41 protein-coding genes (1 of these 41 running past the window's edge) are annotated in these 57671 nt (G+C 32.0%); 35 read left to right on the top strand and 6 right to left on the bottom strand.

Annotation, left to right across the window (positions count from 1 at the left end; genetic code table 11):
- The 11 genes from KPL50_RS07865 to KPL50_RS07815 all read left to right on the top strand — a co-directional run.
- Positions 1 to 574, top strand: partial view of an HlyD family efflux transporter periplasmic adaptor subunit gene (locus tag KPL50_RS07865; protein ID WP_216297913.1) — the final stretch only. 1136 nt of this gene lie to the left of the window's left edge; only the last 574 of its 1710 coding nucleotides appear in the window; its start codon lies off the left edge, out of view; its stop codon occupies positions 572 to 574.
- Positions 574 to 1254, top strand: a complete 681-nt coding sequence (locus tag KPL50_RS07860; protein WP_216297912.1) for an ABC transporter ATP-binding protein — start codon at positions 574 to 576, stop codon at positions 1252 to 1254. Before KPL50_RS07865 ends, KPL50_RS07860 begins: the two co-directional genes overlap by 1 nt.
- Positions 1251 to 2429: an ABC transporter permease gene (locus tag KPL50_RS07855; protein ID WP_216297911.1), complete on the top strand. Its 1179-nt coding sequence runs from the start codon at positions 1251 to 1253 to the stop codon at positions 2427 to 2429. The genes KPL50_RS07860 and KPL50_RS07855 overlap by 4 nt, the downstream gene beginning before the upstream one ends.
- A 71-nt stretch (positions 2430 to 2500) precedes the next feature.
- Entirely contained in the window at positions 2501 to 3979 is a 1479-nt protein-coding gene (locus KPL50_RS07850) for an S-layer homology domain-containing protein (RefSeq protein WP_216297910.1), read from the top strand.
- A 154-nt stretch (positions 3980 to 4133) separates the two neighbouring features.
- On the top strand, positions 4134 to 4697 hold the full coding sequence (locus KPL50_RS07845) for a transposase (RefSeq protein WP_216297909.1): 564 nt from the start codon (positions 4134 to 4136) through the stop codon (positions 4695 to 4697).
- Positions 4698 to 5245: 548 nt separating this feature from the next.
- Positions 5246 to 6571, top strand: a complete 1326-nt coding sequence (locus tag KPL50_RS27705) for an HlyD family efflux transporter periplasmic adaptor subunit (protein WP_216297908.1) — start codon at positions 5246 to 5248, stop codon at positions 6569 to 6571.
- A 20-nt stretch (positions 6572 to 6591) separates the two neighbouring features.
- A complete protein-coding gene (locus KPL50_RS07835) occupies positions 6592 to 7275 on the top strand; it encodes an ABC transporter ATP-binding protein (RefSeq protein WP_216297907.1) in 684 nt (227 codons plus the stop codon).
- Positions 7276 to 7305: 30 nt separating this feature from the next.
- The gene (locus KPL50_RS07830; RefSeq protein WP_216297906.1) at positions 7306 to 9804 is read left to right on the top strand and encodes an ABC transporter permease; all 2499 of its coding nucleotides are present in this window, start codon (positions 7306 to 7308) and stop codon (positions 9802 to 9804) included.
- Between the two features lie 197 nt (positions 9805 to 10001).
- Entirely contained in the window at positions 10002 to 11846 is a 1845-nt protein-coding gene (locus KPL50_RS07825) for a transglutaminase family protein (RefSeq protein ID WP_216297905.1), read from the top strand.
- Positions 11847 to 12150: 304 nt separating this feature from the next.
- Entirely contained in the window at positions 12151 to 14061 is a 1911-nt protein-coding gene (locus KPL50_RS07820; protein ID WP_216297904.1) for a transglutaminase domain-containing protein, read from the top strand.
- Positions 14062 to 14300: 239 nt separating this feature from the next.
- Positions 14301 to 15131: an SLAP domain-containing protein gene (locus tag KPL50_RS07815; protein WP_216297903.1), complete on the top strand. Its 831-nt coding sequence runs from the start codon at positions 14301 to 14303 to the stop codon at positions 15129 to 15131.
- Positions 15132 to 15358: 227 nt separating this feature from the next.
- Here KPL50_RS07815 and KPL50_RS07810 read toward each other — a convergent pair whose 3' ends face one another.
- The gene (locus KPL50_RS07810; protein ID WP_216297902.1) at positions 15359 to 17578 is read right to left on the bottom strand and encodes a cell wall-binding repeat-containing protein; all 2220 of its coding nucleotides are present in this window, start codon (positions 17576 to 17578) and stop codon (positions 15359 to 15361) included.
- A 300-nt stretch (positions 17579 to 17878) separates the two neighbouring features.
- Between KPL50_RS07810 and KPL50_RS07805 the strand changes: the two genes are divergently transcribed.
- From KPL50_RS07805 to KPL50_RS26930, 8 genes are all read left to right on the top strand, one after another.
- Positions 17879 to 20593: a UPF0182 family protein gene (locus tag KPL50_RS07805; protein ID WP_216298023.1), complete on the top strand. Its 2715-nt coding sequence runs from the start codon at positions 17879 to 17881 to the stop codon at positions 20591 to 20593.
- 332 nt (positions 20594 to 20925) lie between these two features.
- Positions 20926 to 22749 (top strand): cell wall-binding repeat-containing protein, encoded by a 1824-nt coding sequence (locus KPL50_RS07800; RefSeq protein WP_216297901.1) that lies wholly within the window; start codon positions 20926 to 20928, stop codon positions 22747 to 22749.
- Positions 22750 to 23070: 321 nt separating this feature from the next.
- On the top strand, positions 23071 to 29277 hold the full coding sequence (locus tag KPL50_RS07795) for a cell wall-binding repeat-containing protein (RefSeq protein ID WP_216297900.1): 6207 nt from the start codon (positions 23071 to 23073) through the stop codon (positions 29275 to 29277).
- A 451-nt stretch (positions 29278 to 29728) separates the two neighbouring features.
- Positions 29729 to 30307 carry a hypothetical protein gene (locus KPL50_RS26945; protein WP_253200513.1) on the top strand — a complete coding sequence of 193 codons (579 nt, stop codon included), beginning with the start codon at positions 29729 to 29731 and terminating at the stop codon, positions 30305 to 30307.
- Between the two features lie 194 nt (positions 30308 to 30501).
- Positions 30502 to 31173 (top strand): hypothetical protein, encoded by a 672-nt coding sequence (locus KPL50_RS26940; RefSeq protein ID WP_253200512.1) that lies wholly within the window; start codon positions 30502 to 30504, stop codon positions 31171 to 31173.
- Positions 31174 to 31380: 207 nt separating this feature from the next.
- The gene (locus tag KPL50_RS26935) at positions 31381 to 31572 is read left to right on the top strand and encodes an MCP four helix bundle domain-containing protein (RefSeq protein ID WP_253200511.1); all 192 of its coding nucleotides are present in this window, start codon (positions 31381 to 31383) and stop codon (positions 31570 to 31572) included.
- On the top strand, positions 31569 to 32510 hold the full coding sequence (locus KPL50_RS07785; RefSeq protein WP_253200510.1) for a methyl-accepting chemotaxis protein: 942 nt from the start codon (positions 31569 to 31571) through the stop codon (positions 32508 to 32510). Before KPL50_RS26935 ends, KPL50_RS07785 begins: the two co-directional genes overlap by 4 nt.
- Positions 32462 to 32695, top strand: a complete 234-nt coding sequence (locus KPL50_RS26930; RefSeq protein ID WP_253200509.1) for a hypothetical protein — start codon at positions 32462 to 32464, stop codon at positions 32693 to 32695. Before KPL50_RS07785 ends, KPL50_RS26930 begins: the two co-directional genes overlap by 49 nt.
- 55 nt (positions 32696 to 32750) lie before the next feature.
- Here KPL50_RS26930 and KPL50_RS07780 read toward each other — a convergent pair whose 3' ends face one another.
- A complete protein-coding gene (locus KPL50_RS07780) occupies positions 32751 to 33692 on the bottom strand; it encodes a magnesium transporter CorA family protein (protein ID WP_216297899.1) in 942 nt (313 codons plus the stop codon).
- Positions 33693 to 33915: 223 nt separating this feature from the next.
- Between KPL50_RS07780 and KPL50_RS07775 the strand changes: the two genes are divergently transcribed.
- From KPL50_RS07775 to KPL50_RS07750, 6 genes are all read left to right on the top strand, one after another.
- A complete protein-coding gene (locus tag KPL50_RS07775; protein WP_216297898.1) occupies positions 33916 to 34464 on the top strand; it encodes a manganese efflux pump in 549 nt (182 codons plus the stop codon).
- A 17-nt stretch (positions 34465 to 34481) separates the two neighbouring features.
- Positions 34482 to 35942: an aminoacyl-histidine dipeptidase gene (locus tag KPL50_RS07770; RefSeq protein ID WP_216297897.1), complete on the top strand. Its 1461-nt coding sequence runs from the start codon at positions 34482 to 34484 to the stop codon at positions 35940 to 35942.
- Positions 35943 to 36232: 290 nt separating this feature from the next.
- Positions 36233 to 36649 carry a Fur family transcriptional regulator gene (locus KPL50_RS07765; protein ID WP_216297896.1) on the top strand — a complete coding sequence of 139 codons (417 nt, stop codon included), beginning with the start codon at positions 36233 to 36235 and terminating at the stop codon, positions 36647 to 36649.
- Positions 36650 to 36664: 15 nt separating this feature from the next.
- Entirely contained in the window at positions 36665 to 37063 is a 399-nt protein-coding gene (locus tag KPL50_RS07760; protein WP_216297895.1) for a DUF6762 family protein, read from the top strand.
- Positions 37064 to 37077: 14 nt separating this feature from the next.
- On the top strand, positions 37078 to 38136 hold the full coding sequence (locus tag KPL50_RS07755; RefSeq protein ID WP_216297894.1) for an HD-GYP domain-containing protein: 1059 nt from the start codon (positions 37078 to 37080) through the stop codon (positions 38134 to 38136).
- A gap of 181 nt (positions 38137 to 38317) precedes the next feature.
- On the top strand, positions 38318 to 39319 hold the full coding sequence (locus KPL50_RS07750; protein ID WP_216297893.1) for a rhomboid family intramembrane serine protease: 1002 nt from the start codon (positions 38318 to 38320) through the stop codon (positions 39317 to 39319).
- A gap of 75 nt (positions 39320 to 39394) precedes the next feature.
- Here the strand turns inward: KPL50_RS07750 and KPL50_RS07745 are convergent, their stop codons facing one another.
- Positions 39395 to 41155, bottom strand: coding sequence for an ATP-dependent metallopeptidase FtsH/Yme1/Tma family protein (locus tag KPL50_RS07745; protein ID WP_216297892.1), 1761 nt, complete (start codon positions 41153 to 41155; stop codon positions 39395 to 39397).
- A gap of 281 nt (positions 41156 to 41436) precedes the next feature.
- Between KPL50_RS07745 and KPL50_RS07740 the strand changes: the two genes are divergently transcribed.
- The 4 genes from KPL50_RS07740 to KPL50_RS07725 all read left to right on the top strand — a co-directional run bounded on the left by KPL50_RS07740 (position 41437) and on the right by KPL50_RS07725 (position 45433).
- Positions 41437 to 42357: a viroplasmin family protein gene (locus tag KPL50_RS07740; protein WP_216297891.1), complete on the top strand. Its 921-nt coding sequence runs from the start codon at positions 41437 to 41439 to the stop codon at positions 42355 to 42357.
- A gap of 60 nt (positions 42358 to 42417) precedes the next feature.
- Positions 42418 to 42594 (top strand): YtxH domain-containing protein, encoded by a 177-nt coding sequence (locus tag KPL50_RS07735; RefSeq protein ID WP_216297890.1) that lies wholly within the window; start codon positions 42418 to 42420, stop codon positions 42592 to 42594.
- Positions 42595 to 42789: 195 nt separating this feature from the next.
- Entirely contained in the window at positions 42790 to 44088 is a 1299-nt protein-coding gene (locus KPL50_RS07730) for a helix-turn-helix transcriptional regulator (protein WP_216297889.1), read from the top strand.
- 67 nt (positions 44089 to 44155) lie between these two features.
- Entirely contained in the window at positions 44156 to 45433 is a 1278-nt protein-coding gene (locus KPL50_RS07725) for a helix-turn-helix domain-containing protein (RefSeq protein ID WP_216297888.1), read from the top strand.
- Positions 45434 to 45531: 98 nt separating this feature from the next.
- Here the strand turns inward: KPL50_RS07725 and KPL50_RS07720 are convergent, their stop codons facing one another.
- The 3 genes from KPL50_RS07720 to KPL50_RS07710 form a co-directional block, all read right to left on the bottom strand.
- Positions 45532 to 46260: a type 1 glutamine amidotransferase gene (locus tag KPL50_RS07720; RefSeq protein WP_216297887.1), complete on the bottom strand. Its 729-nt coding sequence runs from the start codon at positions 46258 to 46260 to the stop codon at positions 45532 to 45534.
- A gap of 49 nt (positions 46261 to 46309) precedes the next feature.
- Entirely contained in the window at positions 46310 to 47668 is a 1359-nt protein-coding gene (locus KPL50_RS07715) for a Mur ligase family protein (protein WP_216297886.1), read from the bottom strand.
- A gap of 65 nt (positions 47669 to 47733) precedes the next feature.
- Positions 47734 to 48957, bottom strand: coding sequence for a CapA family protein (locus tag KPL50_RS07710; RefSeq protein ID WP_216297885.1), 1224 nt, complete (start codon positions 48955 to 48957; stop codon positions 47734 to 47736).
- A gap of 247 nt (positions 48958 to 49204) precedes the next feature.
- On the opposite strand from KPL50_RS07710, the gene KPL50_RS07705 reads away from it, so the two are divergent.
- The 6 genes from KPL50_RS07705 to KPL50_RS07680 all read left to right on the top strand — a co-directional run bounded on the left by KPL50_RS07705 (position 49205) and on the right by KPL50_RS07680 (position 57426).
- Complete coding sequence (locus KPL50_RS07705; RefSeq protein ID WP_216297884.1) at positions 49205 to 50908, top strand: hypothetical protein; 1704 nt, start codon at positions 49205 to 49207, stop codon at positions 50906 to 50908.
- 483 nt (positions 50909 to 51391) lie between these two features.
- Positions 51392 to 52969, top strand: a complete 1578-nt coding sequence (gene pckA, locus KPL50_RS07700) for a phosphoenolpyruvate carboxykinase (ATP) (RefSeq protein ID WP_216297883.1) — start codon at positions 51392 to 51394, stop codon at positions 52967 to 52969.
- A 159-nt stretch (positions 52970 to 53128) separates the two neighbouring features.
- Complete coding sequence (locus tag KPL50_RS07695; protein WP_216297882.1) at positions 53129 to 54241, top strand: hypothetical protein; 1113 nt, start codon at positions 53129 to 53131, stop codon at positions 54239 to 54241.
- Between the two features lie 101 nt (positions 54242 to 54342).
- Positions 54343 to 55170, top strand: coding sequence for an undecaprenyl-diphosphate phosphatase (locus KPL50_RS07690; RefSeq protein WP_216297881.1), 828 nt, complete (start codon positions 54343 to 54345; stop codon positions 55168 to 55170).
- Between the two features lie 279 nt (positions 55171 to 55449).
- Positions 55450 to 56547, top strand: coding sequence for a 6-phosphofructokinase (locus tag KPL50_RS07685; protein WP_216297880.1), 1098 nt, complete (start codon positions 55450 to 55452; stop codon positions 56545 to 56547).
- 96 nt (positions 56548 to 56643) lie between these two features.
- Positions 56644 to 57426: a serine hydrolase gene (locus tag KPL50_RS07680; RefSeq protein WP_216297879.1), complete on the top strand. Its 783-nt coding sequence runs from the start codon at positions 56644 to 56646 to the stop codon at positions 57424 to 57426.
- The last annotated feature ends 245 nt before the right edge of the window (positions 57427 to 57671 follow it).

Below are 57671 nucleotides of genomic sequence, written 5' to 3'. Positions count from 1 at the left end.
AGCGCAAATGCAGTTTGATATACCTGTGGATGAACTAGATATAGCTAAACTTAAGGTTGGACAGAAGACAAATATTACTGTAGACGCATTACCAGCTACTTTAAAAACACCGGTTACTGGAGAGGTAGCAAAAATTGCAGTAACTGGTGTGGCAGAAAAGGGAGTAACCACTTTTATAGTAACTGTTAAAATTAATGATAACTTAGATAAGCTTAAGGGCGGAATGAATGCAAATGGTGAAATAGAAGTATCAAATAAAACAAATATTTTGACTTTACCTATAGAAGCAATAACTACAACTAATGAAAAAAGCTATGTATACATTAAAGGAGCTGGATCTGGGTCTAAATCAGGTGCAATACCATCAGTTGGAGTAAAAGGTGGACAAACTGCTACTAATAATATGCAAAGTTATTATGATGGCTGCGTACAAATAGAAGTACAAGTTGGATTATATAATGAAACCGATATTGAAATTACTAGTGGTTTAAAAGAAGGAGATGTGATTGTTTTACCAGAGATGCAGCCTGGAGCTCCTGGTATGGGCGGCGGACAATCTGGAGGTGGAATTTAATGATTCAAATATCTGATATGTGCAAGATTTACACAATGGGAGAAAATAAAGTAACCGCATTAAATAGAATAAATCTGCATATAAGATTACAGGAGTTTGTTGCCATTGTTGGGCCTTCGGGCTCAGGTAAATCCACTCTTATGAATATGCTTGGATGCTTAGATGTGCCAACCTCAGGTAGTTACAAATTAGACGGGGAAGAAGTGAGTAAGTTAAAGGGTGATAAGCTAGCTGAGATAAGAAATTTTAAAATCGGATTTATATTTCAAAAATTTAATTTACTTCAAAAACTTTCGGCCCTTGAAAATGTCGAGCTTCCACTTATTTACCAAGGGGTACGCAATAGGGAAGCTAAAAAAAGAGCAATGGAAGCACTAGCCACGGTTAGCCTTAAAGAAAGAATGCACCATAGACCTAGTGAACTTTCAGGAGGTCAGCAGCAAAGAGTAGCTATTGCTAGAGCTTTGGTTACAAGACCACCAGTATTACTTGCTGATGAGCCAACTGGAGCACTTGACAGCAAAACTGGAATAGAAGTAATGAATATACTGAAAGAACTTAATTCTAATGGAAATACAATAATTCTAATAACTCATGATAATGATCTTGCATTAAAGGCAAAACGTATTATAAGAATTTCAGATGGAGAAATCACGCAGGACAATGAGGTGATACGATGAAATTTATTCAAGCTTATAGAATGGCTATAAAGAGTATAGTCTCAAATAAGGTAAGAACCTTTCTTACTATGCTAGGAGTTATTATTGGTGTATCGTCAGTAATTATTGCTGTTGGCATTGGACAAGGAGGCGCTGCTAAGATGAAAGAGCAAATTGGTGCAATCGCTAAAAATTCGCTAACGATATACATACAGGGAAGAGGCAGTAATAGAAATGTTTCTTATGAAGATCTAACTAAGTTTCAACGTGAAAATAGCACTATAATTTCTAAGATTACTCCTGAGCTTACAAGTGTTGCTAAAGTGAAAGTAGGAAACTTGAGCCGCGATACTACAGTTTTAGGTACAAGTCCTGAGTATAAAGATATTAACAGTATTACAGTACAAGAGGGTAGATTTTTGAATCAATTGGATATAAATTATAATCAAAAAATAGCAGTTATAGGAACTGCTGTTGCTAATGAAATCTTTAAAGGACAAAGCGCAATAGGTAAGACTATGAAAATTACCGGACAGCAGTTTAAGGTTGTTGGTGTGCTTACAGAAAAGGATAAGGGTGCGGATAAATCTAAAGATGATAGGGTTATTATACCTATAGGAGTTGCATTAAAACTTAATAAAGTAGCAATAATTGAAACTTTTACTGCTGAGGCAACAAGTTCTGAGGCTGTAGACAAATCCTTTAAACTGTTAACTACATTTTTGACTAGCATTTATAAGAACAAAGATGCATTTTATATTCTAAATATGGGAGAACAAATGGCTGAATTTAATAAAGTCATGGCGCTTATTACCGCAGTGCTTGCGGGTACAGCAGGTATATCCCTGGTAGTAGGTGGTGTAGGGATAATGAACATAATGCTAGTTTCAGTAACAGAAAGAACAAGAGAAATAGGGATTAGAAAGGCAATTGGAGCAAAAAAAGGGAATATACTTACACAATTTTTAATTGAAGCATTAGTGGTTACTGGTCTGGGGGGACTTATTGGAGTGGCTATTGGTGTAGGCACCATACATTTTGTTATAGGTGGCCTTGGATTCGTGCCGGAAGTATATTCAATCCCTTGGATTTCATCTTCATTTGGTATTTCACTTTTAATTGGAGTAGTTTTTGGAATGTATCCAGCCAACAAAGCAGCAAATTTAAATCCAATAGATGCTTTAGCATATGAATAATTCTATGGGGTCAGACCCCTGGGAAAGTATGGAAAAAGATTAAATATTCTAATAAAAAGGATGGCGTAAAAATGAAATTTAAAAAAGCAGGTCTAAGTTTAATGTTAGCAATTGTATTGCTATTTTCTACTGTAAGTTCATCTATAGTTTTTGCAAGTGCAAGACCTATAAGTTACTCAGGTTCAATTGAAAAAATGCAACAATTGAAGGTTATAGATAAGCCTACTAATGGTGAGAACGGAATTGTAACTAGAGGCCAATTAGTAAAAGCCATAGCCATAGCAGACGGATTATCTTCCACCTCTTCAAACTTAAATGGTACAACAATTTTCCCTGATATAACTGCTAATAGTGATCTTAGTGGATATGTTAATGGGGTGGTGGGCGTAGGTTTAATGTTTGGAACACCAGACGGCTACTTTCATCCTGAACAGTACGTCACAATGGCAGAGATAGATACCGTTATGGTGAGGCTCCTTGGATATACAGATACAGATGCAGAACTCACAAAATTGACATGGCCCAATAATTATATTCAACAGGCTTATAAATTAGGATTAACTACTGATATAGCTGCGAAAAAAAATGATAAGTTAACCTATAAAGTAGCAGCAGTTTTGTTTGATAGGCTTTTTAGTACCTTGATTAAGGGCTCTCAAACTGCGTATTTTTCTGATAAATATTTCAGTGATGAATATTTAAATACTGAAATTACAGGTTCATTAAAAGAAGTTACAGTGGTTGGGAACTCAAAAACTTCGGACGATCTTTTAGATAATCAAGTTTATCTTGCAGGTCAAGGGCTCACAAGTTTAACAAAATATACAGTGAATAGTAATGCTGGGGACATTGAACTTGGAGTAAAATATAAACTTTATATTGATGGAACCACTATTACTAAAGTAAGTGTAAAGGAAAATTCTACAGAGAAGTATGCTGTAACAAGTGTAACAGCTCCAGTAATAGCTTACACAGATGACAATAATTTGGCTAAAACTATGACGCTACCAAAAGCTTCACTATATTATTATCATGGAGTATATGTTGATTATGAAGTTGCAGCCAAAGCCGTGAGAGCTTATTCTTCAATTATACTAACAAAGAAGAGCGATAATTCAGGCTATGACTATGCAGTTATTGTAGATGCTAATTTTGGTGTACCGCAAGTCTATAAAGCTGATAATGCTAAACTTCTAGATCAGCTTAAAAATACAAAGTATTCTTACATTTATAGAGGTGTGAATATACAGGAAGCTAATTTAAATATTTATGATGTAGTTTATTTTGTATCAGATATATGGAATAAGAACACCTTTATTTATGTAAATGATAAGGTTGTTATTGGAACCATCACAAAATTCACACCAGATATGCTTAATCCAACAGGATTAATAATTAATGATACAAACTATACATTTAGTAAACATTTCAATAAAGCTAGACTTAATAATTATGGTGGCGATATTGGAAGCTTTTTAACTAATGTTAATGTTAATGATTTTAAAACTTTACTTTTGGGGATTGATGGTAAGATAGTGGATATCTACTAGGGGTCAGACCCCTGGGCAAATATGTAAATATAGAATCAAGAGAATCGTCGGTGACGGTTCTCTTTTTATTTTAGTTTAAAATAAAAATAAACAGTTAATAATTATAAATGGTAAGATAAAAGGTCGATTAATTAGTGAATAAAAGGAGATACATATGCCTAGGAAAAAACATAACTGGTACATTGGCGCTATATTACATGTCACAGCAAGAGGAAATCGTAGAAGTAATATTTTTAAGGATGAAACAGATTATAAATTATATTTAAATTACATAAAAGAGGCTATGGAATATTATAAAAATAAACATTACATAATTGCTTATGTTTTAATGACAAATCATATACATCTTGTAGTTGAAACAACCGATTGTGATATATCTGATTTTATAAAAAGGGTACATAGCAGATATGCAGGAAATTTTAATAAGAAGTATAATTACATAGGACATTTATTCCAAGGTAGATATAAGTCAGAGTTAATTGAAGATGATTGTTATATGTTAGAAGTTAGTAGATATGTGCATCTCAATCCAGTAAGGGCCAAAATGGTTAAAAAACCTGAAGATTACCGCTGGAGTAGCTATACTACGTACACAGGAGAAAAAGATGAAAAGCTAATAACATCAAAAAGAGTACTTTCATATTTCAAAAAAGGAGAAGAAAAAGAATTATATAAAGAGTTTGTGGAAAGTGCTATAAGGGGTCAGACCCTTGGGTAAATTTAGGTTGTGAAAAAAAGATTAAACTGAAGTAGAAAAGAAGAGAGATTACTCGAAAGGGTAATCTTTTTTTGTTTATATTGACAAAGATAAAGAAATATCCACTCGAATGTAATATAGCGCTGAAATTGGGCAGTCAGAACATGACCGGCAGGTCACAACAAAAGGGCCGGCAAAAAACGAAACTATAAGAAATTAAGACAGGCATATAATAATACCAAATGAACAATCATATCTGAAAGACCAGCAGCGGTAGCTGCACAGAATAAGATAGGGCACTGGGATATGGACACAGTAGGAAAGCAAGGTACAACGATTCTGTTCTGCAGATAAAAAAATCTCACAACTAATGTATTGACATCTAAAGGAAATTATATTAAAGTTTAACTGGATTACCAATTAATTATATGTTAAATTTAACCTTTATGGGTTATAAAATACATAAGAGAAATATTTTGTTTGTAATTTTAAGGGGAATGAAACCATCGCTCTAGGATTGAGATATAATGATTTACAAATTCACTAAATATATTTAAGGGGGAAAAACTGTGAAACTAAGTGGTTTAAAAATTAATAGAAAAATAGTCATTGGTAGTATTGTTGTAATTTTAATAGTTAGTTTAGGTGGAATAAAAGTTATCCATGATAGGAAAATTAAAGCAGCAAGTAAAAAGGGCGCAATAACACAAAAAGCTGTACCTAGTGAAGTAGTTACTGGCTCAGGAACTATAAAATCGTCTAACAAATTTGAGGTAACTCCAGCAGTAAACGGTAAAGTTAAAAAGGTTTATTTTAAAGAAGGAGATAAAGTAAAAACAAAGGATTTAATGTTTGAAATCGATAGTGCAGGAGCGCAGGCAAATGTAAATAAACTTGTGAATGCTGTAGAACAAGCTAAATTAGAGCAAAATAATAATTTAGTTCAAATAGGGAAATTAACACTAAAAGCTCCAATTAGTGGGCAGATATCAAATATACTTGTAAAAAAAGGAGATATAATTTTAAAGGGCACTCCTGTAGTCACTATAGCTGACAGAGCTAAATTAAAATTAACGGTGCCTTTTAATAGTGAGCAAACTAAAAATATTACAATTGGACTCAAAGCAACGGTGTATTTAAACGCTACAAGCCAGGCTGTAACAGGAATAGTATCATATATAAACCCTAACTCACATTCTACAGACCAGAGTGGTAAATTATTTAATGTAGAAATTTTAATAGACAACCCTGGAGCAATAAAAGATGGACAGAAAGCTACTGCAGAGATTAATGGAGCTAGTGGACCTATCTCAAGTCCAGAAAATGGGTTGTTATCCTATGCTAGCAGTCAGGTTTTACAATGTGATTCTGATGGTAAAGTTAGTAGTATAGATTTGAAGGAAGATCAATTTATAAATGCGGGCACTATACTTATGACTCTTAGAAATGAAGCTATTGTAGCTGTAAGGGATGCATCAGAATTAAAAATAAAGGATCTTCAAGTACAGCTTGATTATGCAAAAAAACAACTTGAAGACTATAAAATATATTCACTTATGGATGGAACAATAACAAAACAGGATATAAAGGTTGGAGAAACACCCAAAAGCGGAGAGCCGATTTCTTACTTATCTGACTTAGCGCATATGGAACTTGTGGTATCTATAGATGATATTGATATTACAAAAATTAAATTAGGACAAAAGGCAAGTGTTGTGATTGATGCACTTCCTATAACATCCACTAAGCCTTTAGAACTTGTGGTTACTAAGATTTCAGTTGAAGGAACTACGGTAAATGGTACAACTACTTATCCTGTAACTTTTGCAATTGATAATGTAGCGCAGGTGAAAAGTGGGATGAATGCAAATATAGAGATAAAAATCAATAAATAATAAAGGGGGCTTATGAAATAATGGGCGTGGTTATTGAAGCTACAGGATTGTGTAAGAGCTTTAATTTAGGGGATATAGAAGTAGAAGTACTTAATAATATAGATTTAAATATACATAAAGGTGATTTTGTTTCCATTATGGGACCTTCTGGCTCAGGTAAGAGTACACTATTATATCTCCTTGGTGGCCTTGATAAACCTAGTTCCGGGAGTATAAAAATAAATGGAAGGGAACTATCAACTATGAAAGATAAAGAACAGAGTATAATGCGAAGAAGAGACGTGGGCTTTGTATTTCAGTTTTACAATCTCATTCCTAATCTAAATGTAGAAGAAAATATTATGCTACCAATATTATTGGATGGAAAAAGAATGAAGGACTATAAAAATAGATTAGATGAAATATTAGATATTGTTGACCTTTCTAACAGAAGAAAACACACTCCAAGGGAACTTTCTGGAGGACAACAGCAGAGGGTTGCAATAGCGAGAGCATTAATTAATGAACCGGATGTTATCTTTGCTGATGAACCTATAGGAAACTTGGATAGTAAATCGGGAACAGATGTAATGGAACTTTTACAAAAGATAAATATACAAAATAATAAGACTATTGTGCAGGTAACTCATTCAAAAGAAGCAGCAGAATATAGCAAAAGAATAATATATGTTAAAGATGGTAAGATATTGCAAAATATAATATGACAGTTTAAACTATAACTGGAGGGCGGTAAAATGAAAATTATTGTTAAATTTCTTTTAAACAACATAAAAGAAAAGAAGTTTAGGACCTTTCTCATAATATTTTCCATCATGATGTCAGCCGCTTTATATTTTGCTTCTAGTGCTATGTCAACTACTATAGTAGAGATGGTTTCAGATTTAGTGAAAAGTTATGTAGGAAGTGCAGAAATCACAGTATCAGCAAATGAAAAATCTCCCTCAAGCTTTTTGTATGTCAATAAGGCTGATTCTATTAAAGGAGATATGGATTATATTATAGGATCAATTCAGCTTACAGGGTCTTTTAAAGACCCAAATGATAAGGATGTAAACATAAACATAAACTTAAATGGATATGACTTAAAAGAATTGGAAACATTAAGTTCCTTAGTATTTGAAAATGAGGTAAAACAAGAAAGTTTTGCTGGTAAAAAAATTATTATTAGTAAAAACACCTCAGAGAAATATAAACTTAAATCGGGGGATTTTATAAATATAGATATAAAAGATGGGTGGTCCAAATTTAAGGTTGTAGGCATAGCAGAAATTGCAGGGCTTTTTTTGTCAGAAAAGCAGAACACTATGGGGATAGTTCCAAAGGACGTTTTGTATAATATGGGGGAGGGAAGAGGTAAGGTTTCAATTTTGTATATTAAAACTAAAAATCCTCTCCAAAAGCAAAATACTATTGATAAGTTATCAAAGATTTATAAAGATTATGATGTAAGAGAACCAATATCAGATAAAGATTTAAAGGATGCTTCTAATGGGATAGTAGTTCCTTTAAAAATGATGGGAATGGTTGTTTTGGCTATTAGCATGTTCATAATTTACTCTGCCTTTAAGGTAATAACTGCAGAAAGAATACCTACAGTTGGTACCTTTAGAAGTATCGGTGCTACAAAAAAAATGATGAATTTAGTACTTCTAGGTGAGAGTATAATATATGGTATTATTGGCGGAATAACAGGGATAATTGTAGGCTTTGGAGTATTGTATTTAATGGCAACTATATTTGCTCAAATGTTCGGGGGAATAAAGACTACTATTAAATATACAACTGATCAAATGATAGGTGCCTTTATTTTGGCAGTTACATTATCCCTTATAAGTTCTATACTGCCAATTATAAGGGTATCTAAAATATCTGTAAAAGATATTGTATTAAATAATGTTACAAAAAATGCGAAGAATAAACACTGGAAACTGATTTTTGGTATAATAGTTGTTTTATTTGCTACGATAGCACCTAGAATTGCACCAAAAAAATCAGCTGGTTTAATTGATGGTTTAGCTATGCTACTTGTATTTGTAGCAACAGTTTATTTGGTACCCTATATAACTGTTGTTTTTGTAATGGTTCTTGAAAAACTATATAGCTATATTTTTGGAAATGAAGGAGTTATTGCAGCTAAAAATTTAAAAGGTAATAAGAATGTCCTTAATAATATTGCCCTTTTGGCTATAGGAATGTCTGCTTTACTAATGATAAGTACAATTAGTAGTAGTATGGCAATGGAAGTTCCTAGGGTTTATAAACAAATGAACTTTCAAATACTTGTTAGAGGTGGAGACTTAAATGGTGAATTTCAAAATAAGATTAAAAATCTAAAAGGAGTAGAAGGGGTTTATGGAATTTTTCAAACTTCTCAAGTAAAAGTTAATAATAGTAAAGAAACTATTGGTGAAGTTGATGGGGTTAACAATAGCAAATTTTTAGATTATTATGATATGAAATTCATAGGGGACAAAAAAGCAATACTTACTGAGCTTTCTATGGGTAGAAATATGATTATAACAAAATCCTTAGGGGATAGGCTAAATTTAGCAAAAGGAAATAAGCTTACTTTAGAACTAAACAAAGTGAAAAGAGAGTATAGAGTAGTGGGAGTTGTTGATTATCAGATGAATAATGGAAATATGGCATTTATACCAGAAAAATATTTTAAACAGGATATGAATGTACAAAATTATTCTCAGTTTTGTGTTAAAACAAATATAGCAGCGAGTAGTGTAAAAAAAGCCATAGATAAAAAATATTCTAAAAGTGGAGTTTACACAGAGACTATAGAGGCTATGACTATTGCTAATGTTGAAGCTAATGCTTTGTATATGACATTATTAAATGGCTTTGCAATTATGGCAATGGTAATCGGAAGCTTTGGCATAATTAATAATTTTATGATTAGTTTTATGGACAGAAAACGATCTATAGCTATGTTTCGTTCCTTAGGAATGAGCAAAAAACAAAACATAAAAATACTTTTTATTGAATCCTTTACAGGCGGAGCTATCGGAGGAGTTGTAGGAATTCTTTCAAGCATTCTATTGGTTTCCATTTCTCAATATTTAATGGATGCTACTTTAAATGTCTTAATACCAATGCATTATTCTGTAAAAACTTTTTCTGTAGCATTTATATTAGGTATACTTGTTATGATTATTGCTTCAATAGGACCTGCTTCAAAATCTTCAAAACTAAATATTATAGAAGCTATAAAATATGAATAATAATAAGGGGTCAGACCCCTGGGTAAATATGAGACTCTTGGGTAAATATGTAATCATAAAATGTTCTTGTTGATTCACTCATTTTTATGTATAATATATATAATGAAATAATTTGAATCATATACATGAAATGGAATTATAAGCTCACCAATGAAGAAAAATAAGTTAATAATGAAGAATTATTGGGGATGAGAAAAATGAATAAAAAAATATCAAAAACATTATTAATACTAGCAATTACCTTAATATTAGCCTTAGGGAGACTATCCGCAACGTTTGGTGTAACAGTACCGATTTTAGATTCCTTAGAAACGTATAGGCTAGTTACTACCTTTGAAATCACTAATATTAAAAATGGTGATAGCGGTGATTTTCTGAATACAAAAGCTATTATAATGCTAGGAAGTGATTTGGACTCACCTTATATGCTAAATGTGAGTGCTTTCAAGTCATCGGAAGGTATAATAACTAAAGATGCCAATGGTGCTTACATTTTAACTGGTGTTATAAGTAGAACTGCTCCAAATAGTTCTCATAACATAATAATTGAAAGAACTTTCACTACAGGGACTATTGACTATAATATAGACAAGTCTACAATTACGTCTGACTATACTAAGTTATTTAATTATACAAATTATTTAAAAGAAGAAATTAGTATAGAGGTGAATGATGCAAGAATACAAGCGAAAGCTAAATCTTTAACTGAGAATATTACTAACCCTTATGATAAAGCTTTTGCAATATTTAGGTTTGTGAATTCAAGTATGAATTATAACATAAGTTCACAATATGCAAATAAAGGTGCATTAAGTGCATTGACTTATAAGCAAGGTGTCTGTGAAGAATATTCTAAGCTATTTGTTGCTTTGTGTAGAGCCAGTGGTATACCTTCTAGAACAGTAAGTGGATATAGAAATCAGAATACTGGTATTAACACTACTATTGATTTAACAAATATACGCCATATGTGGGCAGAAGTTTACTTGCCTAATTACGGATGGATCATAGCTGAACCGACAGGAGCCTCAGTATCTGATGATGCTTTAGTGAATCTTTTTGGTAAAGCTCTTAATCCAGCAGAGCATATTGCTACTGGTTATAAAGCTGCTAATTACAATGATGGAGCAACTTTTTCATCAAATTATGATCGTACAAAGACAAGCCCGCCTATTATGATCACAAATTTTAATGCAACCTTGTATGTAATAGATAGAAAAGCAATAAGCAATGCTATCAACGCAGTAGTAAAGGTAGAAGGTAGTAACTTACAAGCAGATATAGATTCAGCTATAATATTAGTAAGTGCTTTGCCAAATAGTATTGATAAATCAGATTTAAATATTAGATTAAATGTAGTACAACAAACAATTGATAGAGCTACAATAGCTAATAATGCAATATTTACAGCTACAACCACAGTGGTTAAGGCAGAAAGCAGTAACTTACAAGCGTATATAGATTTAGCTAAAATTTTAGTAAATGCACTACCAAATGGTTTAGCTAAAACTAATTTAAATGCTAGACTTGATACAGTACAAAATATTATTATTGTAGAGTATCAAAAGATAAGTAAGGCTACTAGTCTTACAGCTGCGGCATATCTACTGCCATCTGGGGAGAATTATAACAAAGCTTTAGCTGCTGTAAGTGATTTGGAAAGTGGTGCGATTAAAACTTCATTGGAAACTAAATTAGTTTCTATCTTAAAGACTGTAGAAAATAATAAAGCACGTAGTAAATTCCCAACATTATTAGATAGTCCATTTTTAGCAACTGAAAATACTGGAAAGACATGGGATATTAAATTAAACCAAGCAATTGATGAAAAAACTGCTACTACTAATAATATCTCCATGAAAAACTCTAGAGGGCAATTGGTTGATTTTAGAGTAACTTGTAATGATAAAGTCATAACTATAATACCAATCAAAAAATTTGAAATTGGTGAGCAATACGTTGTTTATATTAGCGAAAAAGTTCTAAGTACAAGTGGCAAAGGCATTAAAAATGGATATTATTTTACCTTTGAAGTTAATTAGTAAGATAATACGTTGATTTTTTACCCGAAGTATGTAGTAAAAAGATAAAACGGAGGTAGATAGTAAGAGAGATTACTCGAAATGGTAATCTCTCTTTTTTCATAAAGCAGTGAGTGAGTATTTTAAAAGCCCTAGGTATTAAGAATAACAATTTCCCAACGATAGTTTTAATAACATCAACAATTATTAAGGCATTTAACTGGTTCGGTTATGATGTAATTCTAAAGGGAAAAAGTGCCTTATATTAAAGCTAAAAAACATAATAAATAAATAAATATAATAAAAAATTGATTGGGGTGGGAAAATGAATAAAAAAATATCAAAAGTAGTATTAATGTTAACTATAACATTAATTTTAACTATCGGGAGACAAGCTATAACCTTTGGCGTAACAAATCCAACATTAGATTTTCTGAAAAATTACAAGTTAGTTGATACTTATACAATTAGCAATACTAAAAATGGAGATAGTGGGGATTTGTTGAATACGAAAGCTATTATAAATTTAGGAACTGATTTAAATTCACCTTATATAACAAATGTAAGTAATTTTAAAATATCTGAAGGAAGAATAACTAAAGATGCGAATGGCGTTTATGTGTTAACAACTATCGTAGACCGCACAGCTCCAAATGCCTCACATTCTATATTTATTGAAAGAACTTTTACAACAGGGACAATTGATTATAATATAGATAAGTCTCAAGTTACCTCTAATTATAGTCAATTAAATAATTATATGGATTATTTAAGAGAAGATGTTGGTGTAGAAGTGAAGGATGCAGAAATACAAGCAAAGGCTAAAGCGCTAACTGAAAATATTTCTAATCCTTTTGATAAAGCTTTTGCAATATTTAGATTTGTGAATACAAATATGACGTATAACATAAATTCACAATATGCAAACAATGGCGCTTTAAGCGGATTAGTTTATAAAGAAGGAGTATGTCAAGATTATGCACAGCTATTTGTTGCTTTATGTAGAGCAAGTGGAATACCTGCTAGAACGGTGATTGGATTTAGGAATATTGAAGATACAATTAACAACAAGGCTGTTGATTTAACAGGTTTAGAACATATGTGGGCAGAAATATACTTGCCTGATTATGGATGGACTATTGCTGAACCAACAGAAATATTTACGACTAACGGCGTAGTAACTAAAACAGTACCGGATAATATTTTAATGAAATATTTCGCTAAAGCGCTTCTACCATCAGAGCACATTGCTACTAGCTACGAAACCGGTGTAACTTTTGCAAGTACGACTATTTCATCAAACTATTACCGTAAATCAAGCAGTATTCCTACGATGACCACAAATTCCAATACAATGTTGTATATAATAGATGATGCAACTATTAATGAAATAGACACGGCTACAAAGGCAGTGATTTATGCCGAAACATCGAAAGTACAAACTAATTTAGACTCAGCAAGAGTTTTAGTAAATGCCTTATTAAATGGTGTTGATAAAACAATCTTGATGGCTAGATTAGATGTAGTACAAAGTGCCATTGAAGTCAACAAAGGTAGTAATGCAACTAAAATAGCTGAATCTGCTATGGAAAATCTAACTATTAATCTTACATTAGATAATTATAAAAAAGCAATGGACTTAGTTTATAAATTTGATGATTCAGTGACGGAAAAAATATCATTATTAGAAACATTAGATAATATATTAGACAAGGTAGTAGCTCAAAATCAAAATGATGAAAAAATAAAGAAACTAGGAGAAATTCTTGACACTATTAAAAAAGCAGAATTACAAACAAGCTACAGCACGTATAACTCAGCAATGAATTTAATGACAACATTAAGTGAAATGGATTTTGGAAAAGTATCAAATAGGCTAAGTGATAGGTTATCAATAGTAGCTACTAAAATTGAAGATAAAAAAACACATAGTAAGTTTCAAAATTTATCAGATTCTCCATTCCTAGAAAGTAAAGATATTGCAAAAGTATGGAATGTAACATTTACTCAATTAATTGATGCAAAAACAGTTACTACTGATAACATCTCAATGAAAAACTCTAAAGGTGAATTGATTGATTTCAAGGTATCTTGTAATGGGAAAGTTATAAGTATATCACCAATTAATAAATTTGAACTTGGTGAACAATATGCCGTTTATATTAGTAACAAAGTTCTAAGCATGAATGGTTATGGCATTACAAATGGTTGGTATTTCACATTTGGAATTAATTAATAGGTCATCGCACTAGTATATGACAATGGCATAAAAGCTGAGCTAAAACCGATTTCTTTGTTTAAATTAAGGGCGAAAAATAATCTTTAAAATGAGATGCAACTATTTGCATGTTTTAACGTAGTTTATTATGGGCAATTAAATTGAGAATTTATTATAAAATTCAAGTGTATATGATATAATAAACTGTAATTTGTGACGATTAATATTAGGATTGAACCTATTAGGAGGAATTTAGTATGAAAGAAAATGATACTGTAATAATATCAGAAAAAGAAAAAGTAAATATGGAGCTGCATCTTAATGAATATGATAAAGGGGTTATGTCTGATTTTCAAAAGGAATTTTTGAGTGAAGAGTTAGCGCAGCTTCCAGCATTAGAAGATGGACAAGTATCCATTAATGGTATATATACCTTTGATATGGGAGAAAAAATTGAGGTCAGCGTTTATTTAAGAAATGGATTGGCAACGGAAATTAACTTTGACAAAGTTCCACTAGTAATCATAAATAAAAAGGGCGAGTTGCTAGCAAAGCAAATTATGTACATGCAGGATTTTGGTGTATTACCTCCTTTTTCTGCAAGACCCTATAAAATTTATTTTGATAAGATAAACGTATTTGTTGATACAATTCCAATGGATGATTGGAAAATACAATTTGAAAAGTCTATTAGTGCTGTAAGTACTGTAAAGGTTGAGCTTGAAGATGTGCCGAAAAATATGGACCATGATTTAAAAAGTAGCTTTATAAAATTCTTAAGTAAGTTACCTTTAACAAAAGCTGGAGATGTTAATATTGAGGTGTTTAAAACAGAAAAACGCATGGGTAATTCTATTTCTATAGTTGTACTAATTCGTAATGGTTGCGATAAAATTATAAATTTAGAAAAGTTACCAATAATAGTAGAAGATTTACAAGGTGAAATAGTTGCTAAAGGAATATTTGATACTCAAAATGTAAATGTGAATCCGCATAAAGCCAAAATTTATGAACTTATTATAACAGAAGATTATATTGTCAATAAAGATTATGATATAAATAACTGTAAAGTATACTTTAAAGCATAGTAAGCTAAAAAATGAAATATGCTCGAGACTGTCAGTAAAGAGGAAATTTGAAATAAATAGACTTTTTACAGCAAAAATCACGCAGGAAAAATTTGCGTGATTTTTTTATTTACTATAAAGAATGCTCATATCCACCGCAGATAGTATAAAGAATACAAGTATTATCAAAGGCGGTTGATATATAAAATTTGAATATCTGAAACATTAAAATGTGAATATTACCATTACTATATTTTTTTTATAATTATATCATCCCAATCGATACCGACTCCAGCAAGCCTAGAAAGAGATATTGTTATAGTTTTTGTATTGGGAGGTATAGAAAAAACAAATCTTACCTTTGTCCAAGTCGAACCATTACTTACTACTTTATTCATTATTTTCAGTGCATTGGGCTTATTAGGATCGTCTATTTGTACCATTCCGGTTGTATTTCCATCACCATTTGCTCTAAACCATCCTTCAAGCACAAATTGTTCTCCAGAAACCTTTAATTTGTCTAAGGAAGTAATCTTTTGAGTTACGGCTGAATTAGTAATACTACTATTTATTCGTAAAAAATTTGCGCCCGTTTTACCTCCACTTTTTTCAATTGTCTTTCCAGTCCATTGGCTTGTCCCACTCCATGCACCAGGATTATTTACGGTTAAACCTTCAAAACTATGGGAGGTAGTTAGTTGAAGTCTACTGCTACTATTAGGATCTGCAAAGAAAAGTCCAGAAGGTGTTAAAACCTCAATTGAACCATCATCCCATTTTGTTTTGATATAATCAAGTAAGGCCGTAAAATCAGACAAGGACATAGTACGAGGTTTATCTAAATTACCTGCGTGACACATGAATTCAATACCAGTCTTATTTTTAATAGCTACATCTATAGCTTCTTTTGATTTTCGAAGTGTTCCTGAGTCGTCTGAAACTGTATAATGATTTAACCCATGATATATTTTTGTTGGCAGCGTCCTTACTGAATCATATGGATATGCATATGCTTCTGTTATAGCGTAAGTTTGCATTAGTAAATTTCCAACTATGCCGTTGTAATCACTTGGTTTAATTAACCCATCATAGGGTAAATTCTTTGTTTTAGGAGTAACTCCTGGGAGTGCCCAACCAGCAACTTTTATATTTTGTGCTTCTATTTCTGCTTTTGAGGTTACTATTTGACTATATAATCCTGCATATCCTTTTGGGCTGTAGTCATTATGGTCTGTTCCATGACTCCATATTTCAACGCCATTTCTATTCCAATTCCTTACTTGATCCCAAGTTGTACCTGAACCCCAATAATGCGAAGCTTTAAACCGTGATATTAACGCCATACTAGAGGGAAGACCGCGAGAGAGTAACAGGGGATATATTTTTTTTCCAAATATATCTTGATAATCGTCAAATCTTAATGCAACTACCCCTTTTCCACCTGTACCAATTACTCCACCTTTTGATATACGTTCTTGTTGTAATAAACGTGATGGTTTTGTGATAACATTTTCTACATCTTTACTAACTACACCAGTTCCACCTAAAATTACAACATGTTTTACATCTTTGTTTCTTATTATATTAAGAATCTTGAAAGAAATTGAACCTTTAGCAGTTAGAAATATGGGGGCATTTTTTTTAGCTGCTAAGACTGAGCCAGCCAATGCATCTGGGAAATTATTTCCTGTAGCCAAATAAATTGTATCAAAGTTTAAATCTTCTTGAAAATTTTCATTGATAATTAAGTTAGTGGCATACCTATTAGCACCACCAAGTCTCTTCCTGTTAGGTGCACTTGAAGCTACAGATTCACCTATGACACCAGTTCCTCCCACTATATATGAAACAGGTATATTTTTCCCTTTAACAAACTCTTCTATATTTGAATTCATAGAATTTTTTGGTGATAGTAGAATAGGCATTGACTTTATACCTGAAATTGGAGCTATGGATAGTGCATCTGGGAAGTCAAAGCCTGTTGCCATGATAATTCCATTGGTTACACCCACGGTTTCCGCTATTTTTTTAGAAGTATCGTACCTGTCAGTTCCACCTACTCGAGTAATAGTAATTTCTAAACCTTTTAACTGACTTTCTACTCCGGGTCCTATAACACCAGCACCACCTATTAAAATAGCCTCAGTAGCTTTTAATCTTTTTATTTCAGTTAGGATATTTTGGTTCATTGCATTCTTTTCTGTTAATAGTATTGGAGCATCCTTTGATTTTGCTAAGGATGATGCTGCTAAGGCATCTGCGTAATCTAATCCCGTTGCTATAATAACTGTGGTAGACTCTGTCCAACCTGACTTACTAATAGCCACAGAAGTTGTATACCTATTAGTTCCTGATAGTCTTGAAGCCTCTAGATTAGTGTCTTGTGCAAAAACAGGAGTAATATTTAACACCCCACACAATAATAAACCCATTAAAGCACCTAAAAAAAGTCGTTTGTTTTTTAACATATAATTTATTCTCCCCCTACTTTGTAATACTAGCAGATTAACATGATAATCATACCATAAATTTACTTGAGAGGAAATAAATTTTACAAGTTCAACCCTTCAGCTCCCACAAAACCCCCGAGGTTAAACCGAAGTGTGTCGAAACGAATACACGGAGTTAGGTGGAAGCCAGAGATGGAAACTACCCAAATGTATGAAATTTTACTAGTTAATAAAACTAACTTCAAAATATGGGTAATATAAGATATAATGTGTATATAGATTAAAATTTGAATAATATGAAGAGGGGATTTTATGAAAATCAAAAAGAAGTTTGCCATATATTCTGTAATTACAATACTCATTCTATGTTTATTTTCTTTAGGAAACATAGTGCAATTTGTTATTAATATTGAGTGGTTTAAAGAAGTGGGGTACCTTTCAGTATACTTTACAAATATACTTTCTGTGTCAAAACTTATGATACCTATTTTTATCCTTGGTTATTTTGGTATATGGTTATACTATAAGGGCGTAAGAAAGAGTATCATCCACATGAAAAAGGTAGTTGAGGTAAATCCCAAGAAAGAGGCTACCCAGAAAAAGATTTTTATCGCTTGTAATTTAGTTGGTTCGTTTGTATTTGCCTTTGCTCTTGCATCTATATATTGGGAAATGGTTCTTAAATTCATAAATGCAGTTAGCTTTAATGTGAAAGATCCTATTTTTAATATAGATGTATCTTTTTATATTTTTAAACTTCCGTTAATTGAATCTTTATATAGTCTTGTAATGACACTACTCGTATTCTTAATTATTATTAAAGTAATAATTTTCTTCGTATTTAAATCAAAGGATATTTTTTATTCAGGAAAAATACGAAATGGCTTTGCAGACTCAAAAGAATTTGGAAAGGAACTCATTATATTTGGAGGAAAGCAGATTGCAATTATCTCTTCACTTATAGCACTTTTCCTAGCACTTGGATTCTTAGTGAAAATATTAAGTTTAGTGTATAGTCCTAGTGGGGTTGCATATGGGGCAAGTTACACGGATATTCATGTAACATTACTTTTTTATAAAGTATTGATTGTAACTTGTATCATTGCTTCAGTAGTAATATTTATGAGTGTTTTAAAATCAAAGCTTAAGCCTATAATAATTTCAATTGGTGCTATAGTTTTGATAAGCTTTGTAGGAGGAATATCAGGAGCAGTAGTTCAAAGTAGTATTGTAAAGCCAAATGAAAAGCAACTCGAAAAACCATATATTCAAAATAATATTAATTTTACAAGAAAAGCCTTTAATATAGCAGATATCACTACAAAAGCTTTTAATGTAAAAAATGATTTGAAAAAAGAGGATATTTCAGATAATCAGAAGACAGTAGATAACATTAGGATAAATTCAACTGCGCAGGCGCTTGAATTTTATAATCAAGTTCAAATATTAAGATATTACTATAACTTTAGTGATATAGACGTAGATAGGTACAAAATAAACGGTAAATATAGTCAGGTATTTATTTCAGCAAGAGAAATAGACTCAAAATTATTATCTCCAGACACTTGGCAAAATACTCACATGGTTTATACTCATGGTTTTGGTGTTGTAATGAGTAAAGTAAATGCTGTTACATCAGAGGGGCAGCCTGATTTTGTAATTAAAGATATGCCAATTGTAAACAGTACAGATATTAAGTTAACTAATCCGAGAATTTATTTCGGTGAACAAACAAATCAGTACGCATTAGTAAATACTAATGTGAGTGAATTTGATTATCCTCAAGGGGAGGTTAATAAAGTAACAAATTATGCTGGAAAAGCCGGGATCAAAATGAATTTAATTAATAAAATTTTATTTGCAATAAATAAGGGGGAACTAAATTTTCTACTATCAAGGGATATTAAGAGCACAAGTAAAGTTATCATTAATAGAAATATAGTTGAAAGGGCAAAGACTATAGCTCCATTTTTAACTTATGACCGAGATCCATATGTTGTTGTAAGCGAAGGGAAAGTATATTATATGCTTGATGCTTACACTACATCGAACAAATATCCGTACTCGCAGCCACAAAATGGAATAAACTATATTAGAAATTCAGTTAAGGTTGTAATCGATGCGTATGATGGGGCTACAAATTACTATATCGCGGATACAACTGATCCAATTGTGCAAACCTACTCAAAAATTTATCCTAAGTTTTTTAAGGATATGTCAGAGATTTCAGCTGACCTTAAGGAGCATTTTAGATATCCATCTGATATATTTAATATTCAAAGCGCAGTACTCGGGAAATATCATGTAACTGATCCTGGAGTCTTTTATAGTGGGGAGGATATTTGGGATGTTTCTAAGAATGCAAACGTAGTAGGGGGTGAAGTTAAAACAACTATTCCACCATATATCATACAGAAATTACCAGGGACTGACAGTGAAGAAATGATATTACAACAATATTTTAACATAAAGGGAAAATATAATATGACCGCAATTTTAGGTGCTAGAATGGACGTGGGAAACTACGGTAAACTGTTCCTAAATAAATTTCCAGCAGAAAAAACAGTTTACAGTCCGCACCTTTTTAATCAGAGAGTAAGTCAGGATACTACAATTTCAGCACAGCTTTCTTTGTGGGATACAGGAGGATCTAAAGTACAATATGGAGACACTGTGATTTTACCAATAAAGAATTCGCTTCTTTATATTGAACCTCTATATCTAAGAGCTAGTGGGAAAAATAGTATTCCTGAAATGAAAAAAATAATATTATCTTACGACAACAAGCTACTGATGGTTGATAATATTGAAACTGGATTACAGCAAATATTTATGTATAAGGCGCCAGATGCAGTAGTTCCAGGTGCAACGGGAACTACTACAGAGCCATTAATCCAAGCTAAAATCGAACTAATTAAGCAGGCAAATGATTTATATTTAAAAGCGCTTGAAGCTCAAAGAAATCTAGATTGGACAAAATATGGAGAATATAATAAGAAACTTGGCACTATACTAAAACAATTAAATGAATAAAAAGCAGACCCTCGAGGGGGGCCCGAAAGGTGTCGAAACGGATTCACGCAGTTAGGGGAAGAGGAAACTACTCAAATTTATAGAAGTATAAATTTTGGGTAGTTTTTTTGTCGTAAAAATAGAATGTTTACACATGAAAATATAGTGCTCGTGAGGGCACTATATTGGTAAGCTACATCAACTGTACTTGGAACCCCATCTCCATCAGCTTTAATGTCATGCTATAAGTATATATGGATATCTTATTTGAACATTAATGGTATGAGGGATATAATATTAGTTGTGTGTATTGGTGCACGCAGGAATAATATAAAAATGAGGGGGAAAGGTTAATGAATAGATATATTAAAAGAGTATTTTCACTATTGGTTATATTGTGTTTAATTTTATCACAAACAAATGTAACTTCTGTTTTTGCAACTAATTTAGGAGTAGGAGAAAAAGTTTCTGCAACTGATTTAGGACTAGCGGAAAGAATTTCTGGTAATGATAGGTACAAGACAGCGGTAGAAATTTCAAAGAAGGGATGGGCAGCATCGCAGTATGCAGTAATTGCAAGAGGGGATGATTTTGCAGATGCACTGTGTGCAGGACCGCTTGCTAATAAATTTTCGGCTCCTATACTTTTGACACCAAAAGACTCATTAAATTCAGATGTGATTTTAGAACTTAAGAGGCTCGGAGTTGAAAGTGTATTCATAATTGGCGGAACGGGTGCAGTATCCACAAATATAGAAAATTCACTAAAGATTGAAGGAATTACAAAGATAGAACGTATATATGGACTAGACAGGTATGAGACATCAGTAAAAATAGCAGAAAAAATTGGTACAAGCAGTAAAATTGTGTTTGCAACAGGAGAAAATTTCCCTGATGCATTGTCCATATCGGCAGTAGCATCAAAAATGGGAATGCCAATAATTCTTACTCAAAAGAATAGTCTTCCAGATAAAGTAAAACAATATATGTTAAACAAGAAATTTGACAAAATATATATTATTGGTGGCCCAGGAGTAATCATAGATGGAGTTAAGAATTTATTATCAGGATCAACACGTATCGGAGGAAAAGACAGGTTTGATACCAATACACTAATTATGGCGGAGTTTGAAAGTGTACTGAGTTTTAATAAAATTTTTGTAGCTGTAGGGGATGGACCAAAAGGTGATGAATTTGCAGATGCCCTGTCAGGGTCTGTATTAGCAGCAAAAGAATCATCGCCAATGGTACTCGTAAATAAAACTCTACCTGAAGTAACAGGTAATTATCTTAAATCAAAAGTGAAGTTTGGGTCTAGGGTAATTGTTTTGGGTGGAGAGGCTGTAGTATCTTCGAAAGTTGCAGATAAGATAATTGCAATTATAAGTGAAATACCTATAGTCATACCAGCTGATAGTTATATTGCGCTTGGAGACTCTATTACTTATGGAATGAGCGCAGAGAAGGATCATGGGTATGTTGATCTTTTCTATAATAACTTAAAATCTTTTCCGGGAAATGTCGGAATTAAGCTTATGAACCTTGGTAAATCAGGAGACAAAAGTAGCGATCTTTTAAGCAAGCTACAGAATGATGCAACTACTAAAAATTCTGTAAGCAAAGCTAAGGTGATAACAATAAGTGTTGGAGGGAATAATCTTCTATCACCTGTCATAAATGGACTTGCCATTGCATTCAATCTTGACCCAGCGTCGGCTACATTCGCTAGTGATCTGGAATTGGCTATAAGTAATCCTAATAATCAGCAGAAATTGACTATAGCATTGAGCAAACTTCCATCTGGAATAATGTCAGGTGTGAAACAATTTGGTACTGATTGGGTTTATATAATCGGAATGATAAAGATGTTGGCTCCAAATGCAGATGTTTATGTAACAACTTTATATAACCCTTTAAATCACCTAGATCCACTTTATAATATATTTGATCAAGCAATACAAGGAATAAATACAACAATAAGAATTCCAAATACAGGTTATAAAGTGGCAGATGTATACACTGCATTCCATGATTACCAGGGAATAGACCCTTTGACAAATTTCAGTTTATTCACGGGCAATCTGGATCCTCATCCCACAACTAAGGGGCATGAAGTTATTTATCAGTGTCACGTTGATGCTAAGGAAATATTGACAGTAGATGCGGCAAACAAATAACGCAAGAACCCCGCGAAGGTAACTTAAATGCTACAGAAACAATAGAACCAAACTTAATTTAAAAATGTATGAAAACAGACACCCATTGTTTGCTTTTGTACATTTTTTTTTGTTGTATAATTGTCAATATTAAGTAAAATATGTTAATTAATTGGACGTACTGATTTAAAAAAAGTATTGTAAAATATTTACAAGTAAGTTACAATTAATTACAATAATTAAATTTTAGTAAGGAGCTTAAGGGGGTGTCCTTAGAAATAAATTATAATTATTTGGAGGCTAATTTAAAACGAATCAAAATATCAAATTGGAGGGAATTAGATGTTTAAAAAGAAACAGAAAAAGATACTAAGTTCGATAATGTCATTAGCATTAGTATTATTTAATTTTAGTGGGATCATTGGAGCTGAAAATGTAAAGGCGGACACAATCGCTGTTATAAATGAAGGGTTTGATAGTGTAAAAGCAGCACCGCCTGTTGCACCTGCTACATCTTCTACATTTTTAGATGAAGCTACTATACCAACAGGTTGGATTTTTACAGGAGGTACTTCCCCAATATTTCAATATACCTCTAATGGTAATTTTGGAGTAGCATCCCCATCTATAAAGTTACAGTCCACTACAGGTAGTCAGATTACTTCTCCTGTTTTTAACTTAACAGCACCAGCAACACTTACTTTCTGGCTTAAAGGTCAAGGCGGTGGCACACCATCCGTTTGCACTTCAAAATTATTAGTTGAGCAAAGTGATGGTACTGATTGGAGTAATATAGAAGATATCCAATTAACTGCAACTACAATAGGAATACAAACATATACATTGCAAAGCAATATAAAACAAGTTAGATTTTCACTTACTAAGTTAGTAGGAAATGCGGCAATAGATGATATTAAAATCCTACAAGATACAGATGCTGCAACGGATGTAACCGTTACCGCAGTATCTTTAAATAAAGCTACACTAGCGCTAGGAGTTGGACAAGCATCACCATTAGTAGCCACAATAGCTCCAACTAATGCTACAAATAAAAATTTAAGTTGGTCTTCAGATAACACCACGGTAGCAACCGTAACAACTGGTGGAGCAATAACAGCTGTTGCTGAAGGTACTGCCACAATAACAGTAACAACAGAAGATCAAGCTAAAACATCACTATGCGTAGTAACTGTTTCTGCTAATGCACCACCCACAAATAAAACCTTTGATATAGTAGGAATTACAGATTTTCATGGACAACTTTTAGATTCTACAAATACAAAACCTGTAGGAGCAGCACTAGCAAAAGTAGTTAAAGATGTAAAAGCTGCAAATCCAGATAGAACACTCATAATTGGTGGAGGAGACATGTATCAAGGAACACCAGTATCTAATGTGTTACGTGGGGTTCCAGTTCAAAAGGTATTATCAAATATGGGAATGGAAGTTACAGCCCTGGGCAATCATGAATTTGATTGGGGCCTTGATGTAATTAATAGTGAAACTATGATTGGTGCAAGTTATAGTATTGTTTGTGCTAACATGTATGACAAAGGTAAAGATACTAGACCCTATGAGCCCTATAAGATATTTACTAAGGATGGGGTGAAAATAGCAGTTATAGGGGCTATACTTCAAGAAGCTCCAACTATAATTATGCCAGCGTTAGTAGCTCCTTTTGATTTTAGAGATCCAGCTACAGAAATTAATACAGTTGCAGCAGAGCTTAGAGCTAAAACTGGTGCAGATAAAATTGACATAGTACTCGCAGACGTACATGACGGTGGTTCTTCACTTAATACTATGGTTAATAAATTACATGGAGTAGATGCAGTGTTTGGTGGACATACACATAGTATCGCTGATGTTGTAAATAAAGATGCAGATGGTAAGGATGTACCTACATTAATAGCAAATTCAACAGGTAAAGGCTATATAAATTTAAAAATTACAGTTGATGCTGTTACTAAAGCGCTTACTTTCTCACCTAGAGGTTCAAATTATAAAGCATTAACAACCGCAGTAGGTACAGCAACAGATTCTGAATGTAAGAAAATTGTTGATGATGCAAGTGAGAAATTACTTCCAATATTTAATGAGAAGATTGGAACTAATGCTTCAGCTCTAACTAAAGACCAAGTAGACTCACCTTATGGCGAATCACAACTTGGAAATTGGATGGCAGATGTTGTAAAGAACTATCCTAAGTCACCAGCAGAGGTAGGCATGGTGAATAACGGTGGAATTAGATTAAGCCCAATTGTAGCAGGAGATATAACTGTTGGGACTATATTCAACATCATGCCTTTTGATAACACGATTTGTACAACAACTATGACAGGAGCACAGCTTAAATATATTCTTGAACAAGCTGTTCAAACTGATGGTAAAGGAATACAAATTTCCGGAGTTAAATTCACATATGATTCTTCAAAACCATCATATAAGGCAGCTGTAGTTGCTGAAGATGGGACAATTACAACACCAGAAGTACTAGGACAAAGGGTAATTAGTGTAGTAAGGGAAGAAAATAGTTCAATTGTAGAAGATACGGATACACTAAAAGTAAATGCACCAGATTTTGTGGCAACTGGCGGGGACACTTTTACAGGGTTCTTAGTACCAGAGATAGTAACTAGCTTAGTTGATTCACATTACACTGTAAGAGATGCTTTAAATGCTGATGTCAGAGCTAAAGACAAAATGACAGTTGTAATGAATAATAGAATAGACAATCAAATGAAAGTTGTGGCTCCTGTAGCAATGACTATATTAGAAGCTAGAACTACACTTAAAACAGCAGTTATACTTACTGGATACGTTTCTGCCGTTAATGGTAACAATGTATTTATGCAAGATAATGCAGCTGCTCCTACTGCAGGAATTTGTGTGTATAATAAAGCTGGAACGACTTTCACAGCTAAAAAAGGTGATAAAATAACAGTAACAGGAAACTTATCAACTTTTAGTGGCTTACTAGAAGTAACGCCAACTGCTAGTACTGATGTAGTAAAAGTAAGTACTGGTAATACAGTTACACCTAAAGAAGTTACAGTAAATCAAGTTACAAATTCAATACAAGGACAATTAGTTAAAGTGAAAAATGTAAAATTTACAAGCATAGACAATGCAGCTGCATCAATGGCAGAAGATTCAACAGGTATCATTAATGTATTTAAAATGCCAGTTGTAGCTGGACTTGCAGTAGGCGATATTGCTGATGTAACAGCTGCAGTTACTTGCTATGGTACAACTATAGAACTTGCAGTGGATAGTGCAGCAGATGTAGTTAAAACTGGAACAATACCAACACCAAATGGAGCAACCATTTCAGTAGTAGCAACTTCAGATGTTCATGGAAATGTTCTAAACTTTGATTATGGAACAAATGCAGAACCTTCTACTGGACAAGGACTTGCAAAGGTTTCAACTTATGTTAAAGGTTTGAGAGCAGCAAATCCAAATGTTATGCTAATAGATAATGGAGACACTATTCAAGGAACCCCACTTGTTTATTATTATAATATGATAGATAAAGCTAAAGTTTATCCAATGGCAGCAGTTATGGGTGAAATGGGCTATGATACAATGACACTTGGAAATCATGAATTTAATTATGGGTTACCAACATTAAATAGAGTAATAACAGATGCAAAAGCAAAAAACATTCATATGTTATCAGCTAATATTTATAAAGCTGATGGTACAAATTTCGTTGAACCATACACGATTAAATCCTTTGTTGTTAATGGTAAAACAATTAAGGTGGCAATACTTGGTCTTACAACAAAAACTGTACCAAGTTGGGAAGATCCAGCTCATTATGATGGATTACATTTTAATGATTTAGTAGATGAAGCTAAAAAATGGGTACCAATAGTAAAAGCAGAAGGGGCAGATGTTGTAATAGTAGCTGCACATACTGGAGAAGAAGGAGCAGCAGATATTATTCCTGAAAATCAGGCTAAGGCATTGGCCACGGAGGTAAGAGGAATAGATGCTATAGTTGCGGGGCATGCACATAGTACTTTAATTGATACTACTTTAAAAAATCCAGATGGAAAGATAGTTCCAATAATAGAGCCAGGTAAATGGGCACAAAAGGTATCACAAATTGATATAGCTGTTGATGCAACTGGAACAGTTACGGGATTAACTACTAAAAACGTAACTATGGGTAGCACTATAGCTGAAGATCCTGCAATAAAAAGTTTAATTGCACCATATCAAGCTAAAACATTAGAGTATACAGCAACAGTGCTTGGACAATCTAAAGGTGAATATAAAGGTGACAAACAAATCACACAACCAACTGAAATAATGGAGTTAATAAACAAAGTTCAGGCTGATGCAGCGGGAACACAGCTTTCAATAGCAGCTCCACTAAGTTTAAAAGCATATATCCCAGGTGGTGATATTACTATTAAGGATATTATGGGAGTATATGTATACGAAAATTTCCTTTATGGAGTTAAGATGAATGGAAAACAAATAAAGGACTGGATGGAATATACAGTAAGATATTATAAACAAACATCAAGTTCAGCAGATCCAATAGTTAAAGATCCTGCATTAAATATAGCAGATTATAACTTAGACCAATTATATGGAGCAAGTTATGATATTGACTTAACTGAGCCAGCAGCTACACTTGATTCAAATGGATGTGTAGTATCTGGAAATAGAATAAAGAATCTAAAATTTAACGGAAAATTAGTTAAGGATTCAGATGCATTTACAGTTGCAATAAATAACTACAGATACAATGGTGGTGGAGGATTCATGGCTGCTGCAGGCTTTGTACCTGGAAGTCCAGCTACAATAGCTGCTACATTCTATGATTCTGCAAAGGTTCTTGGAGATGATGGACAGGTTAGAAACATGATGTTTAAATATGTACAGGATAATGGAACTATTTCTCCAACAAACAGTAATAATTGGAAGATAATAGTGGCACCAGTAAGCACTGGCGGTTCAACTTCAATAAGCACTGGCGGTTCAACACCAGTAGTAACAACACCAGAAACGGTAATACCTGTAGTAACCAAAACAGACAGTAACTCAAATGTTGTAGCTACTTTGGATTCATCAAAGATAGACATTAACAAAGTTAATGTGATTAAAATTGATGAACCAAAAGCTGAAAGCAAAATTCAAGTACAAATACCAGCAAGTGCTATTGGAACTGGAACAGGAAGCTTTAAGATAAACACTAAAGCAGCATCTTTAAGTATTCCAACAAGTATAATAGATGCAAGCCTTTTAAGTAGCGGTGGAACACTACAAGTTTCACAAAATATAATGGCTACAACAGATGCTAATGCATTGTTGGTTAATATTCCAACAGGTGGCAAGACTAATGGCAAAGTTTTCACCTTTGTTATGTCAATTTATGATAGTAAAAATAATTTAGTTAGTGATATTCATAATTTTGCAAGTGGTAAGAGTGTAGGAATAACAATAAATCTTAGTAATGAGGATATTAAAGGAATGGATACTTCAAAAATATCAGCCTTTTACTTTGATGTTACTTCTAAGAAATGGGTTGATATGGGCGGTAGCTTTGATTCAATAAAAATGGCATATACCTTTAACACAACTCACTTCTCAGATTTTACTATTATGCAAAAGTTAGAAGTATATGTAAGTAGATTATCTGGAGATACCAGAATAGAAACCTCAATTGCTATTGCTAAAGAGCAATATACTACTACTAAACCAGATGCAGTAGTACTCGCTACAGCAAGTGGTTTTGCTGATGCCTTAGTTGGTTCAGGACTAGCTTATAAATATAATGCACCACTCTTATTAGTTAATAAAACTGTTAGTGACAGCAAAAGTGTATTAGAGTATATTACTACAAACTTAAGCAAAACCAAAAACATCTATATATTAGGTGGTACCGGCGTCATTAGTAGTGAAATCGCAGATTACCTAACGGTGCAAGGGTATAAAATAATCAGACTTGGCGGGAAAGATCGTTATGAAACAAATCAGAAAATTGTTGATTATTTAAATATAACTAAAGGTACTAGTATGGTTATAGCAACTGGAAATGATTTTGCAGATGCACTTAGCATATCAAGTATAGCTAATATAAAGGGACTCCCTGTATTATTAAATGGTATGGATACCTTAACTGCGGGTGTTCGCAGTTATATAACTAATTTACAACCAACAACTATTTATCTTATAGGTGGAACAGGAGTGATTAGCACTAATGTCGAAAACGAAATTAAAAAGCTTAATGTCAATATAGAAATAGTAAGACTAGGTGGAAAAGATAGATATGAAACATCAATGATGATAGTAGATTACTTTAATTTATCAAGTAGCACTATAACTGTAGCAACAGGAAAAGATTTTCCAGATGCTTTAAGTGGATCGGTACTCGCTGCAAGGAAAAATTCAGCTGTACTACTTGTAGATAATAAGGATATAAGTAAGCAGAAAGGGTTATTAGTTAAACAAAAGATAACAAATGTAATTTTATTTGGTGGAGAAGGGGTAATAAGTAATAATATAGCAACCTCATTAATTCAAAAATAAAATTTATAAAGAATAATAAAATAATAAAGGACTATCTCAAAATAGAAAGTGATTTCTAGGGAGATAGCCCTTTATTATTTTATTTTGTTGAAAAATGAAAATAATCTTTATAAGTTCTACATAATAAAAGGGTATAATTTACATGATTGTTAGGTTAGTTGAATGAAAATAGGTATTCAAGATAAAATCATTTTTTAATTTTACAGAATTTGTGCTGAAAGTCCACTCATTCAGGTGTGGGATAGATAGCACTTGAAGATATTCAAGACAATGATTATAAATAGTAATAAGTGTATAAAAACATTTATAAAACATGAAAATAACTCTATTATTTTGTATATTGTCCAAGGTATATGAGAAAAATATTATTAATAACTATTGTATTAGTGAAAGCATTAAAAAACATGTAAGAACAAAAACAAGATGTTAATGGAATGCGAGGTGGACTTCAGTGGCAAAAAAAGAAGCTAAGCAACGATTCATATTAAATTTAAATCTTAAAACAGAAAAATTTGAAGAAAAGATATTGGATAGAAGGTTTGAAATTGGCAGGAAGATTTATAATTCAATTTTAGGTAAAGCCTTAAATAGGTATAATGAGATGAGTAAAACTAAAAAATGGAGAAATAATCAATCTGAATTATCAAATAATTATAAAAGTAAATGCGATAAGAAAGAGCTTAATAAGCTTTGCGCTCCATATCTTTATATCAAAAATGAAATGCTCAAAGAATTTAGGCTAACTGAATATTCACTTCATGAAGATGTAAAATTAACGCAGCATACATTTAAAGACAATATAGATAGTTTTACTGCTCAGAAGGTTGCATCAAGAGTATGGAAAGCTTTAGAAACAAATCTATTTGGTACGGGTGAACAAGTTCATTTCAAAGGCCAGAATAACCCGGTAAATTCATTAGAAGGCAAATCTAATGGTACTGGGATAAGATATGATATGGTCACAAATACCTTTAAATGGATTGGGTTAGAGATTGAAACAATGCTTAATATAAATATATACTTCAAATAGTTTTAGAGGGAATAGTTCCTGCTAAGCTTAACAAGGAGACGAGAGAAATCCAAAATTATATAGGTAGTGGAAATTGCGGAATTGACATAGGAACGCAAACGGTAGCTTATGTTTCTAATTATGATGTTAAGTTATATGAATTGGCTCCACGTGTACAAAATATTGAAAATGAAAAACGAATAATACAAAGATTCATGGATAGAAGTAAACGAAGCACTAATCCTAATAATTTTAATGAAGATGGTATGATTAAAAAAGGCGCTAAATTAGAATGGAAATATTCAAAGAAATACATCAAAGCTAAGAATAAGCTTAAGGACATATATAGGAAACAAAAGGACCTAAGAGAGCAAGATCATAATGTAATGACCAATGAAATAGTAAAAAAATGCAACGTAGTCTATGTTGAACAAATGAATTTTAGAGGGCTACAAAAACGTGCTAAAAATACAACTACTAATGAGAAAACTGGTAAATTCAACAAGAAAAAGAGATTCGGTAAATCATTAGCAAATAAAGCACCTAGTAAATTTTTAGAAATATTAGATAATAAGTTAAAAGCTAAAGGTGGAAAATACATTGAAATTAATACAAGGCAAGTGAAAGCTTCGCAGTACAATCACTTAAACCAACAATATAATAAAAAGAAGTTATCTCAAAGGTGGAATTATTTTGAGTATAATGGCAAACAAATCAAAGTCCAAAGAGATATATATTCAGCATATTTAATTAAAAATGTAAGTGAAGATTTATGCTGCATACATCTTGATAATTGTAGCAAAGGTTTTGACAAGTTTTTAGAGCTACATAATAGAGAAATTGTAAGATTGCAAGGATTAGAAAATTTAAGTAGTGTAGGAATTTAGAATAAAATAAAACGTCTTGAAACGGGCGGCATACTACCGCGAGTGTGGTCAACGGATTGCTTGGTAGTGAAATTGCTAGGGAAAATAATTAGTGGTAATGTCACTCGTGATATTAAAGAAAGTTATTTAGTACCTAAGAACACCATGCATTTAGGCGTGGTAGTTTCAGTACGACTAACATAAATATAAATTGTGGGGGAAAGTTCTATGAAAATATTTAAAAATATTAAAATTGCACAAAAACTTATATTATGTTTTTTGTTAATTTCATTTGTTATGGGAATTGTCGGATTTATTGGGATGTCACAAATAAAAAAAATCAATACAAATTCAACTTTAATGTATGAAGATAATTTAATGCATTTGAGAAAAGTGGGGGAGTTAAAGGAGAATTTTTGATATTTGGTTTTATTTTTGCAGTAGTACTTGGAGTTTTGATATCAACTTCAATATCAAAACAGATAAATAAGGTTTTAACATTTGCGGATGCTATGGGAAGTGGTGATTTGACCCAAAGGATAGATCTGAATTCAAAAGATGAAATTGGGAAATTATCTAAAGCTTTAAATAAAGCCGCTGAAAACACTCGAAAGCTTATTTCAACAATAATCTCAAGCTCTAGCAATATGAGTAGTTCAAGTGAAGAAATCTCCGTAACAATAGAGGGAATTTCCACAAAAATAAATAATATTAATGAAGCTACAAAAGAGATAGCATCTGGTACTAAAAATTTGAGTGCAACGTCGGAAGAAGTAAATGCATCAATTGAGGAGATAACTTCAAATTCCACTGAGCTTTCAAACAAAGCAAAGGAGGGAGATAAAGCTTCTAATGAAATTCAGGCTCGCGCAGCAGAAATAAAAGATAAAGGGTTAAGAGCAATAGATATTTCTAAAAAGATATATAAAGAAAAGCAAACTAATATATTGAAAGCAATAGAGGATGGGAAAGTTGTTGAAGAAATTAAAGTAATGGCTGATTCTATCGCAAATATTGCCGCTCAAACAAATCTTTTAGCATTAAATGCAGCTATTGAGTCAGCAAGAGCTGGTGAAATGGGAAAAGGCTTTGCTGTAGTAGCGGATGAAATACGTAAACTTGCAGAGCAATCATCAAAGAATGTTTCAAATATACAAAATGTTATAATTCAAGTAAATAGTGCTTTCAAAAATCTTTCTAATAACACCCAAGATATACTAGCTTTTATTGATAACAATGTGAATCCTGATTATGAATTATTTTTAGAAACTGCAGTAAAATATGAGCAAGAGCAGCCTTTGTTAAAGCAATGTCAGAAGAAATTGCAAGTGGTACAACCCAAATACTTAGCGCTATAAAGCAAACTAACTTAGCAATTGAAACCGTATCTACTACAGCAGAGCAGTCAGCGGTAAGCTCAGAAGGAATACTAAATGGTGTAGATGAAACAACTATTGCAATTAAAGAAGTTGCGAGGTCAGCACAAAGACAAGCAGAATTGTCGGATGAATTGAATACCTTAATACAAAAATTTAAGATATAAAATAACATATTTATAAAGAATAATAAACCATGCTTACACTGTAAGCGTGGTTTAGTTAAAACATATCTTTCTTATTTAAGTAATAAACAACAAATACACCTAGAAGCCCAACTATTGCAACCACATACCAAAAGCCTAAGCCTACACCAGTAGTACCGAAGGGTACTCCAGTTACATTCATACCAAATAGCCCGGAAATCATATTAGGTATAGCCATAACTATAGTAATGGCAGCTAGTAATTTCATTACTATATTAAGGTTATTTGATATAACAGAAGCATAGGCACCCATAGTACCACTTAAAATATTACTATAAATAGTACACATCTCTATTGCCTGTCTGTTTTCTATAATAACATCCTCTAGTACGTCATTATCATCTTCATACTTTTCAAGAATGTCTAGTTTAAGCATTTTTTCTAAGGTGACTTCATTTCCCCTTAAAGAAGTAGAAAAGTACACAAGAGATTTTTCCAGGGCCAATAGTTGAAGAAGCTCTTTATTCTTTAAAGATTTATGCAATTGCTTTTCTACTATATAGCTCTTCTTATCAATTTGTCTTAGGTATATTAAATAATAGTTTGCAATTCTATATAAAATTTGCAGCATGAATCTTGAACGCTTAAAAGTAAAGAAGGAGCCAATCTTTCTTTCAGTGAAATCTGATAATATTTTGCTATTCTTTAAACAGACTGTAATTATAACTTTATCAGTATGTATCATAGCTAAAGGGTAAGTATCATATGTTAAAGAGTTATCATCCATATCAGTAAAAGGAATATCCACGATAATTAAGGTGCAATCATCTATATCAATACGAGAGGTTTCCTCTTCATCTAAAGCAGCCTTTAAAAAATCCATAGGTACATTGGCCTTTTTAGATACGAATATTAATTCTTCATTTGACGGATCTATCATATTAATCCAGCAACCTGGTTCTATATTTTCTAGTTTTGTTAATTGTCTATTTTCTTCACTGCTATATATTGAAAGCAAATTAGCACCTCCTTAGTATAAGTCCATTTATATTATAATCCATAAGAAGCAATATGCACAACTAATAATTAAATTAATACTTTATTAAACCACAGTTGACAAGAAAGCCAGAATAATCGATAATGGTATATGAAAAGCTATACATGATGAATTAAAAAATTGGAATAATAATAAAGGTATTAGACTAAGTATATTGTAGAGGATTATTTTGGGGGGAGAATTTATGGAGCTATACCCATTATTTACAATTGCTTTAGCGCTGTCTTTAGATGCTTTTGGAGTAGCTTTATGTATAGGCTTAAACAGTCAAACTAAATTAGTAAATAAGATGGCCTTTATTATTACCTTTGGGTTATTTCAATTTTTATTTTCATATATAGGTGCTTATGCCGGATTCCTTTTCAACACATACGTAGCTATATTGCCAAGCATAATTGGAGGTATTATTATATCTTTCGTTGGAGTGGTTATGATTAAAGACGGCTTTGAAAAGGGCGAAAAGTGTCCACTTCTGAAACCTAAGATGTATTTTATTTTAGGAATGTCTGTAAGTATAGATGCAATGGTGGTAGGATTTACGGTATTAAATAATATAACAAAGGTTATATTATTTAAAGATACATTATTTATTGGGGGAATAACTCTTATAATGTCTACACTCGCCTTTATAGTTTCTAGATATCTAAAAAAGATAGAAATTGTAGGCCGATATGCAGACTATATTGGGGGAATAATCTTAATAATTTTTGGGCTAAAGATGATGTTTTTTTAAAAGAAAGGATGATGAAAATGTTAGAAAAATTAAAAGGTTTAAATTCATATGAGGCATTTAAATATTTTAAAGAGATGAATGAAATTCCAAGAGGATCTGGCAACGAGAAAGCAATAAGTGATTGGTTAGTAGGCTTTGCTAAAAAACACAATTTAAAGGTAATACAAGATAAAGCACTAAACGTTATAATTAAAAAGCCAGGAACTATTGGTTATGAGAAATCTAAAGTTATAATACTTCAAGGACATATGGACATGGTTTGCGAAAAAAATACAGCAACAGTTCATGATTTTGAAAAGGATCCTATTGAGTTTATTGTAGAAGGAGATTTTTTAAGAGCGAATGGCACTACTTTAGGTGCTGACAATGGTATTGCAGTAGCCTATGGTCTTGCAGTGCTTGCGTCTACTGATATGCCTCATCCACCACTAGAATTATTAGTAACTACTGAAGAAGAAACAGGTATGGGCGGAGCTCAGGCTATAGACCCTAAAAATTTAGATGGAAGAATATTAATAAATATAGATTCAGAAGAAGAAGGCAAACTTTTAGTAAGTTGTGCTGGCGGAGTAAGAGAAAAAATAAAACTTCCAATAACTTGGGAAGAAGCAGATAAAAGCTTTATAAACGGTGAAATTAAATTAATAGGTTTAAACGGTGGCCACTCTGGAATGGAAATCAATAAAGAACGAGGAAACGCTATAAAACTTATGGGACGTTTCTTAATGGATTTAAAATCAGTTATTGATTTTAAAATAAATGCTGTAAATGGAGGAGCTAAAAATAACGCAATTCCTCGTGAAGCTGATACTATTATATTGTTTAGAGAAAATGATAAAGCAATAGTTGTTGAGAAAATAGCACAGTGGAATACTATATTAAAAGATGAACTAGCTTCAACTGATCCAGAAGTTAATTTAGCAATGGAAATACTAAGCGAGAAAGTAAAGAGAACTTTTTCTGATGAGACTGCAACAAAAGCACTTCAAATACTTTTACTCATTCCAAATGGAGTTAAGAATATGAGTATGGCTATTGCTGGCCTGGTACAAAGTTCAACCAATATAGGAGTTCTTACCACATCTGATAAAGAGATAGTATTTGACTCTGCAGTAAGAAGTTCTGTAAGGACTTTGAAGAAAGCAATATGTGATGAAACTATAGTACTTGCAGAAATGACAGGAGCAACTATTGAATTTCAATCTGATTATCCAGAATGGCAATATAATCCAAACTCTGAGATAAGGACTATATTAGAAAAAGTATATAATGATATAAATGGCAATAAGCCTGAAATAGCGGCTATACATGCAGGTCTTGAGTGTGGATTAATTAGTGAAAAATTTGGAGGTAAGATTGATCAAATATCTTTCGGACCTAACATTTACGATGTACACACTCCTAAAGAGCACCTAAGTATATCTTCAACTGATAGAATGTGGAGTTTCTTAGTAGCAATTTTGAAGGAAAGCAAATAATTAATCCATTTTTGTGGATAAACCTACTTTTGTGGGTAAACCATTTTAGTTGATTTAGAAAGGCTTCTACTTTTGTAGGAGCCTTTTGTAAGATGGGAGCTATATTATGAAAAGAATTATTTCAATATTCGGTCTAAATCATATTGTACTGTTTTGGTATTAATGTAATAGAGCAAAGGTTATAAATAAAATTTTAGGGTAATATTTAAAGCACTGCTTGTATTGAGGGCAGGATTGAGGTAATATTATAATTGTTATAATTGTTATAATAATGTAGTAAGGTGATGTAAATGAATGTGATTTCATATTTAAAAGAGAATAATATTAAGGTTACTAAACCAAGAATAAATATATTAGAAATAATACTTGCAAGTAGTGAGGCTATAAATGCAAATCTCATAAATTCTATACTTACAAAGGACAATATAAAAATAGACTTGTCCACGGTATATAGGACTCTAGATTTGCTTGAAAGTAAGAAAATTTTAAATAAATTTGACTTGGGAAACAATATGTATAACTATACCCTAATTACCAATCCTCATAAACATATAATCCAGTGTGATTTATGTCATAAGGAAATGGTTATTGATTGCCCAATACCACAAATAGAAGAACAAATAAAAGCAAAGACCGGAATAACGCTTACAGAAAGTCATGTTTATTTAAAAGGAATTTGCAGGGATTGTGGTAAATGTAAAAAATAAGAGAGGATGAGGTTTATGCAATTTTCTTCATTGGTACTAATGGAAATAGATAAAGATACTAATCAATTTATTAAGGAAATTGGAAGCTATGAAGCTTCTGAAGGTGCGGAGTTCGTTACAAAATTAAATTATTATGGAGAACTCATAAACTTGTTTTTTGATACCCATGATGATGTGGAGGAGTGGCAATTTTCAGCAATTTATGATTATTTTAATGAAGAAGCCTTTAAGAATAAAGGATATGCTATTGAGGCTATTGATGATGAGTATAATCCAACATGGGTAGTTAGGTTCAACTATTCAAAAGAACATATGGTTGTTCGTGAAGCTATAATTGAAATATGTGAATTAATAAAGCAAGAACTAAGGGAAGTTTTTGAAAAAATCAAAGGAAAAGAAGACGAATACAAATAGTATAGGAGCTTGCAATGAGACTTGAATTTATTAATAGAGTAAAGGTTGATGAAATTTTAGGGCGAAATATATTTACAAATGATGGAAGCATCTTGCTTAGAACAGGAGTTAAATTAACGGAGCAATATATTGAAAAACTAAAAGATTTAGGAGTTTTTTATGTATACGTAGAAGATGCTCGGTTAGATGATATATCAATAGAAGATGAAAAGTTAAGTGATTTAAAAGCAATAACCATGAAAAATATGTCTAAGATAATGAAAAATGTAACTGCGGGAAATAAGAAAGGTACCAAGGATTCCTTAGCAGTAGTGGAGGACTTAGTTAATTACATTATCGAGATGGGTGATGTAAATAAGAGTTTGTACGATATTCAAACTTATGATAATTATACCTATCTTCACTCTATAGATACTGGAATTATGGCTATTTTTCTTGGAATGTCAATGAATCTTAAGGAAAGTGAATTAAAAGAACTGAGCATTGGAGCAATCCTCCATGATATAGGTAAAACACAAATTTCTAAAGACATTATAACTAAACCAGGCAAACTGACAGCTGAAGAGTTTGAAGAGATTAAGAAGCACCCTACTTATGGAAGAAATATTTTGGAACAGAATTTTTCTATGTCTACTGAAGTTTTAAAAGCAGTGGAACATCACCATGAAAGGGTTGATGGCAACGGATATCCTTTTGGGCTTGTTAGCAATGAAATTTCTAAGTTTGCAAAAATAATTTGTATTTGTGACGCTTATGATGCTGTAAGTAATGATAGAACTTATAGAGAAAAATTTAACCCTAGCGATGCTTATGAGTTAATTCTAGCAGGATGTGGAAATGCCTTTGAGGAAGAGGTAGTACAAAAATTCAAAGAAACCTTTTCAGTATTTCCATTAGGTGTTTGCTTAAGGCTGTCAAACGGAATTGAAGGATATGTGATTAAGCAAAACAAGAATTTTCCTGATAGGCCTGTACTAAGGGTGCTTTATGAAGCTGAGACTAGGAAACCTATTAAATTTTATGAAATAGATTTACTACAATACCAAAATATTGTAGTGAAATCAATAATATGAAAAGAGTGCCACCCACGTGGGGGAGTGGGCGGCGGTGGGTGTGGCCCGAACAACGGGGGGGGCGGGAGAATGGTGTAAATAAAAAAAAAAAAAAACAACCCCCCCCCCCCCCCGCGGCGGGCGGCGCCCCCCTCGCCGCCCCCCCCCCCCCCGGGGGGGGGCCACTCTATAGGAGTAAAATATGAAAGAAAAAAATATAAAAATCGTTATAAGGGGAATTACCCAGCAATATGGGTACTTATTAGAGGATATTAGAAGTGCGGATGGTAATTCTGAGCTTTGGACAGTGAGCAAAGACATTAATGGGGCTTCCTATCGATTAATATTTATTACGGGGGAAAGCCTACATGAATTAAAACAATATGATATTCCAGAAGATAAAAATAATATATATATATTGTTTTCTGAGGATGAATTTAGCATGGAAAGTGATACAAAAGCTCTATCAATAAATAATCTATTGGAAAAACCATTGATTCGCGTAGAGCTAAAAGATAAAAAAGTAAACTATTCTGAAGATGTGAATTTGCAGGTTGTACAGGAACTAGCTAGCGTCATGAGCAATAATAATTTGCAAAGCGATAGTGAAAAAAGTTTAGAGACTAAACCTTGGATTACACTGGGGATTATAGCTATAAATGTTATAATGTATCTGATTACAGCTTATTTGAGTTATGTTTATGCAAACGGGAGCATATTTAATAGTGACACTAATGTTCTAATTTTACTTGGGGCGAAAGTTAATGAGCTAATCCAAAAGGGACAATATTATAGGCTTGTTTCTTGTATGTTTTTGCATGGTGGCATTGTACATTTAGGTGTGAATATGTATTCACTTTATGCAATTGGGCCAATGGTTGAAAAGGTTTATGGGAAGGCTAAGTATATAGCTATTTATTTAATCTCCGGCATATGCGCATCTATATTTAGCTATATATTTTCAACAAGTGTTTCCATTGGAGCCTCCGGTGCAATCTTTGGACTACTGGGAGCAGTACTTGTTTTTGCAATTAAGTCTAAAGGTAAAACTGGGAATGCTTTTATAAGAAGTATTTTATCAGTTATATTCATAAATATATTTATAGGGGCCACGCTACCAAACATTGATAATTTTGCTCATGTAGGTGGACTTCTTGGTGGAATGCTTATAGCATTTTTAGTTAGTTTTAGAGCAGAAGGTTAGTGAGGCGAGCAAGTTCCACAGGGTTTTACTAGGCATACAGCCCCCCAGGGTTATACCTTGGGGGGCTGTATGCCTTTAGGCTACATTATGGCTTTTGTCTCCAATAATATTAATTAGATCTTCGTAATATATAGTTTCTTTCTGGATTAACAAATCTGTAACAGCCACTAGTGATTCTTTTCCATCCCTTAGAATAGTTTTAACCTCTTCATATAATTCTGAAATTAAATTTTTACATTCTGAAAATACTGCTTCTTGATTTGCAAGACCTGAATCACTTAGTTTGTCTATAGTAAGTAGTCCAAGTGCTTCACCCATACCATATTCCGTTACCATGTTTGTTACAAGCTGTGTACTTCTTTGAAGGTCATTGCAAGCACCGGTGGTTACAGAGTCTTGACCAAAAATAATTTCTTCAGCAGCTCTACCACCTAAAAGTACCATTATTTTTTTCTTTAAATGTTCCTTGTTTAGATATAGTTTATCTTCAGGAATACTTAAAGTATAGCCACCTGCACCTTTGGTAGTTGGAATTATAGTAACTTTAGATATTTTGTCCTTTGGTAGCATCTTAAGTGAAATTAAAGCATGTCCTGCTTCATGGAAGGCAGTGATTTTTCTATCTTCAGCTTTAATATAACCTCTATCAACTTTTTCATAACCAGCTAGCATTATTGAATAAGCTTTATCCAAATGATCATTTTCAATAAATGAAGAATTCTCCTTACAAGCAATAATAGCAGCTTCATTAGTTAAGTTCTCTAGCTTTGCACCTGAAAAATATGAAGTTTTATGTGCCCATTCACCATAATCTATATCCTTAATAGGTTTATTTTTAAGGTGAAGTTTTAAAATTTTCTCTCTGGCAGATACATCAGGCAAGGTAACTTCAATATGCCTATCAAAACGGCCAGGACGCAGTAGAGCAGGATCTAGCATATCAAGTCTGTTAGTCGCTGCAATTATAACTATGCCTTCTGTTTCATTAAAACCAGACATTTCTGTTAGAAGAGCGTTAAGAGTCTGATCTTTTTCGTCAGAACCACCACCACTTCCATTATCTCTTTTCTTACCAATAGCATCAATCTCATCAATAAAGATAACTGCACGACCATGACTTCTTGCTTTCTTAAATAAGCTTCTAATCCTTCCGGCACCTACCCCTACATATATCTGTACGAAATCAGAACCCGAGACAGCATAAAAAGGAACATTTGCTTCACCAGCTACAGCTTTTGCAAGTAAGGTTTTACCGGTTCCTGGATCTCCGTATAAAATTATTCCCTTTGGCATTCTAGCACCATAGGTAGAATATTTTTCAGGATTTTTAAGGAAATCTACTACATCTTGTACACTATCTTTAGCTTCTTCGTTGCCTGCTACATTTTCAAAGTTAAAACCTATATCTTCTACAGCGGTCACATCAAGATTTGTAGCTGAGAACATGCTTTTAGTTTTTATCTTTGAAGATTTGAAGGCCATAATTCCAAGTATTATGAGTGATATCACAAAACCTGCAATGGAAGCTATTTCAGCAGGATTTGTTAGAGTTTGCTCTGAAACATTTATGCCACTTTTTAATAAATTTTCTTTGAAATTATTTGTTCTTGGATTATCAGTTTGATATATGGTGCCATCTTTAAGTTTAACTTGAATTTTAGGAGAAGTTGTTACATATACAGTGGAGATATTACTTGCGGTAGTATCTTTAAGAAAATCAACATATAATTTATCTTTAGATATTTTGAAGGTATTACTCACAAATATGAGAAATACTAACGAAAAAATTGCAGTGATAGCAGGAAGCAAAATATACTTGTTTTTAATTTTATTCATAAGCTCGAAGCGAGAAAACCACTATATCTTTAATATAGTCGTATCATCGCATCATTCACCATCCTTTCGTATTATATATCTTTTATTATTTTTACTAATTTAAAGCTTGCATTATTCAAGCGATATGGGCTATAAGGGCTATTATAATATTTTTATAAGGACTTGTCCAACGATCCTCATATAATTTGGAAATGTAAATAATGTAAAAAATGCAATTGATAAATTTATGATTTGTTGTATAATTTATTTATGATAGATTTATGATAAGGAGAATGGATAATATGGGAAAGAAAGTTTATGCAATAAAAGAAGGCTTCAATTCTAGTACTAATGAAAAAATAGAAAATAGAATAGTTAACACTTGGGCAGAGTGCTTAAAATATGTAAAAGGCGTAAAGGGCGCTAAATATAAGAGCTTTGAGGGTATAAGCGAAGCTGAAAAGTTCTTAAGTTATGCAGGAAACTCACTTAAAAAAGTAGATAACACTTACCCAGAAGATTGCCTTCATGTTTATGTTGATGGTAGCTATAATTCCTCTACAGAGGAGTATTCTTATGGAATGGTGGCTGTGCAAAAGGATATAGTTGTACATATAGAGAGTGGAGCTGGAAAAAGTGATTCAGCAAAAAATATAAGACAAATTGCAGGGGAACTAGAAGGTTCAATAAAAGGGGCTCAGTATGCCATGTCCATAGGTGAAAAGAAGGTAGTAATATTTCATGATTATGTAGGTATTTGCTACCATGCTACAGGTTTTTGGGAGAGGAAAGAGGAATCCTCTAAGGAATATTACAGGAAAATGCAAGAACTCATGAAAAGTGGACTTGAAATTATATTTGTAAAGGTAGATAGTCACACCGGAGATTTATTTAATGAGCTTGTTGATGAAAAATGTAAAGAAAAATTAGGGATAAATTCAGATAAGACTGTAGAAAAGTGGCTAACAAAAAATAATATAAATGTAGCAAGTGTGGAAGTAAAAGAAGAGATTTTGAAAATAGCTCCAAGGGGAGAAAAAAACATAATTGTTTTGAACTTAGATTATTGTGAAAAGAATAACCAAGTAATAAAGGTCTACGGATATGATGAAATTGTTAGTGAATATAACATAAATCCACAAGCCGCTAAAGATTTAATAAATAATTTTACAGGCACAGAAAAAATGGATTTTATTATTTTTTTATTAGAAGGCAATAAATAGACTAATTATTTTAAAAATGCACATGCTATAAAGAACAAATAAAGAAAGGATGTGTTACTTATGCGTGGTAAATTTATATCAACAATTACAACAGGCGCTATAATTGGAGTGGTTGCAGCTTCAATGCTTGCTCCTAATATGGATAGAAGCACAAAAAGAAGAGTTAGAAAAACTGGTAAGATGGTAAAAAACATGGCAGAAGATATGTATGATAGCGTAAAGGATTATATTTTATAAAGAGCTCTAAAAGTCTCCAAATCATATTTTAAAATATATGGTTTGGAGTTTTTAATTTTAATACTGAAAATTCCATATTTTATTCAAATATTTTGCAGTTTAAATGGAAACTATGTTATAATTGAATTAAAATTGTCTAAGGGTGTTTTAAATAATAAGAGTATCTATATACCATCCAGTAAAGGAAGCGTGATTATGGAAATATTGTCTTTAGGTGAAAAGATAAAGCGGAAAAGAAAAGAGCTTAATATGACATTAAAAGACCTTGCAGGAGATAGAATAACTCCAGGACAAATTAGTCTTGTTGAGTCTAGCAAATCTAATCCTAGCATGGATTTATTAGAATATTTAGCAAATACTTTGAATACAACTGTTGAGTACCTAATGGAGTCAGAAGAAACTCAAGCTGAAAAGATATGTTTGTATTATGAAAATATTGCTGAAGCGCTTATTTTAAATAGCGATTTAGTACAGGCTGAGCAAAACATCGAAAAATCACTATATTATTCTGAAAAATACAAATTGGAATATAGAAAAGCAAGAAACTTATCCTTAATAGGGGATATATACATGGATAGGAATGAGATAGCATCAGCTCAGCAAGTTTTTCTTTCCTCAAATGTTATCTTTATCAAAAATAACTCTTATGAAGAAATAATTAAGACTTTTCTAAAACTCGGAAAAATAGCACTAGAACTTAAGGGCTATCAATCAGCTTCGAGCTATTTCCAACAAGCTGAAAAGGTTTTTATAGACAACGAAATGGGAAATGATTTTTTACTCGGTGAAATATATTACTATATAGGGTACACTTATTTTAAATTAGAAAATGTGGAGAATGCTATAAAATATTCATTTTTAGCACAAGAAAAATTTAAGCAAATAGATAGTAAGAAAGAATATGCTAATTCACTTTTATTACTCGCAAATGAATATAATGAAAAAGGCGATATTAAAAATGCTATAAAGTATTCAAAGAGTACATTGAAAGTATTTTATGAAATTGATAACTTAAACTATATCTCTGAAATAGAGAACAATTTAGGAAAATTGTTTTATGAGTTTGAAAACATGGAACAATCCTTTATACACTTAAATAAAGCCAAGGAAATTAGACAAAAGAGTAATGATTCAAAGCTTATAGATACGTTAGCTAATATATGTGAAAATTATATCAAGCTTAAGGATATAGATAAAGCTAAGGAAGCACTGCAACAAATTTTAGAATTTGTAGAAGATGGCAATCATAGTGCATTACGCCAATATTATTTATTAAAATATAGAATTGATTTATTAGACAGCAATATGAATGAAGCAGAAAACACTTTATTACTAGCACTAAATTTTGTAAGAGCGCAGGAGCAAGTAAAGGAAGCGGCTGAGATATCTATAATGCTTGGAAAGTTTTATATTGATTCTGGCAGAGATAAGGATGCAGCTAAATATCTAAACGAGGGCGTGGAATTATTTAACAAACTAGGAATAATTAAATAATTTTAATGAAACTATTTTATGGCCAGATTCATAGAATAGTTATTTAATCTGTAGATAGGTGATGAGAATGGAGATATTATCAACGGGAGAAAAGATAAAAAGGACTAGAATATATAAAGGTTATACCCTGAGAGAGATGTGCGATGACAAAATCTCAGTATCTAAAATGAGTTGTATAGAAAACAACAAGGTTATGGCAGAGCCTTGGGTACTAGAATTAATTAGCAAAAAATTGGACATTGATATTGCATATTTAAATGAAAATGTATTTGAACAAGTGGAGGAAAATATTGAGGCATTGAGGGAGCAGGCCATAAGCGACCAGGATTCTACGGATGCTGAGTTTGAATCTAAAGCATGCTATAATTTGGAATTTGCACAGAAGTATAATTACTATGACTTAGCTATTGAACTAATACACATGTTGTTTAATTTTTATTTGAATAAAAGAGACTTTGAGAAGACGCAATTAATTACTTCAGAGTATTATGATTTATATTTAAAAACGACTATTGAGGATAACCGGTTGAGTTACTATATAGACATGGCGAGACATTTATATATAAAAGAAGAATATCTTCAAGCATCCAGCTACTATTGTAATGTTAGGCGAAGGCTTCGGGACAGTGAAATTATTAATTACAAAAATTTAATTATTGTCACTTATAATGAAGCGGCTTGTAATATAATGCTTAAAAATTATGAGCAGGCTTATGAAGTTGGAATAACATTATTAGATTTGCTAGAGTATGTTGATACGGAATTTAAGGCAGCTGAAATATATCATATGTTGGCACTGTTATCTATAAGAATGAAAAATGACAAGTTTGAAGAATATGAAAAAAAGTCATATGTGTTATATAAGGATAAGGTTTCCAGTAAGGCAAAAGCTATTTACAATTATGGCTCCACAATGTTTGACTGTAATATGAAAAATAGAGGGATTGAATATATAAATAAGGGCCTGGACTGCTATCCTAGGGATAATATGATAGGACTAGTTAGCTTTATGCTGGATTGTGTTAATGAGCTTATTGAAAATGAAGTATTGGAGCTAGCAAAGACTATTTCTGATGAAGTTTTAAATTATGCAATTAATTTAGATGATATTAAATTCATTGAAAAAGGCTATTATTTTAAAGCTATTATTCTTGATAGACAGGGGCAGTCCTCTTGCGCAGAAATGTATATGAATTTATCTTTAGATTCTCTATTAAAGTTTGGTGGGAAGCAAGATATATATATGCGTTACTTAGAAATGGGAAGTATGTACCATAAACTTGGTAGTGTAGCTGAGTCTATAAAGTATTTTAGTTTAGCGTTGCAATTAGAAAAAAAGATGTAGATTTAGGAGTTTCCTAAACCTACATCTTTTTTTTACTCTAAACATATGGACTTATTAAAAAAGATCTTCTATCTATTTTTATATTTCTATTTCTATTTCTATTTACTTGAAGTTTCTCTATTAATTATGAATTCTTTAGCTTTAAGTTCTAAACTATCGTCAAGGGTTGTTAGAGCTACCTCATTATACTTGTTGTTTAATGCTAGTGAAAGCATCCTGTCCGCAAGTTCGGGATTTTTAGATAAGAGAGAGCCATGAAAATAAGTACAATAGGTGTTTTTATAAACGCAACCCTCATTACCATCTTCTCCGTTGTTACCATAGCCAACTAAAACTTTTCCAAGTGGTTTTAAGTCATTAATATATGTTCTTCCAGAATGATTTTCGAAACCTACATAGGTTTCATCAAAAGCTTCATTATGAATAACAGTATTTCCTATGAAACGTTTATCTCCGCCTTCAGTGTAAATATCTAAAATACCAAGACCCTCAAGCTTTTCGCCATCAGGAGTAGTATAATATTTCCCAAGCAATTGATATCCTCCACAAATGGCTAAAAATACTTTTCCACTTTGTATATAGTCCTCAATAGCAGATTTCTTAAATTCTATTAGGTTAGGGGAAACTATGGCTTGCTCATAGTCTTGTCCTCCACCGAAAAATACAATATCATAAGCCTCTGCATTAAAAATATCATCCATGGATATATTAACAATATTTACTTTTATATCTCGCTTTTCCGCTCTATGCTTTAATATTAAGATATTTCCTACATCTCCATATACATTTAATAGGTCTGGGTATAAATGACAAATATTAATTTCCATATTATTCACCTCTATTTGAATTTTAAATCTTTAAATTTATTTTAATTTACTACCAAATCTTATCTATATAGCCTTTAGCATGTAAAAATTTTCTGAGGTCTATCATAGCAGTGTAGGTAGCCAGTATATAAACTATTTCGCCATCACAAGATTTAATTTGATGTAGTAGGGCTTCTTCGTCTTTACATAAGAGGAAGGATTCTGCTGGAAAGCCAGCTACTTTAAGCCTTATTGCCATATCGTACAATCTTATTCCAGCTATCATTATTTTATTAATATTAAGTGAAGTCAAACGTTCGAAATTTACGTCCCAAATCCAAGAAACATCTTTTCCATCTGCATAATTATCATTTAGTAGAAGAGATAAATTTATTCTCCTCTTGTCCAGATTAATAGTGTTTACAGCTTCATCATAACCTGCAGGATTTTTAACTAATATTATTTTAACCTCGGTGCCTTCAATATTTAAGGTCTCTTGTCTACCAAAGCTGCTAGCTACAGTTTTAAGAGCGTGCTCTATAATATTATCGTCGATGCCCAGAGCCTTAGCTACGGAATATGCACATAGTGCATTATATATATTATAAGTACCTGGTTGGTTTATGTAATACTCTTTATTATTTATATGAACCTTAGAACCACTGGTGGAAAGTTCAATAATTTTATCTATGGAATATGTAAGTTCTGGACGCTTATATCCACATTTGCTACAATAGAAATCACCTAGATGGTTATAGGTAATAAAGTTATATTCATAGGGAGCTTTACAAATTGTACAAAACTTAGCATCTGCATTTATATCTACAATTCTGTTTTCATTAACCTTAGTTCCAAAACCATAGTATATTATTGGGTTCTTAAGGTTTAAGTTTCCAAGTAGGGATTCATCGCCATTAAGAATAAGAGTGGAAGTAGGAGTTTTTTCTACACCCTCCAATATTTTCTTAAGAGTTGTGTATACCTCCCCATATCTGTCCAATTGATCTCTAAATAGATTTGTAATAGTAATAACAGTTGGGGATATATAATCTGTTACAAACTTAAGATTGGCTTCATCTACTTCTATAATAGCAATTTTTTTCACTGAAGATTTTTTAAAGGAATAATTAGAAATAAAACAAGCAACTATTCCCGTATACATATTTGCACCAGTATTATTAGTAATTACTGGTTTATTACTAGCCTTTATGATGCTATAAATCATGCTTGTGGTGGTGGTTTTTCCATTGGTACCGGTTATAAGTATGACCTCATAATTATTAGCTATGGTTTTCAAAATATCAGGGTCAAGCTTTAATGCAATTTTACCGGGAAAATTTGTGCCACCTTTAAATAAAACCTTCGATAATTTCATAATAAATTTTGAAGCGAGTATACTGAGTAATGACCGAATTTTAATTTCAAACACATCCTTTAATTGTACTTATTAACCTAAGTATTGTTTATTGTAAGCTTTTAATTGAAATTATTCAATTAGTTATTATTATTTACCTTTATATAGAAAAACTCATCACTTATTTTAAAACCTGAATTCCGTGAGAGTTTATTTAAGCTACTTAAGAGATTTACCTTAGCCTCACCTTTAAGTGGCGTTGGGCGATAGTCATTTTTGTATTCTACTGAGGATATACTACAAGGGATAACACGTACACCAATGGAGGTTAAATTATTATTAGTGAACTTTAAATTACTTTGAAAAATAAAGGTATTCTTATCGCGCGGATTAGAGTTTCCACCAAAACAGAAATTTCCTAAGCTATAGGCAATAATCCTGCCTTTATATTGTTCAATACCTTGAATTACATGAGGGTGGTGTCCCAGGATTATATCTGCACCGTTATCAATAGCAAAACGCGCAAGCTGCTTTTGTGCATCTATAGGATAATACTGACTTTCATTCCCCCAGTGAAAGTTTATAACTATAACTGAGTTAGTCTTTTTTAATTCAAGTATATCCTTCTTTAACTTATTAAGAAAATTTTGGTCTGTGGACCATCCTCTATAACCTAAAAATCCAAAGGGCTGCTCTTTTATTTTCGTTATCCACTTCGATCCCTCTCCAAAGTATTTAATCTTTTCGTTTTCAAGGGCAAGTTTTGTATCTTGAAATCCTTTTTTTTTATAATCATAAATATGGTTGTTAGAAAGATTAACTCCTTCAATAGAGCCTAAAGTTAACGTTTTAGCAAAATCGCTGGTGGCTTTGAAGTTAAATTGCTTTTCTTCTTTGTCATTTGAATCTGTAAAGGTTGTTTCTAAATTAGCAATGGTAACATCGTCACGACTTAAAATACTATATACATTTTCAAAATAATAAGAAAAATCATTATTATCCTTTGTTACCATAGCAGGAAGACTAGTAGCATAACTAAATTTACTATCAGTTCCTATAGTGCAGTCTCCCACAGCAGAGAGGAGTACTTCAGTATTTTTCACCACAGGAGATTTATCTACCACGGTAGGTTTATCTACTGGGGGAGGGTTCACAGGTTTATTGTTATTATTAGGATTATCCTTATCAATAGGAAGCTTCTTTTTTTTATCATTAGAAATAACCTGGTTTGTATTAAGCTTCTTCAAAGAAAAAGAAATAGTTTTAACCACAACGGTGGTTAAAATTACAGAAAGAAATAGTAGTAAAGAGATATTTCTTATTGCCTTTTTTTTATTTAATTTTCGTTTACGTGATCTTTTCAAAAATAACACCCCCATTATATATCAGTGTATTGTGCCTTGCAATAAATAATTTTATATTTAATTCAATACAATTTTATAACATTATTGTTTAATTGTCTAACTTATTAATGTAACGCTTTTTAAATACTCTAGCTTTTTAACTGTGCATTTGTTAAAATATGACTATAGTGCATATTGAAAGAAAATTTAATTAATTTATACATGAAATTAGGAGCGTGTTAGAAATATATTTAAAAGAGGTGAGGTTATGGCGAAATTAGGTAAACTAAAGTCTATATTAAATAATAGTATACTAAAAGAGTTAGGGGTTAAAAAAATAGCGCTGTATTTACTTGTTCTATGTATTACAGTTATAAGCATTACTTTAATAACTATAACACAAAGAACACCAGATTTAAGTAAATTAGCTTCCGAGGCTGAAAAACATTTTTTCGCACAGGAATATGATTTAGCTATTGAAAAATATAGTGAAATTGCAGAAATAGATAAACTTTCACCAAAATGGGATATTAAAATAGCTGAAGTCTATTCTGTTAAAAATGATTTAAAGAACTCATTAAAATATATTGATATCTCAAAGAAGTATAAACAGATAGATAGTGAGAGCTATAATCTTATGGTTTTTACACAATTTATAAATGGAAAATATGAGCAGGCACTAAAAGAGGGGGAGATTGCTTTAAAGAAATACCCTAAAGATAAGAGTTTAATAAAAACTATGTTTACTGTTTATATGGGAAATAAAAAGGTTGAAAGTGCAAATGAACTTATGACAAGGTATCCAGTAGATGTAAAATCTTCTTATGATATTGCAGAATATTCTAGAATGCTAATGCTTACGGGAAAATGGGAAAAAGGATATATTGAATTAAAAAATGCCTGGGAATTAAATAAGGACGAATACAAGATATATGATGTTTTAGCCCAGGCAGCATTATATAATAAGGATTTTCTATTGCAAAATATAACTGAGCTTTCAAAAAAATACCCTAATGATTTATCATATAAAATGTGGTTAGCTAAGATATATTCCCTTAGTTTGGACACTGTAGACCAAGCAAATAAATTAATTAGTGAACTCTCAGGTAAAGATGTAGGAAACATGCAAATTGAATTAATAAAAGCAAATATTTACAAAAATATGGATGAACTTGAAAAGTCTGATAAACTAATTGAAAATATGATTTTAGAACATCCAAATGATTACAGAGCCTATCATAGCGCGGGTTGGTATTATCTTTATAAGAAAGATTATAAAAAGGCTAAAGAATCCTGTAATAAATCTATCCAGCTTAATGGCGAGTACCCAGATAACTATGGATTTTTAATGCCAGAAATATTGAAGGAAGAGTCTCTGAAATTAGCAGCAGAACCTTATTTTAGAACTGCATTAACTAAAGAGCCTTATAATTATAATATAATGCTTAATTTAGCAAATTATTATTGGTACAAGGCTGATAATAGTGCAAAAGCGCTAGAATATTTTAATTTGGCATCAATTGTAAAGCCACAGGATGCAGAGATAAAATACAATATGGCCTTAATAAAGCTAGCTGATAAAAACATATTGGATGCAATAGAGATTTTGAAGATATGTAGTAAATTAAATGGAATTGTGCCTAAATATCATCGAACCTTAGCAACTATATACATGACTGAAAATAAGCAAGTGGAAGCTAAAGTGGAAATGGATGATGCATATCAAGCAGATGATCAAGATATTATGACTTTAAATAATGCTGGGTGTTATTATATAACTTTTGAACAGAATTTAGATAGAGGGTTTTATTATATAAGTAAAGCATATAAGAATTTAAATAACTCTTATAGTGACGACACTAAAAAAATCATTGTGGAGAATTATGATAAGGCTCAGAAATTAAAAGAAAGCTATGCTAAGGGCAAAGACAATCAAGAATTAAAAATTCCTGAGTTTACACTATTTTATTAGGTAAGGCACATTCAAATAAATAAGTGTACTTGTTATTTACTTGAATGTATAGCATAAGTAAATAAAGTATATATTAAATCAAATATATTTGATTTAATATATACTTTATTTTTATTGCGTGATTTTTAAAAGCTGTTATTCTTCATTTTGACAAATATTTAACAATATTTTCATGTAATAAATTACTTAGAAGTAGAAAAATAGAGGTGAGTGGATTTAGAATTTCTACTCACACATGTGGGATTAGATTAGTTATAGCCTCAATAAGGAATCAATAATCATAAAATATATTAGTGTATCATAAAATATAAAAAGAGTATGCTATAACGGCGATAAGTTAGCATAATGAAGGAACGTATTCATAAAACTATTAAATTAGTGTTTTAGTAATTTTTTTCTTGCATTTTCACCAAAATGTTGTAATATATTATTATAATAACAAAAATTAATAAGCTCGTGAATATAGTAATTGGGGGTAATATTGTGGATTGTTTAGAAAACTTAAATTATTTGAACATAAAAACATCAAAGAAAATATATAGGAATTTACCGGTATCCGACTTAGTAAGTTTTGCATTGCAAAAGGGAGAAGGTACTTTAACAGAAACAGGTGCATTGGCAGTAAAAACAGGAAAATATACAGGAAGATCACCTAAGGATAGGTTTATAGTTTCACAAGAAAGTGTTGTGAAATTAATAAATTGGGGAGAGGTAAATTTACCTATAGAAGAAAATATTTTTGATAATTTGTATCTTCAAGTGTGTAAATATTTAAGTGATAAAGATATATTTGTGTTTGATGGTTACGTGGGTGCCATGGAAGAATATAAATTACCTATTAGGGTGGTAAATGAGCTTGCATCAGAGGCTTTGCTTTCTAATCAATTGTTTAGAAGATTGGATAAAGCTATGCTAGATCATCACAAGGCGGAATTCACAGTTATAGCCGCCCCCGGATTTAAGGCAAAAGGAGCAGAGGATGGAATAAACTCAGAAGCTTTTATTATAGTGAATTTTGATAAGAAAATTGTGTTAATTGGTGGAACGCAGTATTCAGGAGAAATTAAAAAATCTATTTTTTCAATAATGAATTTTTTATTGCCACTAAGAGGTGTATTCCCAATGCATTGTTCTGCAAATATTGGTAAAAATGGAGAAACGGCAGTATTTTTTGGCTTGTCAGGTACAGGAAAAACTACCTTGTCCGCAGATCCAGAAAGAAAGCTTATTGGTGACGATGAACATGGTTGGTGTGATAGTGGAGTGTTCAACTTTGAAGGCGGATGCTATGCTAAAACTATAAAATTAGATAAAAATAAAGAAAGTGAAATTTACTCGGCATTAAAATTTGGTTCCTTGCTTGAAAATGTTGTGCTTGATGAGGACAAGATGCCTGATTATGATGACGGTAGCTTAACGGAGAATACTAGGGGAGCATACCCACTAGAGCATATCCCAAATGCAGAACTCAGTGGAATTGGTGGACATCCAAGTACCATAATATTTTTAACAGCAGATGCTTTTGGAGTTATTCCACCAATTTCAAAGCTTTCAAAGGAAGCTGCCATGTACCATTTCATTTCGGGATATACAAGTAAACTTGCTGGTACAGAACGAGGAATTACGCAGCCAAAAGCCACTTTTTCATCTTGCTTTGGAGAACCTTTTATGCTAATGAAGCCATCAGTTTATGCAAAACTTTTAGGTGAGAGGATAGATAAACATGAAACAGACGTATTCTTGATAAATACAGGTTGGAGTGGTGGAGGATATGGTGTAGGATCAAGAATGAAACTATCGTATACAAGAGCCATGGTAAAAGCAGCTCTTGATGGAACGCTTAAGGATATGAAGTATACACAGCATCCAATATTTAAAGTAGCGGTGCCAGTAGCAGTACCAAATGTTCCCTCTGAAATATTAAATCCAGAAAACACATGGGGAGATAAAAAACAGTATAATTTAAAAGCTAGTGAATTAGCCGCTAAATTTACTATGAACTTCAGTAAATTTAAAGGAATTTCAGAAAGTATAAAACAAGCTGGGCCCATAAGTATATAATACAAAAACCTCACGGCAAAGATTGTGATAAATCCCGTGGGGTTTTTTATGTGATTTTAGATTTAAATATGTTATACTCATTAGATAAATGTTAATTTATTCTAGGTTATATAGCACTTTATAACTATTATATAACCAGTTAAAAAACAAGGAGGAATTATGAGAAAAAAGAGTGTTCTTTATAGGATTTTAATTTTTACTGTTATAATAGCGGCTTTAATTTTTTGGAATTTTAAAGTAAGAACTGATTCGAGCAATAAGCAGGATGGTTTAAAAATCAACAAATGGGAAAATTTTTACACTGGAGATAATATTCATTTTTATTATCTAAATCCACAGAATGAAAACTTATCAAAACTTAAAAAAACCTATGGACTAGATAAACTTATAGATAAAAAGGCTGATCAACTTGATAACTCTTTAAAAATTATGGAATTTATTAATGGGAAAGTAAAAGCACAAAGCACCTCAATGACTAGTGATAAAAACGCTTTAGAAATAATGCAAGTAGCTTCTGATGGAACTAAAATATCAGATAGTGATTATGCAACTATATATGAGGAGTGTTTAGCTTCTATTGAAATCAATGTACGTCGTGGAGTATTAAGAAACAATGATAGTAAAGTCAAAGGTAAATCATACTTTAATGTATGTGAAATATGGAGTGATAAATACAAAAAATGGATAATGATAGATGGTGTCAATGGATCTTATATGACAGATGCAGATATTCCACTTGGCGCTGTTGAAATAATAAACAAGGGAATAGACAAAGTTAAAATTGTTTCTCTAAAAGATAACAAAAAATATGTTACGAGTATGAAGAGTTACTATGAAAGCTATAGTATATCTGTGGATAATAATAAGTATGGAGAGCTCAAGAGTAATTCCAAACTTACTTTTTTGAAAGAAAATCAGTTTCCTAAGATAGAAACAAAGGAGGGGTTTATTCAACCTACTATCTTTGTTAATAATCCGCAAGTGTTTAAAATATCTCCAAAAATAGAATATGTGAATACAGGTGTGGACAAAAATCCAACTTTAATATTTGCAAAGAGAGATTTGAAAAATGACACAAAAGAAGTAGAAAACTTTACCGTTGGAGCCTTTAAGAATAGTTATATGATTACAAAGTATTTCATAAGCATCAATGAGGGTGACTACATAAAGGTTGATACTTATTTTGAATTACAAATTATCAAAGGACTAAATTCTATTAAATTATCACAAGATGGTAAGACGATGCAGAGGGAAGTGGTAATAGAAAAATAAACATTTAAACAATAAATAATAATTCTAACTATGTTCACTGCTTGAATATAGTATAATTAAAAAAGATTTTATAAATTATTGCTATAAGGAGCGGATAATACATGGAATTAAACGTTATATTAGTGCTAAGAGCTATAGTAATAGCTATAGTTGAAGGAGTAACAGAATTTATACCTATTTCCTCCACGGGGCATATGATAATTGTGGGAAATATTATAAATTTCAAAGGACCATTTGCAAATTCATTTGAGGTAGTCATACAACTCGGGGCTATTCTTGCAATTATAGTTTTATATTGGAATAAAATATGGAATTCAGTTGTGGATTTTTTTAAGGGAAGACCATCAGGAATTAAGTTTTGGACTAATATTATAGTTGCGTTTATACCAGCTGCAGCTTTTGGGTTTCTTCTAAATGATAAAATAGGTGAATACCTTTTTAATGCAGGCACTGTAGCGGTGGGTTTAGTAGTTGGCGGAATTCTAATGATTATTATAGAAGACAAATTTAGGCATAAGGATACAACGGAAAAAATAGAGCACATAAACATTAAACAAGCATTTAGAATAGGGTGTTATCAATGTTTAGCACTATGGCCGGGTATGTCTAGGTCGGCATCAACTATAATGGGAGCTTGGGTAAGTGGTATTTCTACAGTTGCTGCAACAGAGTTTTCATTCTTTTTAGCCATACCTACAATGATAGGAGCTGCAACACTAACACTATATAAAAGTGGAATGAATTTTAGTAGTGGTGAAATGATTACTTTGTTTATTGGGTTTGTAACGGCCTTTTTAGTTGCATTAATTGTGGTTGAAAGGTTTGTTGCTTATTTAAAGAAAAAACCTATGAAGGTTTTCGCAATTTATAGAATAATTTTGGGTATAGCATTGTTATTTTTAATTAAAATTGGTACTATTTCCTTATAAATAATAATGTTTTTAGGACTAAAGCTGATGATTAATTTCATTGGCTTTAGTTAATAATTGAGCTAATATGTTGTTTTAATATTTAATGTGCTACACAATATTCCGGTAATATTTAATTCTTCTCCTTTTTTAGCCAATATATTCTTTAATTATGATGTTTTATTTTATTAAGCTATGCTATTTGTGAAAAGTTGAGAATATTTCACTAATGGCGGCGTTTCATTTATATTTTCCACTATAAGGTGTATAATAAGTCAAATAGAGTTTGGGGGAATGTATATGTCACAGAAAATAAAAAAAATTGGAGTATTAACTGGTGGGGGAGATTGCCCGGGATTAAATGCGGTAATTAGGGCCGTTACTCGTAATGCCATTTTAAATTATGGCTATGAAGTAGTTGGTTATAGATTTGGATATAGAGGGCTATATAGGAATGAAACCATGCCACTAACACTAGAAACAGTGTCTGGAATTCAACATAAAGGTGGAACTATATTATATTGTTCTAATAAAGATAATTTGTTTGATTATACTATTGAAGAGAATGGTATTGAGGTTAAAAAAGATGTATCAGACGTAGCAATTGAAAACATGAGAAAAGAAGGTGTGGATGCTCTAATTGTTATCGGAGGAGATGGTACACTTACAAGCGCAAGAGATTTTGGCAGAAGAGGTGTTAAGGTAATAGGCGTTCCGAAAACTATAGACAATGATTTAGCATCTACAGATTTTACCTTTGGATTTAATACTGCAGTAGGGGTGGCAACAGATGCCCTTGATAGACTTCACACTACAGCTGAATCACATCATAGAATAATGATACTTGAAGTAATGGGAAGAAATGCAGGTTGGATTGCACTAGAGTCTGGAGTTTCAGGATCGGCGGATGTAATTTTAATACCTGAAATAGATTTTGATATTTGCAAAATTGTTGAGAAGATAGAAGAGCGTGAAAAAGAAGGGAAATTATTTAGTATTATTGTGGTTGCAGAAGGTGCAAAGGAAAAAGGCGGAAACGTTGTAGTTAGTAAAATAGTTGAAGATAGCCCAGATCCAATTAGACTAGGTGGAATAGGTAACAAATTAGCTTACCAGTTAGAAGAGCTAGTAAAAAATCATGAAATTAGATGTACGGTCCTTGGTCATATTCAAAGAGGTGGAATAACATCATCTTTTGATAGAATGCTTGCTACTAGGTATGGTGTTGCGGCTGTGGATTTAATTAACACTGGGAAATTTGGAAATATGGTTTGTCTTACAGGAAATAAGATTTCTTATGCACATTTAGAAAATGTTATAGGAGATACCAAAAATGTAGACCCCTGCGGCGAATTAGTTAAAGTAGCTAGAAGTATTGGAATTTCCTTTGGAGACTAATAGGCCACTTTATAATAACATTAAAATATGGAGTACAATAATCGTTGATCGCTAGTTCTTGATTGCTGTACTCCAGATAAAAACTAGGAGGATATTATGAAAGTAATAAAGAAGTATTTAGAGACAAGAGAAGGTACTTATAGTTTTTATTTTGAAGAAATAAAAAGTGGATATCTTTATGGACTGAATGAGAATAAAGCAATGGTATCGGCTGGATGCATAAAATTGCCACTAGCTATGATTTTGCTTAAAGAAGTAGAGGCTGGAAAAATAGATCTACAATCCAAAATTAAAATAGAAGCAGGGGATAAGACCCAGGGTTCAAATGGAATTATACATGAATTTTCAGGAAAAGAATATTCACTATCTGACTTATTAATAGCAATGCTCATACAAAGTGATAATACTGCAGCAAATAAAATAATTGAAATTTTGGGCATGCAGCGAGTAAACGAATTGTTTGCGAATATGGGGCTTAAAAACACTGATTTGAAAAGGATTACAACTGACATAAAATTAGAACAAGATGAATCAGAAAATACTACTAGTAGTTTTGACTTAAGTAAGTGTTTTAAACTACTATATTTAAAACAATACTTAAATGAAGAAAATAGCGATTTGCTTTTAAGAATATTGAAAAAACAACAAGTTACAAATAAATTACCTTTTTACGTACCAAAGCAGGTTCAAGTGAATATTGCAAATAAAGGGGGTAGTCTTGAAACTGTTGAAAATGATACAACGATAATGATGCTTGAAAAGGGAAAATTTCTTTTTACAGTAATGGCTAACAACTTGCCTAACAATGTTTATGGAATAACTACTATATCTAGGGTTGGAAAAATGATGTGGGATATTATAGATAAAGATTGGAAATAGAGAATGAATTTTGATTAAGAGTTTTTTCTTATATTATGCTATAAGGTCAAGTATATATTGCTAGAATGCTTTCACGTCGCCAAGTAATTCTAAACTAATTTTAGTGAAAGATACTAAAAAATGCAAACTCGCTATAAAATGTACCCTATAGAGTAGACGATTTAAAAAAACCTACGCTATAGGGTTTTTCTATGTATAATGGAATAAAGATTAGAGGTGGATAAATGAGCATTAAGGATTTTACA

The sequence above is a fragment of the Clostridium sp. CF012 genome, assembly GCF_018861755.1.
Taxonomy (GTDB): domain Bacteria; phylum Bacillota; class Clostridia; order Clostridiales; family Clostridiaceae; genus Clostridium_AD.
The sequence above is the reverse complement of the archived record's forward strand: the minus strand, read 5'-3'. Positions and strand labels throughout refer to the sequence as shown.

Coding starts and splice junctions, on each gene's coding strand:
- KPL50_RS07860 (WP_216297912.1), top strand. CDS start 574: ATGATTCAAATATCTGATATGTGCAAGATTTACACAATGGGAGAAAAT.
- KPL50_RS07855 (WP_216297911.1), top strand. CDS start 1,251: ATGAAATTTATTCAAGCTTATAGAATGGCTATAAAGAGTATAGTCTCA.
- KPL50_RS07850 (WP_216297910.1), top strand. CDS start 2,501: ATGAAATTTAAAAAAGCAGGTCTAAGTTTAATGTTAGCAATTGTATTG.
- KPL50_RS07845 (WP_216297909.1), top strand. CDS start 4,134: ATGCCTAGGAAAAAACATAACTGGTACATTGGCGCTATATTACATGTC.
- KPL50_RS07835 (WP_216297907.1), top strand. CDS start 6,592: ATGGGCGTGGTTATTGAAGCTACAGGATTGTGTAAGAGCTTTAATTTA.
- KPL50_RS07830 (WP_216297906.1), top strand. CDS start 7,306: ATGAAAATTATTGTTAAATTTCTTTTAAACAACATAAAAGAAAAGAAG.
- KPL50_RS07825 (WP_216297905.1), top strand. CDS start 10,002: ATGAATAAAAAAATATCAAAAACATTATTAATACTAGCAATTACCTTA.
- KPL50_RS07820 (WP_216297904.1), top strand. CDS start 12,151: ATGAATAAAAAAATATCAAAAGTAGTATTAATGTTAACTATAACATTA.
- KPL50_RS07815 (WP_216297903.1), top strand. CDS start 14,301: ATGAAAGAAAATGATACTGTAATAATATCAGAAAAAGAAAAAGTAAAT.
- KPL50_RS07810 (WP_216297902.1), bottom strand. CDS start 17,578: ATGTTAAAAAACAAACGACTTTTTTTAGGTGCTTTAATGGGTTTATTA.
- KPL50_RS07800 (WP_216297901.1), top strand. CDS start 20,926: ATGAATAGATATATTAAAAGAGTATTTTCACTATTGGTTATATTGTGT.
- KPL50_RS07795 (WP_216297900.1), top strand. CDS start 23,071: ATGTTTAAAAAGAAACAGAAAAAGATACTAAGTTCGATAATGTCATTA.
- KPL50_RS26940 (WP_253200512.1), top strand. CDS start 30,502: ATGGATAGAAGTAAACGAAGCACTAATCCTAATAATTTTAATGAAGAT.
- KPL50_RS26935 (WP_253200511.1), top strand. CDS start 31,381: ATGAAAATATTTAAAAATATTAAAATTGCACAAAAACTTATATTATGT.
- KPL50_RS26930 (WP_253200509.1), top strand. CDS start 32,462: ATGTCAGAAGAAATTGCAAGTGGTACAACCCAAATACTTAGCGCTATA.
- KPL50_RS07775 (WP_216297898.1), top strand. CDS start 33,916: ATGGAGCTATACCCATTATTTACAATTGCTTTAGCGCTGTCTTTAGAT.
- KPL50_RS07770 (WP_216297897.1), top strand. CDS start 34,482: ATGTTAGAAAAATTAAAAGGTTTAAATTCATATGAGGCATTTAAATAT.
- KPL50_RS07765 (WP_216297896.1), top strand. CDS start 36,233: ATGAATGTGATTTCATATTTAAAAGAGAATAATATTAAGGTTACTAAA.
- KPL50_RS07760 (WP_216297895.1), top strand. CDS start 36,665: ATGCAATTTTCTTCATTGGTACTAATGGAAATAGATAAAGATACTAAT.
- KPL50_RS07755 (WP_216297894.1), top strand. CDS start 37,078: ATGAGACTTGAATTTATTAATAGAGTAAAGGTTGATGAAATTTTAGGG.
- KPL50_RS07750 (WP_216297893.1), top strand. CDS start 38,318: ATGAAAGAAAAAAATATAAAAATCGTTATAAGGGGAATTACCCAGCAA.
- KPL50_RS07745 (WP_216297892.1), bottom strand. CDS start 41,155: ATGAATAAAATTAAAAACAAGTATATTTTGCTTCCTGCTATCACTGCA.
- KPL50_RS07740 (WP_216297891.1), top strand. CDS start 41,437: ATGGGAAAGAAAGTTTATGCAATAAAAGAAGGCTTCAATTCTAGTACT.
- KPL50_RS07735 (WP_216297890.1), top strand. CDS start 42,418: ATGCGTGGTAAATTTATATCAACAATTACAACAGGCGCTATAATTGGA.
- KPL50_RS07730 (WP_216297889.1), top strand. CDS start 42,790: ATGGAAATATTGTCTTTAGGTGAAAAGATAAAGCGGAAAAGAAAAGAG.
- KPL50_RS07725 (WP_216297888.1), top strand. CDS start 44,156: ATGGAGATATTATCAACGGGAGAAAAGATAAAAAGGACTAGAATATAT.
- KPL50_RS07720 (WP_216297887.1), bottom strand. CDS start 46,260: ATGGAAATTAATATTTGTCATTTATACCCAGACCTATTAAATGTATAT.
- KPL50_RS07705 (WP_216297884.1), top strand. CDS start 49,205: ATGGCGAAATTAGGTAAACTAAAGTCTATATTAAATAATAGTATACTA.
- KPL50_RS07695 (WP_216297882.1), top strand. CDS start 53,129: ATGAGAAAAAAGAGTGTTCTTTATAGGATTTTAATTTTTACTGTTATA.
- KPL50_RS07690 (WP_216297881.1), top strand. CDS start 54,343: ATGGAATTAAACGTTATATTAGTGCTAAGAGCTATAGTAATAGCTATA.
- KPL50_RS07685 (WP_216297880.1), top strand. CDS start 55,450: ATGTCACAGAAAATAAAAAAAATTGGAGTATTAACTGGTGGGGGAGAT.
- KPL50_RS07680 (WP_216297879.1), top strand. CDS start 56,644: ATGAAAGTAATAAAGAAGTATTTAGAGACAAGAGAAGGTACTTATAGT.